The organism is Streptomyces sp. NPDC043854, assembly GCF_056436005.1.
On the sequence record NZ_JBWKDK010000015.1, the window covers coordinates 96,981 to 154,126 of the forward strand.

General features: G+C 73.7%; 47 protein-coding genes, 1 pseudogene and 1 riboswitch (2 of these 49 cut by a window edge). Of the genes and pseudogenes, 17 read left to right on the forward strand and 31 right to left on the reverse strand.

Translation table 11 applies throughout. The features are described 5' to 3' along the window. On the forward strand, window positions 1–191 hold the 3' end of the coding sequence (locus AC068A_RS16095) for a D-alanyl-D-alanine carboxypeptidase family protein (protein ID WP_478585296.1). It extends 1,066 nt beyond the left edge of the window; the window shows 191 of its 1,257 coding nt (coding positions 1,067–1,257); the start codon falls outside the window, past its left edge; its stop codon occupies window positions 189–191. A gap of 15 nt (window positions 192–206) precedes the next feature. Here AC068A_RS16095 and AC068A_RS16100 read toward each other — a convergent pair whose 3' ends face one another. The 4 genes from AC068A_RS16100 to AC068A_RS16115 all read right to left on the reverse strand — a co-directional run bounded on the left by AC068A_RS16100 (window position 207) and on the right by AC068A_RS16115 (window position 4,561). After that, on the reverse strand, window positions 207–1,091 hold the full coding sequence (locus AC068A_RS16100; protein ID WP_478585298.1) for a YihY/virulence factor BrkB family protein: 885 nt from the start codon (window positions 1,089–1,091) through the stop codon (window positions 207–209). Between the two features lie 169 nt (window positions 1,092–1,260). After that, entirely contained in the window at window positions 1,261–1,863 is a 603-nt protein-coding gene (locus AC068A_RS16105; RefSeq protein WP_478585300.1) for a 2'-5' RNA ligase family protein, read from the reverse strand. 118 nt (window positions 1,864–1,981) lie between these two features. Then, window positions 1,982–2,995, reverse strand: coding sequence for a tryptophan--tRNA ligase (gene trpS / locus AC068A_RS16110; protein WP_478585302.1), 1,014 nt, complete (start codon window positions 2,993–2,995; stop codon window positions 1,982–1,984). Window positions 2,996–3,292: 297 nt separating this feature from the next. Then, a complete protein-coding gene (locus tag AC068A_RS16115; protein ID WP_478585304.1) occupies window positions 3,293–4,561 on the reverse strand; it encodes a serine hydroxymethyltransferase in 1,269 nt (422 codons plus the stop codon). A gap of 35 nt (window positions 4,562–4,596) precedes the next feature. Next, a riboswitch (ZMP/ZTP riboswitch) is annotated at window positions 4,597–4,687 on the reverse strand. 134 nt (window positions 4,688–4,821) lie between these two features. On the opposite strand from AC068A_RS16115, the gene rocD reads away from it, so the two are divergent. Then, on the forward strand, window positions 4,822–6,030 hold the full coding sequence (gene rocD / locus AC068A_RS16120; RefSeq protein WP_478585306.1) for an ornithine--oxo-acid transaminase: 1,209 nt from the start codon (window positions 4,822–4,824) through the stop codon (window positions 6,028–6,030). Between the two features lie 77 nt (window positions 6,031–6,107). Here the strand turns inward: rocD and AC068A_RS16125 are convergent, their stop codons facing one another. From AC068A_RS16125 to pdxR, 3 genes are all read right to left on the reverse strand, one after another. After that, window positions 6,108–7,298, reverse strand: a complete 1,191-nt coding sequence (locus AC068A_RS16125; protein ID WP_478585308.1) for a glutathionylspermidine synthase family protein — start codon at window positions 7,296–7,298, stop codon at window positions 6,108–6,110. Between the two features lie 5 nt (window positions 7,299–7,303). Continuing rightward, window positions 7,304–7,603, reverse strand: coding sequence for a hypothetical protein (locus tag AC068A_RS16130; protein ID WP_478585310.1), 300 nt, complete (start codon window positions 7,601–7,603; stop codon window positions 7,304–7,306). Window positions 7,604–7,745: 142 nt separating this feature from the next. Then, the gene (gene pdxR / locus AC068A_RS16135; protein WP_478585312.1) at window positions 7,746–9,149 is read right to left on the reverse strand and encodes a MocR-like pyridoxine biosynthesis transcription factor PdxR; all 1,404 of its coding nucleotides are present in this window, start codon (window positions 9,147–9,149) and stop codon (window positions 7,746–7,748) included. Window positions 9,150–9,195: 46 nt separating this feature from the next. On the opposite strand from pdxR, the gene AC068A_RS16140 reads away from it, so the two are divergent. Then, window positions 9,196–9,708, forward strand: a complete 513-nt coding sequence (locus AC068A_RS16140; protein ID WP_478585314.1) for a carboxymuconolactone decarboxylase family protein — start codon at window positions 9,196–9,198, stop codon at window positions 9,706–9,708. Between the two features lie 85 nt (window positions 9,709–9,793). Here the strand turns inward: AC068A_RS16140 and AC068A_RS16145 are convergent, their stop codons facing one another. The 3 genes from AC068A_RS16145 to AC068A_RS16155 form a co-directional block, all read right to left on the reverse strand. Continuing rightward, window positions 9,794–10,783: a malate dehydrogenase gene (locus AC068A_RS16145; RefSeq protein WP_478585316.1), complete on the reverse strand. Its 990-nt coding sequence runs from the start codon at window positions 10,781–10,783 to the stop codon at window positions 9,794–9,796. Between the two features lie 291 nt (window positions 10,784–11,074). Continuing rightward, the gene (locus AC068A_RS16150) at window positions 11,075–11,557 is read right to left on the reverse strand and encodes a DUF3017 domain-containing protein (protein ID WP_478585318.1); all 483 of its coding nucleotides are present in this window, start codon (window positions 11,555–11,557) and stop codon (window positions 11,075–11,077) included. After that, window positions 11,547–12,410 (reverse strand): bifunctional methylenetetrahydrofolate dehydrogenase/methenyltetrahydrofolate cyclohydrolase, encoded by an 864-nt coding sequence (locus AC068A_RS16155; RefSeq protein ID WP_478585320.1) that lies wholly within the window; start codon window positions 12,408–12,410, stop codon window positions 11,547–11,549. The genes AC068A_RS16150 and AC068A_RS16155 overlap by 11 nt, the downstream gene beginning before the upstream one ends. A gap of 255 nt (window positions 12,411–12,665) precedes the next feature. Here AC068A_RS16155 and AC068A_RS16160 point away from each other — a divergent pair, with 255 nt between their 5' ends. Then, a complete protein-coding gene (locus AC068A_RS16160; protein WP_478585322.1) occupies window positions 12,666–13,289 on the forward strand; it encodes a hypothetical protein in 624 nt (207 codons plus the stop codon). Between the two features lie 92 nt (window positions 13,290–13,381). Here AC068A_RS16160 and purH read toward each other — a convergent pair whose 3' ends face one another. Together purH and purN are read right to left on the reverse strand one after the other, a co-directional pair. Next, complete coding sequence (gene purH / locus AC068A_RS16165; protein ID WP_478585324.1) at window positions 13,382–14,962, reverse strand: bifunctional phosphoribosylaminoimidazolecarboxamide formyltransferase/IMP cyclohydrolase; 1,581 nt, start codon at window positions 14,960–14,962, stop codon at window positions 13,382–13,384. Next, complete coding sequence (gene purN / locus AC068A_RS16170; protein WP_478585326.1) at window positions 14,959–15,582, reverse strand: phosphoribosylglycinamide formyltransferase; 624 nt, start codon at window positions 15,580–15,582, stop codon at window positions 14,959–14,961. The genes purH and purN overlap by 4 nt, the downstream gene beginning before the upstream one ends. Before the next feature lie 313 nt (window positions 15,583–15,895). On the opposite strand from purN, the gene AC068A_RS16175 reads away from it, so the two are divergent. Continuing rightward, window positions 15,896–16,561, forward strand: a complete 666-nt coding sequence (locus AC068A_RS16175) for a hypothetical protein (protein ID WP_478585328.1) — start codon at window positions 15,896–15,898, stop codon at window positions 16,559–16,561. Between the two features lie 134 nt (window positions 16,562–16,695). On the opposite strand, the gene AC068A_RS16180 is transcribed toward AC068A_RS16175, so the two are convergent. Then, window positions 16,696–18,510, reverse strand: a complete 1,815-nt coding sequence (locus AC068A_RS16180; RefSeq protein WP_478585330.1) for a cell division protein PerM — start codon at window positions 18,508–18,510, stop codon at window positions 16,696–16,698. Between the two features lie 108 nt (window positions 18,511–18,618). Between AC068A_RS16180 and AC068A_RS16185 the strand changes: the two genes are divergently transcribed. Then, the gene (locus AC068A_RS16185) at window positions 18,619–19,671 is read left to right on the forward strand and encodes a SigE family RNA polymerase sigma factor (protein WP_478585332.1); all 1,053 of its coding nucleotides are present in this window, start codon (window positions 18,619–18,621) and stop codon (window positions 19,669–19,671) included. Window positions 19,672–19,753: 82 nt separating this feature from the next. Here the strand turns inward: AC068A_RS16185 and sucD are convergent, their stop codons facing one another. The 5 genes from sucD to AC068A_RS16210 all read right to left on the reverse strand — a co-directional run bounded on the left by sucD (window position 19,754) and on the right by AC068A_RS16210 (window position 26,874). Beyond that, window positions 19,754–20,644, reverse strand: coding sequence for a succinate--CoA ligase subunit alpha (gene sucD, locus AC068A_RS16190; RefSeq protein WP_478585334.1), 891 nt, complete (start codon window positions 20,642–20,644; stop codon window positions 19,754–19,756). Window positions 20,645–20,667: 23 nt separating this feature from the next. Beyond that, window positions 20,668–21,849, reverse strand: coding sequence for an ADP-forming succinate--CoA ligase subunit beta (sucC, locus tag AC068A_RS16195; RefSeq protein ID WP_478585335.1), 1,182 nt, complete (start codon window positions 21,847–21,849; stop codon window positions 20,668–20,670). 260 nt (window positions 21,850–22,109) lie between these two features. Further along, window positions 22,110–23,225, reverse strand: coding sequence for a VWA domain-containing protein (locus tag AC068A_RS16200; protein WP_478585398.1), 1,116 nt, complete (start codon window positions 23,223–23,225; stop codon window positions 22,110–22,112). Window positions 23,226–23,443: 218 nt separating this feature from the next. After that, window positions 23,444–25,771, reverse strand: coding sequence for a DUF5682 family protein (locus AC068A_RS16205; RefSeq protein ID WP_478585337.1), 2,328 nt, complete (start codon window positions 25,769–25,771; stop codon window positions 23,444–23,446). Further along, a complete protein-coding gene (locus tag AC068A_RS16210; RefSeq protein WP_478585339.1) occupies window positions 25,768–26,874 on the reverse strand; it encodes an ATP-binding protein in 1,107 nt (368 codons plus the stop codon). Before AC068A_RS16210 ends, AC068A_RS16205 begins: the two co-directional genes overlap by 4 nt. Window positions 26,875–27,009: 135 nt before the next feature. Here AC068A_RS16210 and AC068A_RS16215 point away from each other — a divergent pair, with 135 nt between their 5' ends. After that, window positions 27,010–28,356, forward strand: a complete 1,347-nt coding sequence (locus tag AC068A_RS16215) for an SWIM zinc finger family protein (RefSeq protein WP_478585341.1) — start codon at window positions 27,010–27,012, stop codon at window positions 28,354–28,356. A 284-nt stretch (window positions 28,357–28,640) separates the two neighbouring features. Then, on the forward strand, window positions 28,641–30,218 hold the full coding sequence (locus AC068A_RS16220) for a DUF5691 domain-containing protein (RefSeq protein WP_478585343.1): 1,578 nt from the start codon (window positions 28,641–28,643) through the stop codon (window positions 30,216–30,218). 196 nt (window positions 30,219–30,414) lie between these two features. On the opposite strand, the gene AC068A_RS16225 is transcribed toward AC068A_RS16220, so the two are convergent. After that, the gene (locus AC068A_RS16225) at window positions 30,415–30,816 is read right to left on the reverse strand and encodes a coenzyme B12-dependent isobutyryl CoA mutase small subunit (RefSeq protein ID WP_385432451.1); all 402 of its coding nucleotides are present in this window, start codon (window positions 30,814–30,816) and stop codon (window positions 30,415–30,417) included. Between the two features lie 213 nt (window positions 30,817–31,029). On the opposite strand from AC068A_RS16225, the gene AC068A_RS16230 reads away from it, so the two are divergent. Both AC068A_RS16230 and AC068A_RS16235 read left to right on the forward strand, forming a co-directional pair. Further along, complete coding sequence (locus AC068A_RS16230) at window positions 31,030–31,833, forward strand: esterase/lipase family protein (RefSeq protein WP_478585345.1); 804 nt, start codon at window positions 31,030–31,032, stop codon at window positions 31,831–31,833. Window positions 31,834–32,054: 221 nt separating this feature from the next. Further along, entirely contained in the window at window positions 32,055–33,623 is a 1,569-nt protein-coding gene (locus AC068A_RS16235) for a M23 family metallopeptidase (protein ID WP_478585347.1), read from the forward strand. Window positions 33,624–33,716: 93 nt separating this feature from the next. Here the strand turns inward: AC068A_RS16235 and pcrA are convergent, their stop codons facing one another. Further along, window positions 33,717–36,236, reverse strand: coding sequence for a DNA helicase PcrA (pcrA, locus tag AC068A_RS16240; protein WP_478585349.1), 2,520 nt, complete (start codon window positions 36,234–36,236; stop codon window positions 33,717–33,719). 150 nt (window positions 36,237–36,386) lie between these two features. Here pcrA and AC068A_RS16245 point away from each other — a divergent pair, with 150 nt between their 5' ends. Together AC068A_RS16245 and AC068A_RS16250 are read left to right on the forward strand one after the other, a co-directional pair. Beyond that, window positions 36,387–36,740 carry a hypothetical protein gene (locus AC068A_RS16245; protein ID WP_360635882.1) on the forward strand — a complete coding sequence of 118 codons (354 nt, stop codon included), beginning with the start codon at window positions 36,387–36,389 and terminating at the stop codon, window positions 36,738–36,740. A 120-nt stretch (window positions 36,741–36,860) separates the two neighbouring features. Further along, window positions 36,861–37,907, forward strand: a complete 1,047-nt coding sequence (locus tag AC068A_RS16250) for a C40 family peptidase (protein WP_478585352.1) — start codon at window positions 36,861–36,863, stop codon at window positions 37,905–37,907. Between the two features lie 49 nt (window positions 37,908–37,956). On the opposite strand, the gene AC068A_RS16255 is transcribed toward AC068A_RS16250, so the two are convergent. From AC068A_RS16255 to AC068A_RS16265, 3 genes are all read right to left on the reverse strand, one after another. Continuing rightward, window positions 37,957–39,060, reverse strand: coding sequence for an alpha/beta hydrolase (locus AC068A_RS16255; RefSeq protein ID WP_478585354.1), 1,104 nt, complete (start codon window positions 39,058–39,060; stop codon window positions 37,957–37,959). Between the two features lie 81 nt (window positions 39,061–39,141). After that, window positions 39,142–39,870 carry a LuxR C-terminal-related transcriptional regulator gene (locus tag AC068A_RS16260; RefSeq protein WP_478585356.1) on the reverse strand — a complete coding sequence of 243 codons (729 nt, stop codon included), beginning with the start codon at window positions 39,868–39,870 and terminating at the stop codon, window positions 39,142–39,144. Continuing rightward, a complete protein-coding gene (locus AC068A_RS16265) occupies window positions 39,867–41,165 on the reverse strand; it encodes an ATP-binding protein (RefSeq protein ID WP_478585357.1) in 1,299 nt (432 codons plus the stop codon). Before AC068A_RS16265 ends, AC068A_RS16260 begins: the two co-directional genes overlap by 4 nt. A 131-nt stretch (window positions 41,166–41,296) precedes the next feature. Between AC068A_RS16265 and AC068A_RS16270 the strand changes: the two genes are divergently transcribed. Together AC068A_RS16270 and AC068A_RS16275 are read left to right on the forward strand one after the other, a co-directional pair. Continuing rightward, window positions 41,297–42,658 (forward strand): PspC domain-containing protein, encoded by a 1,362-nt coding sequence (locus AC068A_RS16270; protein WP_478585359.1) that lies wholly within the window; start codon window positions 41,297–41,299, stop codon window positions 42,656–42,658. Beyond that, on the forward strand, window positions 42,645–42,899 hold the full coding sequence (locus tag AC068A_RS16275; protein ID WP_478585361.1) for a hypothetical protein: 255 nt from the start codon (window positions 42,645–42,647) through the stop codon (window positions 42,897–42,899). Before AC068A_RS16270 ends, AC068A_RS16275 begins: the two co-directional genes overlap by 14 nt. On the opposite strand, the gene AC068A_RS16280 is transcribed toward AC068A_RS16275, so the two are convergent. From AC068A_RS16280 to guaA, 4 genes are all read right to left on the reverse strand, one after another. After that, window positions 42,815–43,309, reverse strand: coding sequence for a DoxX family protein (locus tag AC068A_RS16280; protein WP_478585400.1), 495 nt, complete (start codon window positions 43,307–43,309; stop codon window positions 42,815–42,817). The two genes, AC068A_RS16275 and AC068A_RS16280, sit on opposite strands and share 85 nt — an antisense overlap. Window positions 43,310–43,523: 214 nt before the next feature. Continuing rightward, a complete protein-coding gene (locus AC068A_RS16285; protein ID WP_478585363.1) occupies window positions 43,524–44,792 on the reverse strand; it encodes a hypothetical protein in 1,269 nt (422 codons plus the stop codon). Between the two features lie 116 nt (window positions 44,793–44,908). Continuing rightward, complete coding sequence (locus AC068A_RS16290; protein ID WP_478585365.1) at window positions 44,909–45,754, reverse strand: class II aldolase/adducin family protein; 846 nt, start codon at window positions 45,752–45,754, stop codon at window positions 44,909–44,911. A 214-nt stretch (window positions 45,755–45,968) separates the two neighbouring features. Continuing rightward, complete coding sequence (guaA, locus tag AC068A_RS16295) at window positions 45,969–47,561, reverse strand: glutamine-hydrolyzing GMP synthase (protein ID WP_478585367.1); 1,593 nt, start codon at window positions 47,559–47,561, stop codon at window positions 45,969–45,971. 215 nt (window positions 47,562–47,776) lie between these two features. Between guaA and AC068A_RS16300 the strand changes: the two genes are divergently transcribed. From AC068A_RS16300 to AC068A_RS16310, 3 genes and pseudogenes are all read left to right on the forward strand, one after another. Next, window positions 47,777–48,013: a DUF7848 domain-containing protein gene (locus AC068A_RS16300; RefSeq protein WP_478585368.1), complete on the forward strand. Its 237-nt coding sequence runs from the start codon at window positions 47,777–47,779 to the stop codon at window positions 48,011–48,013. Between the two features lie 98 nt (window positions 48,014–48,111). Then, window positions 48,112–49,027, forward strand: a pseudogene (locus AC068A_RS16305) (RNA-guided endonuclease InsQ/TnpB family protein). A gap of 264 nt (window positions 49,028–49,291) precedes the next feature. Continuing rightward, on the forward strand, window positions 49,292–49,576 hold the full coding sequence (locus tag AC068A_RS16310) for a chorismate mutase (RefSeq protein ID WP_478585370.1): 285 nt from the start codon (window positions 49,292–49,294) through the stop codon (window positions 49,574–49,576). A gap of 418 nt (window positions 49,577–49,994) precedes the next feature. On the opposite strand, the gene AC068A_RS16315 is transcribed toward AC068A_RS16310, so the two are convergent. The 4 genes from AC068A_RS16315 to AC068A_RS16330 form a co-directional block, all read right to left on the reverse strand. Continuing rightward, window positions 49,995–51,872, reverse strand: coding sequence for a GMC oxidoreductase (locus tag AC068A_RS16315; RefSeq protein WP_478585372.1), 1,878 nt, complete (start codon window positions 51,870–51,872; stop codon window positions 49,995–49,997). Between the two features lie 33 nt (window positions 51,873–51,905). After that, the gene (locus AC068A_RS16320; protein WP_478585374.1) at window positions 51,906–53,534 is read right to left on the reverse strand and encodes a succinic semialdehyde dehydrogenase; all 1,629 of its coding nucleotides are present in this window, start codon (window positions 53,532–53,534) and stop codon (window positions 51,906–51,908) included. 149 nt (window positions 53,535–53,683) lie between these two features. Continuing rightward, window positions 53,684–55,327 (reverse strand): serine/threonine-protein kinase, encoded by a 1,644-nt coding sequence (locus tag AC068A_RS16325; protein ID WP_478585375.1) that lies wholly within the window; start codon window positions 55,325–55,327, stop codon window positions 53,684–53,686. Window positions 55,328–55,452: 125 nt separating this feature from the next. Then, a protein-coding gene (locus AC068A_RS16330; RefSeq protein ID WP_478585377.1) for a protein kinase crosses the window boundary here: on the reverse strand, window positions 55,453–57,146 show its 3' portion. The gene runs 2,014 nt beyond the window's last position; 1,694 of the gene's 3,708 nt are visible here — the last part of the coding sequence; its start codon lies beyond the right edge, outside the window — the gene reads right to left on this strand; it ends in the stop codon at window positions 55,453–55,455.

Below are 57,146 nucleotides of genomic sequence, written 5' to 3' on the forward strand. Positions count from 1 at the left end.
CCCCCGCCCAGTCGCACGAGCGGGCGCCTGCGGGGGCCGGCGACAACTCCGGCGGCGGGCTGGGCACCGCGCTCGGGGTCGCGGCCGGGGCGCTGGCCGTCGCCGCGGCCGGGGCGTACGCCGTCAACCGCCGCTGGCCGCTGGGGGCGCGCAGCCGCCGGGAGGAGCGGGCCGAAACCGATGCGACCTGAGCCGGGCCGACCGGGTCAGTTTCCGGCCTCGGCTTCGTCCTCGCCCTCGGGGCGGGGGCGGGTCGCCGTCCATGCCGCGCAGAACAGCAGCAGCTTCGCCGAGAAGTTGATCCAGAGCAGCAGGGCGATCGGCACGCCGAAAGCCCCGTACATGCTCTTCGTGGCGACCTCCCGCATATAGCCGCTGAGCAGCAGTTTCAGCAGTTCGAAGCCGACCGCGCCGAGGAGTGCCGCCTGGATCAGGCTGCGGCGCGGCGGCTCCACCCCGGGCAGCAGGGTCAGCAGGTACAGCAGCACCAGGACGGCGGCCACGACGCCGACCAGGAAGGCCGCGGCGCGCAGCACCACACCGCCCGCGCCCTGCTGGGGGATGCCCAGCAGGGCGCCGAACCGGCCGACCGCGCTGGCGCCGACGATCGAGGCGACGGCCGAGGCCAGGCCGACGGCGCCGAGGCCGAGCAGGACGAGGGTGTCCTTGCCCTTGCGGACGAAGACGTTCTCCTCGTCCTCGTCGTCCTTGTCCCACACGGCGCGCAGGCACTCCCGCATGCTGCCGATCCACCCGATGCCGGTGAGGAGCAGCACGGCGCCGGCGACGAGCCCGACGGTGGCGGCGTTGTCGACGAGGCCGGCGATGTCCAGCTGGTCGGAGATGCCGGGGACCTGTTCGGCGAGGGTCTTCTGGAGCCGGTCCAGCTGCTCCTGGCTGAGCAGGGCGGCACCGACGGCGGCGGCCACGGTGAGCAGCGGGAAGAGCGCGACGAAGCTGATGAAGGTGATCGCGGCGGCGAGCCGGGTCCAGTGGGTGCGGTCCAGGCGTTCGTACGAGCGCCAGGCGTGGGTCCGCATCATGCGGGTGGCCGCCGGCCCGACCACCGGGAGGTTCTTCAGCCAGTCCATGGGCTCACCGTAAAGGAGCCCGTGGAAATAGCCGGGATTGCGGCTTTCGGGGACTACGGTCGTCGATTGTGACTTTCCGCCACGGTCTTCGCCCGTTCCACCAGCTGGTCCTGCGCTCGATCGGATTCCGGGCCCGCCGGGTCCTGCGGCCGCTGCGGCAGCAGCCGCGTCAGGGCTGCTGCACCGAGGAGTCCGCGGCCTCGGAGGCCGGTGCGCCGGGCTGCGCCGGGACGGTGCCCGAGGCGACGCCGCTGCCGAAGGGGTACTCGCGCAGTTTGCGCCACACCTCGTCCGAGCCCTGCTCGTAGAGCGCGAAGCCGGTGCACATCCACCCGGCCGCGTAGTCGGCGAGCTCGGCGAAGGCCAGGTCCATCGCCTCCTCGGAGATCCCGTGGGCGACGGTGACGTGCGGGTGGTACGGGAACGCGAGCTCCCGGTCGAGCGGCCCGGCGGGGTCGCGGACCAGGCCCTGGAGCCGGGTGCAGCCCGCGCCGCCCTCGGCGACCTTCACGAAGACGACCGGGGAGAGCGGGCGGAACGTGCCGGTGCCCTCCAGTCGCATCGCGAAGGGCCCGAAGGCGGCCGCGACCTCGGCGAGGTGGGCCTTGATGTCCGGCAGCCGGTCCGTGTCCACCTCGGTGGGCGGGACGAGGGTGACGTGCGTGGGGATGCCGTGCGCGGCGGCGTCCCCGAAGCCGGCGCGCAGCTGCTGGAGCTGGGTGCCGTGCGGCTCCGGGACCGCGATCGAAACGCCGAGCGTTACGGTCCCCACGTATCTCTCCTTGGTCGTCTGTGTGCCGGATGTGTGCGTGCCGTGCCGACCCAGTGTGCGGCCGACGGCCCCCGGAATGCCAGGGGCCTTCTTCCGCCAGAGCTCCGGCGGGGCCGGATCAGTGCTTCGCGGGCAGGAATCCGAGGCGGTCGTACGCCTGTGCCAGGGTCTCGGCGGCGACCGCGCGGGCCTTCTCCGCACCCTTGGCCAGGATGGCGTCCAACGTCTCGGGGTCTTCCAGGAATTCCTGGGTGCGCTGCTTGAACGGTGTGACGAAGTCGACCATCACGGCGGCGAGGTCGGTCTTCAGCGCACCGTAGCCCTTGCCCTCGTACCTGGCCTCCAGGGCCGGGACGGTCTCCCCCGTGAGGGTGGAGTAGATCGTGAGCAGGTTGCTGACACCGGGCTTCTTCTCGGTGTCGAAGCGGATCTCGGTCTCGGTGTCGGTGACCGCGCTCTTGATCTTCTTCTCGGTGGCCTTGGGCTCGTCGAGGAGGTTGATCAGGCCCTTGGGGGAGGACGCGGACTTCGACATCTTGATCGTCGGGTCCTGGAGGTCGTAGATCTTCGCGACCTCCTTGACGATGTGCGCCGCGGGGAGGGTGAACGTCTGCCCGAAGCGCTGGTTGAAGCGCTCGGCCAGGTCGCGGGTCAGCTCGATGTGCTGGCGCTGGTCCTCGCCGACGGGGACGGCGTTCGCCTGGTACAGCAGGATGTCGGCGACCTGGAGGATCGGGTACGTGAACAGGCCGACGCTGGCGGCGTTGGCACCGCCCTTGGCGGACTTGTCCTTGAACTGGGTCATCCGGCCGGCCTCGCCGAAGCCGGTGATGCAGTTCATGACCCAGGCGAGCTGCGCGTGCTCGGGGACGTGGCTCTGGATGAAGAGGGTGCAGCGCTCGGGGTCGAGGCCGGCGGCGAGCAGCTGCGCGGCGGAGAGCCGGGTGTTCGCGCGGAGGTCCTTCGGGTCCTGCGGCATGGTGATCGCGTGCAGGTCGACGACCATGTAGAACGCGTCGTGCGTCTCCTGGAGGGCGACGTACTGGCGGATCGCTCCGAGGTAGTTCCCGAGGTGGAACGAACCGGAGGTGGGCTGGATGCCGGAGAGCGCGCGAGGACGATCAGAAGCCATGGCTTCATTCTCTCAGGTGTGCGGGCCGGCTCGGGCCGTTTACCGGCCGGAAGCCGCCCGTCCCCGCGGGGGGTGCGACACGGGTCACAGCCCCGCGGCCCTGCCCGGACCGGCCCCCGTCCGCGTACCGGACAGTAGCGGGGCGGCCGGATCCCACCCCGGCCGAGCGACCGCTTTCGGCCGCAGGCCAGGGCACGCCCGCCCCGGCCCCGCCGGCGCTTCCCTGCGGGCCGGCTTCCCGGGGGCTCCGCCCCCGGACCCCCGCGCCTCAAACGCCGGCGGGGCTGGATGTGCGGGTCAGGACAGCGGGAGGCCGGGGGCCGGGTGGGCGGCCATGAGGTCGGCGACCTCGGCCCGGATCGCGGCCAGGGCCTGCTCGTCGCCGCCCGCGGCGGCGGCCACGGCCCGCGCGATCCAGTCCGCGACCTGCGGCATGTGCTCGGCGGTCAGACCGCGCGAGGTCAGCGACGGCGTGCCGATGCGGATCCCCGACGGGTCGAAGGGCTTGCGCGGGTCGAAGGGGACCGTGTTGTAGTTCACGACGATGCCCGCCCGGTCCAGGGCCTTCGCCGCGGTCTTGCCCGGGACGTCCTTGCGGGTCAGGTCGATCAGGATCAGGTGGTTGTCGGTACCGCCCGACACCAGGTCGAAGCCGCGCTCCAGCAGGGCCTCGGCCAGCGCCTTCGCGTTGGCCACCACCGCGTGCGCGTACGCCGTGAACGAGGGCTGCGCCGCCTCGTGCAGGGCGACCGCGATGCCGGCCGTCGTCTGGTTGTGCGGGCCGCCCTGGAGGCCGGGGAAGACCGCCTTGTCGATGGCCTTGGCGTGCTCCTCCCGGCACATCAGCATCGCGCCGCGCGGGCCGCGCAGGGTCTTGTGCGTGGTCGTGGAGATGACGTCGACGTGGCCGGCCGGGGAGGGGTGGGCCCCGCCCGCGATCAGGCCCGCGATGTGGGCGATGTCGGCGACCAGGACCGAGCCCGCCTCCTTGGCGATGGAGGCGAAGGCCTCGAAGTCGATCGTGCGGGGCAGCGCGGTGCCGCCACAGAAGATGATCTTCGGGCGCTCGGCCAGCGCGAGGTCGCGCACGGCGTCGTAGTCGATCAGCCCGGTGTCCGCGGAGACCCCGTACTGCACGCCGCGGAACCAGGTGCCCGTCGCCGAGACCCCCCAGCCGTGCGTCAGGTGGCCGCCCATCGGCAGGGCCATGCCCATCACCGTGTCGCCGGGCTGCGCGAAGGCCAGGTACACGGCCAGGTTCGCGGGCGAGCCGGAGTACGGCTGGACGTTGGCGTGGTCGACGCCGAACAGGCCCTTCGCCCGCTCGACGGCCAGGGCCTCGATCCGGTCGATGTTCTGCTGGCCCTCGTAGTAGCGGCGGCCCGGGTAGCCCTCGCTGTACTTGTTCTGGAGGACGGTGCCGGAGGCTTCGAGCACGGCGGCCGACACGTAGTTCTCGCTGGGGATCAGACGGAGCGTCTGCGCCTGGAGCTGTTCCTCGGCGGCGACGAAGGACGCCAGTTCGGGGTCGGTCGAGGTCAGGGCGGGATGGCGGGGCGCGGTCACGGCGGCTCCTCCGGGGTCGATGTCGGTTCTCGTCCCCGCGAGGCCCAGGCGAGCGGCCCTGTGTGCGGTCGTGCGCGCACGACTCCCCCGGAGTTCGTTCTCCGTGCGCCAGTCGCCGTGCGTACCGCCAACCTTAGCGGGCGCGCCACCGGAAAGGTTTCCGCGTCCGGTATACGAGCGACCTATAGCCGTATACAAGGTGACGGTGACACCACCCTGTCACCCCACCCGGCCCGCCGACGACGACGATCGGAGACCCCGTGTCGACCACTGCTGATGCCATCGCCACCGCCGAGGCGCACAGCGCGCACAACTACCACCCGCTGCCCGTCGTCGTGGCGACCGCGGAGGGCGCGTGGATGACCGATGTCGAGGGCCGCCGCTACCTCGACATGCTCGCGGGCTACTCGGCGCTCAACTTCGGCCACTGCAACCGCCGTCTGATCGACGCGGCGCGGGCGCAGCTGGAGCGGGTCACGCTGACCTCGCGGGCCTTCCACCACGACCGGTTCGCCGATTTCTGCACCGCCGTCACCGAGCTGTGCGGCAAGGACATGGTGCTGCCGATGAACACCGGGGCCGAGGCCGTGGAGACGGCGGTGAAGACCGCCCGCAAGTGGGGGTACGAGGTCAAGGGCGTACCGGACGGCCACGCCAAGATCGTGGTCGCGTCCGACAACTTCCACGGCCGTACGACGACCATCGTGAGCTTCTCCACCGACCACGAGGCCCGCGACCACTTCGGGCCGTACACCCCGGGGTTCGAGATCGTCCCGTACGGGGACCTCACCGCCCTCGCCCACGCCGTCACCTCGAACACGGTGGCCGTGCTGCTGGAGCCGATCCAGGGCGAGGCCGGGGTGCTGGTGCCGCCGCCCGGCTACCTCCAGGGCGTACGGGAGCTCACGCGCGAGCGGAACGTCCTGTTCATGGCCGACGAAATCCAGTCGGGGCTGGGCCGCACGGGCCGGACCTTCGCCTGCGAGCACGAGGACGTCGTGCCGGACGTCTACATCCTCGGCAAGGCGCTGGGCGGCGGCGTGGTGCCGGTCTCGGCCGTCGTCGCCGACCGGGACGTGCTCGGCGTCTTCAAGCCCGGCGAGCACGGCTCCACCTTCGGCGGGAACCCGCTGGCCTGCGCGGTCGCCCTGGAGGTCGTCGCGATGCTCCGGACGGGCGAGTACCAGCAGCGCGCCGCCGAACTCGGCGACCACCTGCACCGGGAGCTGAACCTGCTGGTCGGCGGGGGCGCGGTGACCGCCGTACGCGGCCGCGGGCTGTGGGCCGGCGTGGACATCGAGCCCGGCCACGGAACGGGCCGGGAGGTCTCGCAGCGCCTGATGGAGCGGGGCGTCCTGGTCAAGGACACCCACGGCGCCACGATCCGCATCGCCCCGCCCCTGGTGATCGGCAAGGAGGACCTGGACTGGGGGCTGGACCAGCTCCGCGCGGTCCTCGCCACCACCTGACACACCGCCGGCCGACACACCGTCGGCCGAGCCGACAGACCGCCCCGGCGGGCCGGTGACGGCCCGCCGGCCACCGGCTAAAGGATGACGTGCGGGAGGAAGCGGGCGTATTCGTCCGTGACGGGGCCCGCGGACTCGCGGATGCCGAGGCCCGCGGCCTCCTCCTCGACGACCCAGGCGCCGAGCACGACCCGGTTGCCGTCGAAGTCGGGCAGTGGGGCCAGCGCCTGGTAGACGTACCGCTCGCCCTCGGCCGGGGTGAACGGCTCGCCGCCGGGGGCGTGCAGGCTGACGCCGGCGCCCTCGCGGCCCAGCAGCGGCTTCGCGGCGAAGCCGGTGGTGTCGGCCAGTTCGCGGGGGCCGTCGAGGTAGGCGGGCAGCAGGTTGGGGTGCTCGGGGAAGAGCTCCCACAGGATCGCCAGCAGCGCCTTGTTGGACAGCAGCATCTTCCACAGCGGCTCGATCCAGCAGGTGGTGCCGGAGCCGCCGCCCTGGTCGTAGGTGTCCAGGACGTACGGGCCGAACTCGTCGGTGGCCAGCCACTCCCAGGGGTAGAGCTTGAAGATGCCGCGGATGAACCGCAGGTGCTGGTCGACGAACCGGCCCGAGAGGGTGTCCCAGCCGATCTGCTCGACGGACAGCGCCTCGGTGTCCAGGCCCGCCTGCTCGGCGGTCTCCTGGAGGTAGGCCACCGTCATCAGGTCCTCGCCGAGCTCGTCGGCCTCGGAGTGCGCGAAGTGCACCGGGCCGGGCGGCAGCAGCTCGGCCTGCCGGCGCCAGGCGTCGACGAGCCGTTCGTGCAGGGAGTTCCACTGGTCGGCGCCGGGGAAGCGCTCCTCCATCCAGAACCACTGCGGACTGGCCGCCTCCACCAGGGAGGTGGGGGTGTCGGCGTTGTACTCCAGCATCTTGGCGGGGCTGCCGGAGCCGTCGTAGCGCAGGTCGAAGCGGCCGTACAGGGAGGGCTGTTCGGCGCGGCGCCGCCAGGACTCTGCGATGAGCACGGCGAGCTTCGGGTCGGTGATGCCGAGGTCGGCGAAGCGGTCGTGTTCGACGATGTGCGCGGCCGCGGCCAGGCACATGGCGTGCAGTTCCTCGACGACGTTCTCCAGTGCCTCGACCTCGGGCAGCGAGAAGGAGTAGTACGCGCTCTCGTCCCAGTACGGGCGCAGGGAGTCGTCGGGGTAGCGGGTGAGGGGGTAGATGAGCCCCTGCTCCTCGACGGTCTTCTGCCAGTCCGGCCGCGGCTCGATGGTGTGGCGCTCCACGGGGCTCAGCCTCCGCTGGAGCCGGAGGTGGAGCCGCCGATGCCGTTCCTCTTGACGGCCGACTTGTCGAAGCTTCCGCCGTGGACCCTGTTGTTGGTGACGGTGCCGCCGTAGTAGTACGACCCGCGGCCGCCGCTCCTGCACTCCTTGGTGTTGAGCTTCTCCAGGGTCACGCGGTCGGCGCAGCGCTTGTCCGGCTCGCTGCTGCTGCCACAGGCGACGAGGGCTGCGGCGAGCAGGCCCATGCCGCCGAGGGCGACGCCGCCGGAGCGCATGCGTCGGGTGGTGCTACTGCTGCTGTCCATGGCCGACAGACTAGAACGGGGCATCGAAGGGATGGAATCCGGCCGCCGAAACCGTCACCGAGACTCCATGATCTAGAGTCGATTCGTCCCGATCCGTGCGGTTTGGGCGCTCGGGGCGGCGGCCGCGGCGGCGCGGGGCCCGTCAGGACAGGGTCGCCACCAGGGCCGCCAGGGACGCGGACCAGGCGCTCGTCGACGGGGTGCCGTAGCCGACGACCAGGGCCTCCCGCGGCGGCACCGCCGACTCCGGGTGGGCGTAGCGGGACAGGGTCTCCAGGGCCACGTCGTGCCAGGCCGCCGCCCGCAGCACCGCCTCCTGCGTCCCCGCCGGGAGGTCCAGCACCGCGTGCAGGCCCGCCGCGATGCCCGAGACGGCGACCCGCCCCGACACCGCCGCCAGCAGCTCGTCCCGGCGGCGCCGGTAGCGCAGCCGCATGCCGCGCACATGGCGGTCGTACGCCCCCGAGCGGATGAACTCCGCCAGGGTCAGCTGGTCCAGGGCGCTCGACGCCCAGTCGAACCGCCCCTTCGCCGCGAGCACCTCCTCCAACAGCCCCGGCGGCACCACCATCCAGCCCATCCGCAGCCCCGGCGCGAGGGACTTGCTCACCGTGCCGAGGTACACCACCCGGTCGGGGTCGAGCCCCTGAAGGGCGCCGACCTGCTGGCGGTCGTAGCGGAACTCCCCGTCGTAGTCGTCCTCCAGGATCAGGCCGCCCGTGGTCCGGGCCCAATCGACCGCCGCCGCCCGCCGGGACGCGGTCAGCGCCACCCCGGTCGGGAACTGGTGCGCCGGCGTGAGCAGCACCGCCCCCGCCTCGCCCGAGGACAGCTCCGGGGTGCACGCCCCCGCCCCGTCCACCGTCAGCGGGGCCGTCCGCAGCCCCGCCCGGGTCAGCAGCTCGCGGTGGACGTCCAGGCTGTACCCCTCCACCGCCACCTCCCGTACCCGGCGCGCCCGCAGCACCCGCGCCAGCAGCGACAGCCCGTGCGCGAAGCCGGAGCACAGCACGATCCGGTCCGGGTCCGCGTACACCCCGCGCGCCCGCGCCAGGTAGCCGGCCAGCGCCTCGCGCAGCTCGAACCGGCCGCGCGGATCCAGCCCGTAGCCGAAGGCCTCGTTCGGGGCGTCCGTCAGCGCCCGCCGGGCCGCCGACAGCCAGGCCGCGCGCGGGAATCCGCCCAGGTCCGGGGTGCCGGCCAGCAGGCTGTACGCGGGCCCCCGCCGCGCCGGGGGCCGGACGCGGGCGGCGGCCGCGGCCGCGGACCGGCGGGGCCGCGCGCGTTCCGCGACCCGGGTGCCCGAGCCCTGGCGGGCCGTCAGCCAGCCCTCGGCGACGAGCTCGGCGTACGCCTCCGCGACCGTGTTGCGGGCGATGCCGAGGTCGGCGGCGAGCGACCGCGAGGACGGCAGCCGGGTCCCGGGCGCGAGCCGGCCGCTGCGTGCGGCCTCGCGCAACGCCTCGGTGAGACCGGCCCGCAGGCCGCGTCCGGCGGAGAGGTCCAGATGCAGGTCGGCACCGAAAGTGGCCCACGATTCCGTCATGAACATGGACCATATCGGCGGGCCGCCTGCTCCGTAGGGTGAGGTCATGACCACTCACGAACACACCGAAGAAGCCGGTACCTCCCACACCCACGAGCACACCCCGCGCATGAACCTGGCCCAGCAGGTGCCGGACATCTACAAGGCCGTCCTCAACCTGGAGATGGCCACGCGCAAGGGCATGGACCCGGTTCTGCTGGAGCTGGTCAAGATCCGCGCCTCGCAGCTCAACCACTGCGCGTTCTGCCTCGACATGCACACCAAGGACGCGCTCGCGGGGGGCGAGAGCGTGCAGCGGATCATCCAGCTCAGCGCCTGGGAGGAGTCGCGGCACTTCTACACCGAGAAGGAGATCGCCGCGATCGAGCTGACCGAGGCAGTGACCGTCCTGACCGACGGTTTCGTGCCCGACGAGGTGTACGAGAAGGCCGCGAAGCACTTCGGGGAGAAGGAGCTCGCCCAGCTGATCGCCGTGATCGCGACCATCAACGTGTGGAACCGCTTCGCCGTCACCACCCGTATGGTCCCCGGCCACTACACCCCGGGCAAGCACAGCTGAGCCGACCCGGAACGGGGAGACGGGGAAACGGAGGAACGGGAAGGCCCCGGCGCGCCGTGCGCCGGGGCCTTCGCCGCGATCAGGTTCAGATCAGGCCGAGCTCGCGGACCGCGTCGCGCTCCTCGGAGAGCTCCTGCACGGACGCGTCGATGCGCGCACGGGAGAACTCGTTGATGTCCAGGCCCTGGACGATCTCGTACGTGCCGTCCTTGCAGACGACCGGGAAGGAGGAGATGAGGCCCTCCGGGACGCCGTAGGAGCCGTCCGACGGGATGCCCATGGAGGTCCAGTCGCCCTCGGCGGTGCCGTTGACCCAGGTGTGGATGTGGTCGATGGCGGCGTTGGCGGCGGATGCGGCGGAGGACGCGCCACGGGCCTCGATGATCGCGGCGCCGCGCTTGGCGACGGTCGGGATGAAGGTGTCGGCCAGCCACGCCTGGTCGCCCACGACCTCGGCGGCGTTCTTGCCGGCGATCTCCGCGTGGAAGATGTCGGGGTACTGGGTGGCGGAGTGGTTGCCCCAGATCGTCAGGCGCTTGATGTCGGAGACGGCGGCACCGGTCTTGGAGGCCAGCTGCGAGATCGCGCGGTTGTGGTCCAGGCGGGTCATCGCGGTGAAGCGCTCCGCCGGTACGTCCGGGGCGGCCGACTGGGCGATCAGGGCGTTGGTGTTGGCCGGGTTGCCGACGACGAGGACCTTGATGTCGTCCGCGGCGTGGTCGTTGATGGCCTTGCCCTGCGGCTTGAAGATGCCGCCGTTGGCGGAGAGCAGGTCACCGCGCTCCATGCCCGCGGTACGGGGGCGGGCGCCGACGAGCAGGGCGACGTTCGCACCCTCGAAGCCCTTGTTCGGGTCGTCGAAGATGTCGATGCCCTTCAGCAGCGGGAAGGCGCAGTCGTCGAGCTCCATGGCCGTGCCCTCGGCGGCCTTCATGCCCTGGGGGATCTCCAGCAGGCGGAGCTTGACCGGCACGTCCGCGCCGAGCAGGTGACCGGAGGCGATGCGGAAGAGCAGCGCGTAGCCGATCTGGCCGGCGGCGCCGGTGACGGTGACATTCACAGGAGTGCGGGTCATGGCCTTCTCCGTTAGACAGCTGGCGGTGGGGCGTCCCTGCCCCATGTGCTGGCGGACGCCGCTTCCCTGCAAATCTTGACGTGAAGAGACATCCGGCGTCAGGCTATCCGACTCCCCGGTGCCCCAACCCCCCGGTCGGTGTGGTCCGTGGCACACGGACCGGGAGTTCGAAGGCGAGCGGGCGTACACGCCCCCGCAATTCGCCCGCCCGGCTCATCCGGACGGGTGGATCCGGCGGTTCCGGTGGGGACGGCGGAGGCGGCGGGTACGGCGGCACCGGCCCCGGCGGCCTCAGCGGACGGTGAAGCGGACCGCGTCCTCCAGGAACGGGATCTCCAGCCACGGCTTGGGCTCCACCACCAGCGCGAGCAGCGTGATCGCCAGGCCCAGCAGCCCGTACGTGATCATGTCCGTGAACCGGGAGCGCACGGCGAGCATGCCCACGTCCGGCAGGACGCGCCGCAGCACCGAGGCGCCGATCAGGGCCACGCCGATCACCAGGCAGCCGACCCGCGCCTGGCCGAGCGCGGTGAGCAGCAGCCCGATCGCGGTCGCGGCGAGCACGCTGAGCATCGGCCACTGACGGGCCGCGAGCGCGTCCCCCGGCCCGGCCCGGCCCGCGCCCTCGGGGCGGGCCGTGTCCTGGGTGACGGCGGGGAAGCGGCGCGACTTCGGGGCCTGCGCCGCCGCCCCGTCGGCGCCGGTGCCGGGCTTGGCGGCCCCGGTGCCGGGCTCGGCGCCGGTGTCGGGCTCGGCGTCGTGCTCAGCCCGCACTGGTCGCCGTCCGCTCGGCCGCCTCGACGACGTTGGCGAGGAGCTGGGCCCGGGTCATCGGGCCGACGCCGCCCGGGTTCGGGGAGATCCAGGCGGCGACCTCGGCGACACCGGGGTGCACGTCGCCGACGATCTTGCCGCTCTCGTCGCGGCTGACGCCCACGTCGAGGACGGCCGCGCCGGGCTTGATGTCCTCCGGCTTGACCAGGTGCGGGACGCCGGCCGCGGCCACGACGATGTCGGCGTGGCGCAGGATCCCGGACAGGTCGCGCGTACCGGTGTGGCACAGGGTCACGGTGGCGTTCTCGGACTTGCGGGTGAGCAGCAGGCCGATGGAGCGGCCGACGGTGATGCCGCGGCCGACGACCACGACGTGGGCGCCGTTGATCTCCACTCCGTGGTGGCGCAGCAGCTCGACGATGCCGTACGGGGTGCAGGGCAGCGGCCCCGGCTCGTTGAGGACCAGCCGGCCGAGGGACATCGGATGCAGGCCGTCGGCGTCCTTCGCCGGGTCCATCAGCTCCAGCACCCGGTTGGTGTCGATGCCCTTGGGCAGCGGGAGTTGGACGATGTAGCCGGTGCAGGCCGGGTCCTCGTTCAGCTCGCGGACGACCGCCTCGATCTCCTCCTGGGTGGCCGTGGCGGGCAGTTCGCGCCGGATGGACTCGATGCCGACCTCGGCGCAGTCCTTGTGCTTTCCGTTGACGTACCAGCGGCTGCCCGGGTCGTCGCCGACCAGCAGGGTGCCGAGTCCGGGGGTGACGCCCCGGGCCTTGAGGGCCGCCACACGGGCGGTCAGTTCGGACTTGATCGCGGCCGCGGTGGCCTTGCCGTCGAGAATCTGGGCGGTCATGTGTCCATCCTCCCGGATGGGGCGGCCCCGGTTCCACTCAAGGGGGTCTGCCGTACGGTCACAGGCTTGAACCAATCGTTGCACTTGCACAACAAGTGACGGTGCGGTCGCAATAGCCGCTGGACAAGTCCGGTCCGGTCGGCCGACGATGGGCAAAATGAGTGCCGCGGGCAGTGCCGGGGGGCGGGCCGCAACAGCAGTACCACCTCCGTGCGTGCCGTGCGTCCCCGCACTTCCACGGAGGAACACCCCAAGATGAGTTTCGGTGACCCGAACAACCCGTACGGGCAGCAGCCGCAGGGCCAGCCCGGTTACGGCTACCCGCAGCAGGCCCCGCAGGGCGGCTACGCCTACCCGCAGGCCCAGCAGGCCTACCCCGCGGCCCCCGGAGGCTACCCAGGCGCACAGATGCCGATGCCGGGCGGCGTGAAGGCCGCCCGCGTCATCCTGTTCATCGTCGGCGGCCTCCAGGTCCTGGGCGGGGTCGTGTTCCTCCTCGGCGGGGCGATGTTCGCCTCGGTCCTCTCCGGCTCCTCCAGCTCCACGGCGAGCGATGCGGGAGCGGTCGCGGGGGCGGCGGTGGTCATCGGCGGCATCGTCATCCTGGCCCTGGCGCTGTGGCCCATCCTGACCGCCGCCAAGCTGGGCAAGGGCCGCGGCGGCGTCCGGGTGTCCGGCATCGTCTACGGCTCTCTGATGACCCTCTTCTCCGGGCTCAGCCTCCTCGTGAACCTGGTCGCGCTCAGCAGTGACGAGGCGGCGGGCGCGGTCGTGTTCTCGCTGCTCATGGCTCTGATCCAGTTCGGGCTCGCCCTGTGGGTCCTCGTCGGCCTGGCCAACTCGGCCGCCGGCGCGTACTTCCGCCGTCCGCAGTACTAGCAGCACCGCCGCCACGCGTACGGCGAAGGCCGCCACCCGCGCTGCTGCGGATGGCGGCCTTCGCCGTACTCGGAGCGGTGTGCCCGGGTTGCTCAGTGGAAGAAGTGGCGGGTGCCGGTGAAGTACATGGTCACGCCCGCCGCCTCGGCGGCCTCGACGACCTGCTCGTCACGGACCGAACCGCCCGGCTGGACCACGGCCTTGACGCCCGCCGCGGTCAGGATCTCCAGCCCGTCCGGGAACGGGAAGAAGGCGTCGGACGCGGCGTACGAGCCCTGCGCGCGCTCGGCGCCGGCCCGCTCGACGGCCAGCTTGGCGGAGTCCACGCGGTTGACCTGGCCCATGCCGACGCCCACCGAGGCGCCGTCCTTGGCGAGCAGGATCGCGTTGGACTTCACGGCCCGGCAGGCCTTCCACGCGAAGGCGAGCTCGGCGAGCTCCTCCGGGGCGAGCGCCTCGCCGGTGGCGAGCGTCCAGTTCTTCGGGTCGTCGCCCTCGGCCTGGAACACGTCGCTCTGCTGGAGCACCGCGCCGCCCGAGATCGGCTTGAGGTCGCCGGGCTGGTGCGGGCTGCCGTCGACGCGCAGCACGCGGATGTTCTTCTTCTTGGCCAGGATCGCGACCGCGCCCTCCTCGTAGGCGGGGGCGGCGATGACCTCGGTGAAGATCTCCGCGACCTGCTCGGCGAGCTGGACCGTCACCGGACGGTTGACGGCGATGACGCCGCCGAAGGCCGACAGCGGGTCGCAGGCGTGGGCCTTGCGGTGCGCCTCGGCGACGTCCGCGCCGATCGCGATGCCGCACGGGTTGGCGTGCTTGATGATCGCGACGCAGGGCTCGTCGTGGTCGTAGGCGGCCCGGCGGGCGGCCTCGGTGTCCACGTAGTTGTTGAAGGACATCTCCTTGCCGTGCAGCTGCTCGGCGTTGGCGAGCCCGCCCGGCTGTCCGTCGGTGTAGAGGGCCGCGGCCTGGTGCGGGTTCTCGCCGTAGCGCAGGACGGCCTTGCGGTCCCAGGCGCCGGCCAGGAACTCGGGCAGCACGGCCTCCGGCTCCGGGGCGTACGCGCCCGTGAACCAGGAGGCGACGGCGACGTCGTACGCGGCGGTGTGCTGGAAGGCCTCGGCCGCCAGCCGCTTGCGGGCGTCGAGGTCGAAGCCGCCGCCCTGGGCCGCGGCGAGGACGTCGGCGTACCGCTCGGGGCTGGTGACGACGGCGACGGACGGGTGGTTCTTCGCGGCGGCGCGCACCATGGACGGGCCGCCGATGTCGATCTGCTCGACGCACTCGTCGGGGGTGGCGCCCGAGGCGACGGTCTCCCGGAACGGGTAGAGGTTGACGACCACCAGGTCGAAGGGCTCGACGCCGAGCTCGGCCAGCTGACGCCGGTGGTCCTCGAGGCGCAGGTCGGCGAGGATCCCGGCGTGGACGCGCGGGTGCAGGGTCTTGACGCGGCCGTCCAGGCACTCGGGGAACCCGGTGAGCTCCTCGACCTTGGTGACGGGCACGCCGGCGTCGGCGATGCGGGAGGCGGTGGAGCCGGTGGAGACGAGGGAGACACCCGCCTCGTGCAGGCCGCGGGCCAGCTCCTCCAGTCCCGTCTTGTCGTAGACGCTGACGAGGGCGCGCCGGATCGGTCGCTTCGACGAGGTGGTGCTGCTCTCTGCGGCGGTCACTGGATTGTTACCTTTCGTCCCTCAATGCGGTAGCCGTGCCGGGCCAGGCGCCCCACGACATCGACGAGCAGCTGGCGCTCGACTTCCTTGATGCGCTCATGGAGAGCGGCTTCGTCGTCCTCGTCCCCGACCTCGACCACACCCTGGGCGATGATCGGACCGGTGTCCACGCCTGCGTCCACGAAGTGGACCGTGCAGCCGGTGACCTTCACCCCGTACGCGAGGGCGTCCCGGACGCCGTGGGCGCCGGGGAAGGACGGGAGGAGGGCGGGATGGGTGTTGACGATGCGACCGCCGAAGCGGTCGAGGAACGCCTCGCCCAGGATCTTCATGAAGCCGGCGGAGACGACGAGGTCCGGCGCGTACGCCTCGGTCGCCCCGGTCAGCGCGACGTCCCACTCCGCGCGGCTCGCGTGGGCCTTGACCGGGCACACGAAGGTGGGGATCCCGGCCTTCTCGGCCCGTTCGAGGCCGGCGATGTTCTCGCGGTCGGCCCCCACGGCGACGACTTCGGCTCCGAAGCCCTCGGCTCCGCCGGGATGGGCGTCGATGGCGTCGAGCAGGGCCTGGAGGTTGGTGCCGGAACCGGAGACCAGCACGACCAGGCGGGAGGCGGCCATGGGAGGCCCTTTCTCACGAAGACCGTCGTTCCTTTTGTATGGTCATACGAAACTTCGATGCCCTGTTTTACGGGGGACCCTACGAAGCCACCGACCGCCTGCAACGATACCGGCACACGGGACGGCCCCCGCGGGACGGGGGGACGGCCGAGGGGTAGCGTCTGGCATACAAGCCGCGGACGGCGCGGTGCCAGGGGGGCCGCGCAACCCTCCGACGCACCTCGCACGCCATCCGCGACGCATTCCGACGCCGCCGCCCCGGCCCCGGCCGGACGCGGCCGGCGTCCACGACACAGGGGAAGTAACGCACTCGATGCCGGACCGCCGTCAGCCCGACTCCTCCACCGACGACAACCCCTTCGCGGCTCCCCCGGAGGGCCGGCCCGACCAGCCGTGGCAGCCGCGCGGCGGCAGCGGCGGCCCGGGCCAGGACCCGGGGTCCGGGCCGGGCGGGCCGGGCGGCGGGCCGGCCGGGCCGGTGCGCTGGGACCCGACGGACCCGGTCCAGCGGCGCGCCCGCTACGCGCTGCTCGCCGGCATGTGGGGCTTCTTCTTCGGGATCTTCGGGATCCCTTCGGTCGGACTGCTACTCGGCGCGCTCGCGGTGTACTGGGGGATCAGCGGCCTGCGCGGCCGTCCCGCGCCGGCGCGGCCGGACGCGGCCGCCGGGGCGGCCTTCACGGGCGCCGCGGGCGGCGGCTCGGCCCCGGCCCCGGAGCCGGCCCCGGAGCAGGCGGCGGCCCGTAGCGGGCTGGCCGCCCTGGGGCCCGCGGCCGGCCCCCAGCGGGCGGCGGCGGTCAGCGGGCTGATCACGGCCACGCTGGCGATCCTGCTGGCGCTGGGCTCGTACGGAGTGCAGCTCGCGTACAAGGACTTCTACATCTGCCGCGACGACGCCCTGACGAAGAGGGCGGAGCTGCAGTGCAACACGCTGCTGCCGGACAACGCCCTCGGCAAGATCCTGAAGGTCCGCCACTAGCCACCCGGACCGGGCCCCGTGCGGATGCCGGGGCCCGTGCGGATGCCGGGGCCGGTGGCCGGCCCGGGGGCTCCGGCATCGGCCGCGGCGGCCGGACGGATGCGCGGCGGCCTAGGGGCCTGGCGGGCACGCCGTCAGGCCGGGGGTCGGCGGCGGTTCAGCACCCGGGCGCCCGCCACGGGCGGCACCGGTTGCTCCTGCGACGCCGTGATGGCGGTGGCGACCTGCCCTGCCGAGGGCGGGAACTGAGTCAGACCCAGGTGAAGTCCCGTCACGAGGGTGATCGGACGGGCCCGTTTGGCCGTGCCGGATGCCGGATCGGGTGCAGGTGGCGGCACGGGGTCGGACGGCCCCCGGCCGATGTCGCGGGCCGCCGCGGCGACCGCCGTCGGGGCCGCCCCGGCGCCGGCCGGGCCGGGCGGCGCGCCCGGTTCCGCCGGGGCCGGAGGCCGGGTGCCCTCGGCGGCCGGGGGGTGGCCGGGGTCCTGCGCGAGGTCCGGGTCCTGCGCGAGGTCCGGGTCCTGCGGGAGGTCCGGGTCCTGCGGGAGGTCCGGGATCAGGTTGCCCGCGGCCTGCCGCAGGGCCTCCCAGCGGATCTCCCGCACCCCGGTCGCGTGCCACGCGTCGTCCTCGGCCGGCTCCGCCCGCCGGACCGGCCGCATCCGCCAGGCGTGTACGGACACCGCCAGCGGCACCGCGGCCAGCAGCATCCAGACGGAGGCGGCCGCGCCGGCCGCCCACCACACCGGCCCGAAGTGCGCGAGTTCGCCCGAGCCCAGCGGGCCGCCCGAGGCCGCCGCCAGCCCGGCCATCGCCAGCCCGCACACCAGCGCCCCCAGCGCCGCCGTCAGGGCGGTCTCCCCGCACGAGACCTCACGCGGCCGGCGTACCGCGTACCAGCCGACCACCAGCCCGGCCGCCACCGGAACCGCCGCGGTCGCGCAGGTCAGCAGGGTCCCGGGCCCCTCCGGCGGCAGTGCCGCCAGCAGCGGGAAATCCGGCAGCGCGGGGGAGCCCGCGAAGCCGAGCGGGGTGGCGCTCACGCCGCCGCCCAGGGAGAACCCGGGCCCGAGGGCGTAGGCCGCGCCCCACACCATCGCGTTCGGGAGCAGCGCGAGCGCGAGGAGCAGGACCGCGAACCGGCCCGACCACACGTCGGTCAGCGCCAGGAACCCGTCTTCGACCTCCGGGCCGTGCCAGGCGAGCGAGAGCCCGACCAGCAGTGCACCCCCGCCGACCAGGACGAGCGCCCCTGCCGCCCCGGCCCGCAGCGCGAGCGCGTAGCGGGGGCGCGCAACCGCCCTGCGCACCGCGGCGGGAACCCGGGGCGGCAGCGGTCCCACCGGACGGCCCCTGGCCGCCCAGACCCCGGTGCCCGCGGCGAGCACCGCGACGAGCGGGACGTGCCAGGCGGCGCTGAGCGGGTCGGCGGGCATCGGGCCGCCGGCCGCGTAGGCGGTGGCCAGGGAGCCGACGGCCAGGTATCCGCAGAGCACGGCGGAGAAGACGGCGCTCGTGGGCAGTCCCCCGTCCGGCTCACCGCCGTCGGCGCCCTCGCCGCCGTCGGTGTCGGCGCGCGTGTCGCCGGAGGCGCTGCCGAGGCGGCCGGCGCGGCGCATGAGCAGCGCCGGCAGCACGATGAGGAGCAGCGGGACCACCCCGACGGGGGCCGGCACCCCCGACAGGGTGTCGTAGCGGACCAGTTCGGTGCCGTGGGCGAGGAGCCACAGGCCGGCGGCCAGGTGCAGGGCCCCGCCGGGTCCGCTGTCGGGGTACGGGGAGCTGATCCACAGCACGATGACGAGCACGGCGAGGAAGCCGAGCCCCAGCCCGGCGGCCAGGGCACCGCCCAGCACGCAGGCGGCGGCCTCGGGCGAACGGCGGCGCCGGGCCGCGGCGTGGCGTGGGCCGGGCTGCAACGGGGCCCCGCGTTCGGTCACTTGGGTCACCCCGCCATGGTGCACAACGACACGCGATATGAGCGGTTAATAGGCGATTGTCCGCTGTGTCGCTAAAGATACGTTTATGTACTTTATTGGCGTCGCCGGGAGTGTGGCATGACAGAGAGCGTCGAGGAGCCGGAGAACGCCCGCCTCCTGCCCCCGTCTCCGCCTCCGGCGGACCCCCCGTCAGGCCGGGGCCCGTCGCCCCGCATTGCCGAGCCGGACGCGCCCGACGAGCCGGCCGAACCGGCCGAACCCTGCGAGGAGCTTCCCGTGGGGCCCCGCGGGGCGTTCGACGCGCTCTACCGGGATGCCGCGCCCGGGCTCGCCCGGCAGGCCTATCTGCTGACCGGGCGCCGCGTCCTCGCCCTGGAGGCCGTGGAGCAGGCGTTCCAGCAGGCCTGGGCGCGGTGGCCCGAGGTCGCCACCGATCCCGACCCGGCCGGGTGGGTGCGCGCGGCCGCGTACGAGTACGCCCTCTCCCCCTGGCACCGGTTCCGCCGCGGCGTCCAGGAGCCCCCCGGTCCGGGCCCGGCCGCGGCCGACCCGCCCGACCCGCCCGATCCAGCCGATCCGCCCGATCCGCACGATCCGCCCGACCCGGCCGACCCGGCCGACCCGGCCGACCGGATCCTGATGCAGGCCCTGCTGGACCTGCCCCCGGTCCACCGCCGTACCGTCCTGCTCTACCACGGCGTCGGCCTCGACCTCCCCGACACCGCCGCCGAGACCGAGGCCAGCACCCCCGCCGCCGGCGTCCGCCTCCTGGGCGCACACGACGAGCTCACCGCCCGCGTCCCCGAACTGGCCGGCGCACCGCCCGAGGAGCGGCTCGCCCTGCTGGAGGAGCGGCTCGGCGCCCTTCAACCGCCCGTGCCGCTGGTGCCCCGACCCGCAGCCGCCGTCCGCGGCGCCGCCGAGCACCGCACCCGGCGCTGGACCCGGGCCGTCGTCGGCGTGACCGCGATGATCGCCGTCGCCACCTCCTACACGCTGGCGACCGCGCCCACCCGGTACGAGCCCCCTGTCGCGCCCGGTGTCAAAGTGTCCGGGGTGCCCCCGCTCAGCGGGCCCCAGCAGCTCACCGAGGAGCGCAGGCAGCTGCACGACAAACTGCGCGCCGACCCGGCCGCCGGGCCCGCCCGGCTCGCCCCCCGCACCGAGTGAGGCGGCGAAAAGGGCGTGGCCCGCACCCCCTTCGGGGATGCGGGCCACGCCCGTACGCAGGTCACCCGGACAGCGGCAGCGGTTACTTCGCGCCGTTCAGGATCTCGCGGGCCAGCTTCGCGGTCTCGGTCGGCGTCTTGCCGACCTTGACGCCGGCGGCCTCGAGGGCCTCCTTCTTGGCCTGCGCGGTGCCGGAGGAGCCGGAGACGATGGCGCCGGCGTGGCCCATGGTCTTGCCCTCGGGGGCGGTGAAGCCCGCGACGTAGCCGACGACCGGCTTGGTGACGTTCTTCGCGATGAAGTCCGCCGCACGCTCCTCGGCGTCGCCGCCGATCTCGCCGATCATGACGATCAGCTCGGTCTCCGGGTCGGCCTCGAAGGCCTCCAGGGCGTCAATGTGGGTGGTGCCGATGACCGGGTCGCCACCGATGCCGACGGCGGAGGTGAAGCCGATGTCGCGCAGCTCGTACATCATCTGGTAGGTCAGCGTGCCGGACTTGGACACGAGACCGATCTTGCCGGGCTTGGTGATGTCGCCCGGGATGATGCCGGCGTTGGACTGGCCGGGGGTGATCAGACCCGGGCAGTTCGGGCCGATGATGCGGGTCTTGTTGCCCTTGGCGGTCGCGTACGCCCAGAAGGCGGCGGAGTCGTGGACCGCAATGCCCTCGGTGATGACGACGGCCAGCGGGATCTCGGCGTCGATGGCCTCGACGACGGCGGCCTTGGCGAAGGCCGGCGGGACGAAGAGGACGGAGACGTTGGCGCCCGTCTTCTCCATCGCCTCGGCGACCGAGCCGAAGACCGGGACCTCGGTGCCGTCGAAGTCGACGGACGTGCCGGCCTTGCGCGGGTTCACGCCACCGACGATGTTCGTGCCGTCGGCCAGCATCAGCTTGGTGTGCTTCATGCCCGTGGCACCGGTCATGCCCTGGACGATGACCTTGCTGTCCTTGTTGAGGAAGATAGCCATGGTGAGTCTGTGACCTCGTCCCTTTACTTCGCAGCCGCAGCGAGCTCGGCGGCCTTGTCGGCCGCGCCGTCCATGGTGTCCACGCGCTGGACCAGCGGGTGGTTGGCGTCCGAGAGGATCTTGCGACCCAGCTCGGCGTTGTTGCCGTCGAGGCGGACGACGAGCGGCTTGGTGACCTCTTCGCCCTTGTCCTTGAGCAGCTGGAGGGCCTGGACGATGCCGTTGGCGACCTCGTCGCAGGCGGTGATGCCACCGAAGACGTTGACGAAGACGGACTTGACGTCCGGGTCGCCGAGGATGATCTCGAGGCCGTTGGCCATGACGGCGGCGGAGGCGCCACCGCCGATGTCCAGGAAGTTGGCGGGCTTGACGCCGCCGTGGTTCTCACCGGCGTAGGCGACGACGTCCAGGGTGCTCATGACGAGACCCGCGCCGTTGCCGATGATGCCGACCTCGCCGTCGAGCTTGACGTAGTTGAGGCCCTTCTCCTTGGCCGCGGCCTCCAGCGGGTTGGCGGCGGCCTTGTCCACGAGCTCCTCGTGGGACGGCTGGCGGAACTCGGCGTTCTCGTCGAGGGAGACCTTGCCGTCGAGGGCGATGACCTCGCCGGAGGCGACCTTCGCGAGCGGGTTGACCTCGACGAGGAGGGCGTCCTCGGCGACGAAGGTCTTCCACAGGGTCACGAGGACCTCGGCGACCTTCTCGGCGACGTCGGCCGGGAACTGCGCCAGGGCGACGATCTCGCGGGCCTTCTCGATGGAGACGCCCTCGTTGGCGTTCACCGGGACCTTGGCGAGCTTCTCGGGGGTCGTCGCGGCGACCTCCTCGATGTCCATGCCGCCGGCGACCGAGGCCATGGCGAGGAAGGTGCGGTTGGTGCGGTCCAGGAGGTAGGAGACGTAGTACTCCTCGACGATCTCCGGAGCGGTCTCCGCGATCATCACCTTGTGGACCGTGTGGCCCTTGATGTCCATGCCCAGGATGTCCGTCGCGCGGGCGACGGCCTCGTCCGGGGTGGCGGCCAGCTTGACGCCGCCCGCCTTGCCGCGGCCACCGACCTTCACCTGCGCCTTGACGACAGACTTGCCGCCCAGCCGCTCGGTGGCCTCGCGAGCCGCCTCAGGCGTGTCGATCACTTCACCGGCCAGCACCGGTACACCGTGCTTGGCGAAGAGGTCCCTCGCCTGGTACTCGAACAGGTCCACGCGCGTCCGTCCCTTGTCTTCAAAGATTCGCAGTGATTCGCGGTTGTCTGCGTGGGCGTGCCGCGGAGGGCAACGTGACGGCGCTGTCACAGGGGATGCGCACACGGTGACCGTGGACGCGGCATGTCCGTCCCGCAGGTTATCCCCGGGACACCGGCGACCCTAAATCGCAGATCACACCTGAGCGGTGATACCTGTCACAGATCTGCTCACGGCCCGGCCGGAAATTCGTGCGATCCGCCGATGTCCACCGGGGCCGGTCAGGGCACCGGCAGGGGCCGCTTCTCCAGGGCCGCCGCCATGACGTCCGGGAACAGGTCGGGGGTGCAGGCGAAGGCCGGGGCGCCCAGGGCCGCCAGGGCCGCGGCGTGCTCCCGGTCGTAGGCGGGAGCGCCCTCGTCGGACAGGGCCAGCAGGGCCACGAACTCGGTCCCCGCCGCCTTCATCGCCGCGACCCGCCGCAGCATCTCGTTGCGTATCCCGCCCTCGTAGAGATCACTGATCAGGACGACGACCGTGTCGGCAGGGCGGGTGATCTTCGACTGGCAGTAGGCCAGGGCGCGGTTGATGTCGGTGCCGCCGCCGAGCTGGGTTCCGAAGAGAACGTCCACCGGATCGTCGAGCTGATCCGTCAGGTCGGCGACCGCCGTGTCGAACACGACGAGCCGGGTCGCGATCGAGCGCATCGAGGCCAGCACCGCCCCGAAGACGGAGGCGTAGACGACGGAGGCCGCCATCGACCCCGACTGGTCGATGCAGAGGACCACCTCCTTCTTCACCGATTGGGCCGCACGGCCGTACCCGATCAGCCGCTCGGGGACGACGGTGCGGTACTCGGGCAGGTAGTTCTTCAGGTTCGCCCGGAGGGTGCGGTTCCAGTCGATGTCGGCGTGCCGGGGCCGGCTGGTCCGCGCGGACCGGTCGAGGGCGCCGCCGACCGCGGCCCGGGTCCGCGCGGCCAGCTTCTTCTCCAACTGCTCGACGACCTTGCGGACCACGGCCCGGGCCGTCTCCCGGGTCGTCTCGGGCATCGCCTTGTTGAGGGAGAGCAGGGTGCCGACGAGGTGCACGTCCGGTTCGACGGCCTCCAGCATCTCCGGCTCCAGCAGCAGCGCGGACAGGCCGAGCCGCTCGATGGCGTCGCGCTGCATGACCTGGACGACGGAGCCGGGGAAGTACGTGCGGATGTCGCCGAGCCAGCGCGCCACGGAGGGAGCGGAGCCGCCGAGCCCGGCGGACCGTTCCCCGCCGGCCGCCCGGCGCGAGCCGCCGCCCGCGCCGCCGCCGTACAGCGCGCCGAGCGCGGCGTCCATCCCGGCGTCCCGGCCGGTCAGGGTGCACCCGGTGCCGTCCGCCTCTCCCCCGCCGAGCACCATGCGCCAGCGCCGCAGCCGCTCCGCTTCCCCCGCCGCAGCTCCGGCCGCCACGGCGCCGCCGGTCACCGTTCCGTCCGCCGCCACCGCGTTCCCCGTCCCGCTCATCCGTCCGCCCCGTTCATCCGTCCGTCCCCTTGTCCGTAGTCGCCGACGGCGCCCCGCCGTCGGCCCTGTCACGTACCGCCGCGCGCCCACGCCCGGCTGCGCCCCGGCGGGCGTCAGGCACGCGCCGCCGTGCCCGCGCCGGCGCCCGCTCCCGCGAGGAGCAGGCGGACCAGGTCCACGACGGCGTCCGCGCGGGCCGGGTCCAGGTCCGGGGCGAAGCCCTCGGGGGCGGCGCCCGCGGCGGCGGACCCCGGCCCGGCCCCGGGCCCGCGGCGGGCCAGTTCGCCGAGGGTCCGCCGGACGCCCGGCTCGTATGCCCCGAAGGTCCGCCGCAGCAGCGGCAGCACGTCGGTGAACGCCTCCGCGGGCACCGAGACGAGCCAGGCGTCGATCAGCCCGAGCAGCCGGTCGTCGTGGACCAGCAGCGTGCCGCCGCCCGCGCCGCCCCCGGCGAATCCGTCGATCCAGCCGGCCGCGTCGGCCGGGGCCGCCGCCGGCGACAGGGCGAGCCCCATCAGCCGCGCCGTCTCCTCGGCCGGCAGCCGCCCCTCGTCGAGCAGCAGCCGGGCCGCCCGCCCGCGTATCAGCCCGGGGACCGACTCCCGGCCGGCGAGCGTCCCCAGCACCGCCGACCAGCGCTCGCGCAGGCCGTCGTCCTCCAGCAGCCCGACCGCCCCGTGCACCGCGTCCACATGGCCCCGCAGCTCCGCCGCCGCGTCGGCGTCGAGGCCGGCGGCGCAGGCGGGCGGCAGTGCCACGCAGATCCGCTCCGCGAGGCCGCCCGCCACCGCTCCCAGCGCCGAGGCGTCGGTGCCCCGGACGTCCCCGTACCGCAGCGAACGGGCCAGGGCCGGCAGGGCCTTGGCGAGCCGCGCCACGTCCGTGTCCAGCGCGGCCAGGTCGGCGAGGGCCCGCAGGACCGCGGGCAGCGCCTCGGACAGCCCCGCCAGCAGGCACCGCTCGGCCAGCGCCGTGACCTCCCCGAGCTCCCCCGCCGCGGCCGCGTCCGCCTCCGCCTTGGCGGTGGCCGCCGCGAGGACGGTGGTGCCCCAGATCCCGGCCTCGGCCACCCGCACCGACAGCTCCGGCTCCCAGCGCAGCCGCCACGTCTCCCGGAAGGTGCCCGTGCCGGCCCGGGAGGCGGTGGGCCTGCCCCAGTCGATGCCGAGCAGCCGCAGCCGGTGCAGCAGCAGGGACCGGGCGGCGTCGGTGTCCTTGCGCAGGTCGAGCTCCAGCTCGCGCTCCTGGGCCTCGGCCTTGAGCCGCAGCGAGCGCTGCCGCCGGGTCAGGTCCCGCTGGAGCGGCACGGCGGGCGCCCCGTCCGGGACCCGGCCGAGCACGTCGCCGACGACCAGGCGGTCCTCGATGAGCGCGAGGGGGACGTCGGAGCCGTCGCACATGACGGCGCGGACCGCCTCCAGGGTCTCGGCCAGCCCGGGCAGCGGCCGCCCGCGCACCGCGGCCAGTGTCTCCGCGAGCCGGACCGCCTCGATGACGTGCGCCGTGGAGACCTGCCGGTCCTCCTCCCGCAGCAGCCCGGCCACCTTGGCCAGCCACCGCTCGACCGGCCGGTCCCGGGCGGCGAAGAGGTGTGCGTACCAGCCGGGCGAGGCGATGCCCGCCCCGTACCCGCCGGCCCGGGCGAGCCGCCGGTGCGTCCAGGGCACCCAGGTCGTCTCCACCTTGGTCCTGGGCAGGCCGGTCAGCAGCTTCCTGTCGGCCGCTGCCGTGGTCCCGGCGCGCAGTGCCGGGACGTGCCAGGCGCCGCACACCACGGCGTAGGAGTCGCCGAACTCCCGCCGGGCAGCCCGCATCCGCTGCCGCATGTGGGCCTCGCGCACCAGGTCGCGGGGGTCCTCGCGGTCCGCGTACGCCTCGCGCAGCGCGGCCATGGCCTCGGCGAGCGCCTCGAACGCGGCCGCCGGGTCCTGCGGCGCGGCCCCCGCGCCCGTGCCGCGGTGTTCGACGATGTCCTCCCACCAGCGCTCGGGGTCGTCGTACCCGGCGGTCTCGGCCAGTACGGCGATCGGGTCGGGCCGCACGGCGCCGGGTGCGCCCGCACCCTCCCCTGCGCCCTCCCCCTCCGGCTCCGGCCGTGCGGCCAGGGTGTGCGCGGCGGGCAGGTCGATGAACCGGACCGGGACCGGGTCGGGCTGCTGCTGCGCCCAGCGGATGGCCGCCCACTCCGGGGAGAACTCGGCCAGCGGCCAGAACGCGGCCCGGCCCGGGTCGTCGGCGGCGTGCGCGAGCAGCGCCACGGGCGGCTGCATCCCGGGGTCGGCGGCCAGCGGCAGCAGTGCGTCCCCCTCTGGCGGCCCCTCGATCAGGACGGCCGCCGGGCGGGCCGCGTCCAGGGCGGCCCGCACGGCGCGGGCCGAGCCGGGCCCGTGGTGGCGCACGCCCAGCAGCAGCGGCTCCCGCCCGGGCGCCGCCGGGCTCATGCCGTCACCTCCCGGCAGGCGCGGTAGAAGTCCTTCCAGCCGTCCCGCTCGCGCACCACGGCCTCCAGGTACTCCTGCCAGACCACCGTGTCGGCGGCCGGGTCGCGGACCACCGCGCCGAGTATCCCGGCGGCCACGTCGGACGGGCGCAGCACGCCGTCGCCGAAGTGGGCGGCCATTGCCAGGCCGTGGGTGACGACCGAGATGGCCTCGGCGGTGGACAGGGTGCCGCTCGGCGACTTCACCTTCGTCCGGCCGTCGTCGGTGACGCCGCCGCGCAGCTCACGGAAGACGGTGACGACGCGGCGGATCTCGTCCAGCCCCTCGGGCAGGGCCGGCAGGTCGAGGGCGCGGCCCAGCTGGTCGACGCGGCGGGCGACGATGTCGACCTCGGCGTCGGTGGAGGCGGGCAGCGGCAACACGACGGTGTTGAAGCGGCGGCGCAGCGCGCTGGACAGCTCGTTGACCCCGCGGTCGCGGTCGTTGGCGGTGGCGATGAGGTTGAAGCCGCGCACGGCCTGCACCTCCTGGCCGAGCTCCGGTATCGGCAGCGTCTTCTCGGACAGGATGGTGATGAGGGTGTCCTGGACGTCGGCCGGGATGCGGGTGAGCTCCTCGACGCGGGCGGTCGACCCCTCGGCCATGGCCCGCATGACCGGGCTCGGCACGAGCGCGTCGCGGCTGGGCCCGTGGGCGAGGAGGCGGGCGTAGTCCCAGCCGTAGCGGATGGCCTCCTCGGGGGTGCCGGCGGTGCCTTGGACGAGCAGGGTGGAGTCCCCGCTGACGGCGGCGGCGAGGTGCTCCGAGACCCAGGTCTTGGCGGTGCCGGGGACGCCGAGCAGCAGCAGGGCGCGGTCGGTGGCGAGGGTGGTGACGGCGACCTCGACGATGCGGCGCGGGCCGACGTACTTGGGTGTGATGACGGTGCCGTCGTCGAGCGTGCCGCCCAGGAGGTAGGTGGCGACGGCCCACGGGGAGAGCTTCCAGCGGGCCGGGCGCGGCCGGTCGTCGGCGGCCGCCAGGGCTTTCAGTTCGTGTGCGAAGGCGTCCTCGGCGTGCGGTCGCAGCGCCTCGGCGCCGGTGCCGTTCCCGTGCGTGGTCATGGTCCCCCTCCGATGCTCGGCAGCCGCTCCCGACTGCTGTTGTCCACGGTGCACCACACCACTGACAACAGGCCCTGCTGACAACGTCGTTGCAGGTCAGAGCGATTGTCAGTGGGGGTCCCTACGGTGGTTCCCATGACCGATCAGCAGGTCCGCTGGACAGCGGAACAGGTATTGGCCCTGGCTCCTGACGCCGCGTCACGCAAGTCCGGGACCAAGCTGGGCGGGGCAGGCCCCTGGTCCGAGACCGGAGGTTCCGCTTCCGGTGCGGTGTGGGGGTTGTGCAAGGGCAGCGGCGCCACGCCGTACCGGACGGTCGTGGACCTCGCGGGCCCCGCGTACAAGTGCTCCTGCCCGAGCCGGAAGTTCCCGTGCAAGCACGCGCTGGGACTGCTGCTGCTCTGGGCCGCCGAGGGGTTCGGCGAGCCCGCCGAGGCACCGGAGTGGGCCGCAGCCTGGCTGGCCGGCCGGGCCGCGAAGGCCGCCCGCCCGGCGGCCGCGGCGGCCGGGCCGGCCGACGCAGAGGCGGCGCGCCGCCGGGCCGAACGGAGGGCGGCCCGGATCGGCGCGGGTGTCACGGAGCTGGAGCAGCGGCTCGCCGACCTGGTCCGCGGCGGACTCGCCGGCCAGGAGCAGGCGGGATACGCGCCCTGGGAGGAGACCGCGGCCCGGATGGTCGACGCCCAGGCGCCCGGACTGGCGGTGCGCGTGAGGGAGTTGGGGACGATACCCGGTTGCGGCCCCGGCTGGCCCGGCCGGATGCTGGAGGAGGGCGCGCTGCTGCACCTGCTGAACCGGGGCTGGCTCGGGGTGGCAGGCCTGCCGGAGCCGCTCGCCGCGACGGTACGGAGCAGGGTGGGGCTCCCGAACGCCGCCGCGGAGGGGGAGGCCGTACGGGACCGCTGGCTGGTGCTGTCCCAGTACGACTCGGTGTCGCCGGACGGCCGGCTCACCACCCGCCGGATATGGCTGCGCGGGCTGGAGAGCGGGCGCCCGGCCCTGGTCCTGGACTTCGGGCCGCCCGGGCGGCCGCCGGCGCTCGCGCTGCCGGTCGGGCTGGCGGTGGAGGCGGAGGCACGCTTCCGTCCCGGTTCGGCGGGGCTGCGGGCGGACCTCGGGGAGAGGTTCGCGCCGGCCGCGCCCTGCGACCGGGTCCCGGCCGGGATCGGCACCGGGGCGGCACTGGAGGCGTACGGGGCTGCGCTGCGGGAGGACCCGTGGCTGGAGTCGTGGCCGGTGGTACTGGGCCCGGTGGTCCCGATACCGGGAGAGCCGGGCTGGCAGCTGGCGGACGCGGAGGGCGCCGGCGCCCTGCCGGTCCCGCCGGCCGGGGCCGGCAGCCGGTCGCGGTCGGGGCTGTGGCAGCTGGCCGCACTGTCGGGCGGGGGGCCGCTGACGGTGTTCGGCGAATGCGGCCACCGCGGATTCACCCCCCTGACGGCCTGGCAGCCGGGCTGCCCGAAACCGGTCGCGCTGGTCTGACCGTCCGGGAGCACGGCCGGCAGCGGCACAGGGGGACAGCGACACAGGGGGACAGAGGGGACAGGGGGGACAGCGGTAAACCGAGGGGCGGGCGGCGCGGGGGCGCCGTCCGAGGAGGGGCGCGCGGACGCGGGGGCGTCCGCGTGAACGACACAGAAGCCGGGGGGCTTGCCATGAACGACAACCACGCCAGCTGAAGGGCCGGCACGGGGGACGAGAGCGGCTCCGGTCCCGCGGAGGGGGCGGGACCGGAGCACGGAAGAGCACCGAGAGGGAGGGACCCGATGGCCCACACGGCCGAGTACACGGGGTACGGGGAGTGGGAGGAGCTGGTCGGCGCCGCGCTGCTGGGCACCGAGCGGCGGCAGGGCGATCCGGCGGCACTGCTCGACGCGGCGGCCGTGCAGACCGTACGCCGCCGGGCCGGGCTGCGGCCCGCCGAGGCGGGTCCGCGGCCGCAGCCGGCCCCGGCCGATCCGCGGCCGGAGCCGCCGGAGCCGGCCCGGCGGCGGCTCGCCGGGCTGCTGGCCGGGCGGACCGGCGCGGGCAGCGGCGGGCGGCGGGGGGCCGCCCCGGATCTGACGGAGCTGCTGCCCCAGTGGCTGGCGGCCGCCGGACGGCACGGCTACCGGGCGCCGGCGGAGCTGCTGCCCGCCCTGCTGGACGCCGCCCGGGCCCGTACGGACCTGCGCCCGCAGGCCCTGGCCCTGGCCGGGCCGCGCGGGCTGTGGCTGGCCCGGCTCAACCCCGACTGGCGGTTCGCCCTGCGCGGCGGGGCGGGCGGCGGTGAACTGCCCGACCCCGAGGACGAGACCGGGGTGGAACAGCTGTGGCAGGAGGGGCTGTTCGCGGAACGGGTGGCCCTGCTGGGGGCCGTACGGGCCCACGAACCGGCCGCGGCCGTGCGGCTGCTGTCGAGCACCTGGGCCACCGAGCGGGCCGAGGACCGGCTGATGTTCCTCGACTCCCTGCGGGTGGGACTGTCAGAGGAGGACGAGCCGTTCCTGGAGGCGGCACTCGGCGACCGCAGCCGCAACGTCCGGGCGACGGCGGCCGAACTGCTGTCCGCGCTGCCCGGTTCGGCGCTGGCCGGGCGGATGGCGCGGCGGGCCGTGGCCTGCGTGGGGCCGGAGGGGGTGGTCCCGCCCGCCGAATGCGACGCGGGGATGCTGCGCGACGGGGTGGTCAAGCGGCCGCCCGCCGGTCGCGGGGAGCGGGCCTGGTGGCTGGGCCAGCTGGTGGAGGCGGCGCCGCTGTCCTGCTGGCGGGAACGGTTCGGGGGGCTCGACCCGGAGCGGATCGTGGAACTGCCGGTCGCCGACGGCGAGAGCTGGCGGGAGGAACTGCACGCGGCATGGTGCCGGGCGGCCGTGCGGCAGCGTGACGCGGAATGGTCCGAGGCGCTGCTCGGCGCGGCGACCGGACCGCCCGCGACCGCGCCGGGGACGGCGTCCCTCGCGGAGCGGGCCAAGCTGCTGTCGGTCCTGCCGGACGGGGAGCGGGCCGACTGGGTCGCACAGTTCATCCGGGCACACGGGCTGCCGGAGGCGTTCCAGCTGCTCGGCGTGTGCGCGGTGCCGTGGGCCGGGGCGCTGGGCCGGGCCGTCGTCGACGCGCTGGACGCGGCGCGGGAGGCGGGCAGCTACCCGTGGAGCTTCAGCGGGGTGATGGGGCTGGCGGAGCGGTGCCTGGATCCTGCGGAGGCGGACCGGTTGGAGGCGCTCACCGCCGCCGCGCAGTACCCGGCCGACGGGGCTGCGGGGGCGGGGGCGTACTGGGCCGAGGCCTTCCAGCGGCTGACCGCCACCCTGCGGCTGCGGGCGGCGATGCTCGACGAGCTGGCGCCGGCCCCGCCCGCCTGACGGGCCCCTGACCGGGGGCGCCGCCGCCGGGGCTCCCGCCGTGCCCTGGTGCGGCGCCGCTCCGGGGGCTCTGCCCCCGCACCCCTGCGCCTCAAACGCCGGCGGGGCTGGATTTACCCGACCGCGGCGGGGCCGGATTCGGCACGCCTCGGCGAGGCCGGGATGGGATGGGCACGGCGTCGGGGGGCCGGGTTTGTCAGTGGCGGATGTTTGCGCGGACCCAGTCGACGATCGACGTCGTCGTGGCGCCCGGGGTGAAGATCTCCGCCACGCCCTTCTCCTTGAGGGGGGCGATGTCGTCGTCCGGGATGATGCCGCCGCCGAACACCTTGATGTCCTCGGCCTCGCGCTCCTTCAGCAGCTCCAGGACCCGGACGAACAGGGTGTTGTGCGCGCCCGACAGGATCGACAGGCCGATCGCGTCGGCGTCCTCCTGGATCGCGGTGTCCACGATCTGCTCGGGGGTCTGGTGCAGGCCCGTGTAGATGACCTCCATGCCGGCGTCCCGCAGGGCGCGGGCGATCACCTTGGCGCCGCGGTCGTGGCCGTCGAGACCCGGCTTGGCCACCACCACACGGATCGGACCGGTCACACCCATCGCACTGCCTCCTGAGTGAACGAACGTTAAGTACAGCATCGCGCACACCGCCGTTTCGCGGTCAAGCACGAGGGGGAAATCACACGTGGGACGGCGTGATTCACCGCCAGGAGCCGCACCGCACCGGATCGCCGCGCCACCGTACCGACAGCCGCACGGCGCGGCCGGCCGCAGTCCCGTTCACGGTCATGGGGAGGCCAGGGGAGGCCGTCGATGGGGCTGTCCACACCCGGATACGGATACGGATCCGCGCCGGTCTCGGGCGCCGCGCTGCGGGCCGGGGTCCTCGAGGCGCTCCTGTTCGGCGCGCACCTGCTGCACTACCCGACCGGGATCCGCCAGGAGCGGCACGAGGCCGGAGAGTCCCCGTCCGGGCCCCGCCCGCCCGTACTGCTGCTGCACGGGTTCAGCGACAACCGGTCCGTGTTCGTCCTGCTGCGCCGCGCCCTCGCCGCCGGCGGCGGGCGTCGGGTGGAGGCGTACAACTACTCGCCCCTCACCCTCGACCTGCGCGTCGCGGCCCGCCACCTCGCCCGGAGGGTCGAGGAGACGTGCGAGCGCACCGGCCGCGAGCGGATCGATCTGGTCGGCCACAGTCTGGGCGGTCTGGTCGGCCGGTACTACGTCCAGCGCCTCGGCGGAGACGCCCGCGTCGGCACGCTCGTCACGCTCGGCACGCCGCATTCCGGTACGCGGATCGCGCCCTTCATGGACGCACACCCACTGGTCCGCCAGATCCGCCCGGATTCCGCGCTGATGGAAGAGCTGCGCGCGCCCGCGCCCGGCTGCCGCACCCGATGCGTGGCGTTCTGGACCGACTTCGACGAGCTGATGGACCCGCCCGGGACGGCCCGCATCGAGCACCCGGACCTGCGCACCGAGAACATCCAGGTCACGGGCATCGGACACCTCGCGCTGGCCGCCCATCCGGCCGTCGCGGCAGCCGTCCTGCGCGCCCTCGACGGCCCCGGTCCGGCGGCCGTCGAACCCCCGGGAGACGCCGCCTCCGTCGCGTGACCGCCAACCGGACCGGAGTCGAACGAATTTCGAACTCAAGGCCAAGGCTGCGCATGGAGGCGACCGAAACACGGCCGAATGCCCGGTTCCGCTCAGCTTGGAACCCGCCGAAGATTGTCGTGGCCAGTGACCGCCGGGTACAGTCACGCCACTGCTCTCCCCAGGGAACCCCCCGACCCCTGGCCACCCAGGCCCCCACTGCCGAGGCGAAAGAGAAGTTGGTGAACGACCGCCCCTCGTCGGGCCTGTACCCCGAGTCCGGGTACGACGGCCTTTCCACCACCACCTTCGCCGGCGATTCGTCCTACGTTTCCTACGAAACACAGGGCCAGGGGTACGCCTACACCTCGTACGGCTCGTACGACACCGGCTCGTACGACACCACCGCCTGGACCGCGCACGGCAGTTACCCCCAGGACGGCTACCTGTCGACCGTCCCCGCCCAGGGCACCTCCCCGGACACCGGCGCGGGAACGGGCACGGGAACGGGCACGGGCCAGTGGGACACGGCCGCCTGGACGGCGCAGACTCCCGACTACCAGTCCACGGCCACCGCGTTCGGCTACGAGCAGACCGGCCAGTGGGCGATGTCCGGCTACGGCACCACCGGCACCGAGACGGGCGCGTACGACGCCACCGCCTGGAACACGGTCCCGCAGGACCAGCAGCAGACCCAGGCGTTCTCCTTCGAGTTCGACCAGCAGCACGGCGAGCACCACCAGCCGTACGCCTACCAGGAACCGGCCGCCGCCGTCGCCGACGGGTACACCGAGACGGCCGTCTTCCAGGCCCTCGACGACGAGGCCGCCGACCCGGCCCTCGAGGCGGACCAGGGCCTGGACCTGGACCTGGGCCAGGACGTGGACCTGGACGTCGACCCGGACCCGGACTTCGACGCGGAGTCGGACCTCGGCCTGCTCACCGGCCCGGTGCACGACATGCCCACCCAGGCCATGCCCGTCACCCCGGCGGCCTCCCCGTCCGGCTCCTCCTCCGGCCCGCGCGCCTCGCGCCGCGCCGGCTCCAAGGCCCCGCAGACCTCCGGCAGCAGCCGGCGCCGCTCCCCGGCGAAGCGTTCCGCCCTGCTGACGGTGGCCGTTCCCTCGGCCTGCGTGATGGGCATCGCCGGTGTCGCGGCCGCCTCCGTCGGCGGCCTCCCCGGCGCCGACAAGCCCGCCGAGGACACCACGACGATGGCCGCGCCCGACCCGGCGTCGGTCAAGCCCGTCGCGGCCAACAGCAAGCTCGACACCCAGCTGACGGCGCTCAGCGCCGACGCGGGCGACTTCGCGGACCGCGCGAGCCGCACCCAGGAGCGCATCGACCTGCGCCAGCGCCAGGACGAGGAGCGCAAGCGGAAGGCGGCCGAAGAGGCGGCCAAGGAGGCTGCCCGCCCCAAGTTCGCCCTCCCCGTCGCGCAGCGCGGCCTCAGCGCCAGCTTCGGCCAGGCCGGCGGCATGTGGATGTCCGTGCACACCGGCATCGACTTCCCGGTCGGCTACGGCACCCCGGTCATGGCGGCCACCGACGGGACCGTGCGCACCCAGTGGAACAGCGCCTACGGCAACATGGCGATAGTGACGTCCCCCGACGGCACCGAGACCTGGTACTGCCACCTGGGCAGCACCAAGATCCGGTCCGGCAAGGTCAAGGCCGGCGACGTCATCGCGTACTCCGGCAACTCGGGCAACTCCACCGGCCCGCACCTCCACTTCGAGGTACGGCCCGGCGGTGGGTCCGCGATCGACCCCGCGGCCTGGCTGCGCAGCCACGGCCTCAACCCCGCCTGAGCCGACCCCGCACGCACGCAGGCACGCACGTCAGGCGCCGCAGGCCGTGCCGCCCGCGGGCCCCGGAGCCCGGGGCCCGACGCACGACGCCCGCTAAAGCTTCTGCACCGGTGCGTAGCGCAGCAGCAGCCGCTTCGGCTTGCCGTCTCCGAAGTCGATGGTCGCCTGCGCCTCCGACCCGGCACCCGTGACCTGGAGGACCGTGCCCAGCCCGAACTGGTCGTGCGTGACCCGGTCCCCGACCGCCAGCGCCACGGCCGGCTTGTCGGCGGCCCGGCGCGTCGCGAACCCGGACGGGCCCGACCGCGTACGGGAGGAGGACAGGAAGGCCTCCGGGGAGGTGCCGAACGAGGCCTTGCCCGATCCGTAACCGGGGCCGGAACCGGAGCCCCGCATCGGGCCGGCCGGCCTCTGCGCGGCGCCCGTGCGCTTCCACTCCAGGTACTGCGTCGGGATCTCCTCCAGGAACCGGGACGGCGGGTTGTACGAGGGCGTGCCCCAGGCGCTGCGCATCGACGAGCGGGTCAGGTACAGGCGCTCGCGGGCCCGCGTGATGCCGACGTAGGCCAGGCGCCGCTCCTCCTCCAGCTCCTTGGTCTGGCCGAGTGCCCGCATGTGCGGGAAGACGCCGTCCTCCATGCCGGTCAGGAAGACCACCGGGAACTCCAGGCCCTTGGCCGTGTGCAGGGTCATCAGCGTGATGACGCCGGTGCCCTCGGTGTCCTCGTCCGGGATCTGGTCGGAGTCGGCGACGAGCGCAACCTGCTCCAGGAACTCGGCGAGGGTTCCGCCCGCGGCGGCAGCCGCCGATGTCCCCGCGCCCTCCCCGCGCGCCTGCTCGAATTCCAGCGCCACCGCCGCGAGTTCCTGGAGGTTCTCGATCCGCGTCTCGTCCTGCGGGTCGGTCGAGGCCTGGAGCTCGGCGAGGTAGCCGGTGCGCTCCAGCACCGCCTCCAGCACCACGGCCGGGCCGGCGCCGGACTCGACGATCGTGCGCAGCTCCTCCATGAGGACGTTGAACCGCTTCACCGCGTTGGTGGAGCGGGCGGCCATGCCGTACGCCTCGTCCACGCGCCGCAGCGCCTGCGGGAAGGTGATCTTCTCGCGCAGGGCGAGCGCGTCGATCATCGCTTCCGCGCGCTCGCCGATGCCGCGCTTGGGCACGTTCAGGATCCGGCGCAGCGGGACGTTGTCCTCCGGGTTCGCGAGGACGCGCAGGTACGCGAGGACGTCGCGGACCTCCTTGCGCTCGTAGAAGCGGACCCCGCCGACGACCTTGTAGGGCAGGCCGACGCGGATGAAGACCTCCTCGAACACGCGCGACTGGGCGTTCGTCCGGTAGAAGATCGCGACGTCTCCCGCCTTCGCCCGGCCGGCGTCGGTGAGGCGGTCGATCTCGTCGGCGACGAACTGGGCCTCGTCGTGCTCGGTGTCGGCGACGTAGCCGGTGATCACCGCGCCGGAGCCGGCGTCGGTCCACAGGTTCTTGGCGCGGCGGTTCTCGTTGCGCTCGATGACCGCGTTGGCGGCGGAGAGGATCGTCTGGGTGGAGCGGTAGTTCTGCTCCAGCAGGATCGTCGTCGCGTCCTTGTAGTCCTCCTCGAACTGGAGGATGTTGCGGATCGTCGCGCCGCGGAAGGCGTAGATCGACTGGTCGGCGTCGCCCACCACGCACAGCTCGGCCGGCGGCAGGTCCGGGAGGCCGGGGCCGACCAGCTCGCGCACCAGCGTGTACTGGGCGTGGTTGGTGTCCTGGTACTCGTCGACCAGGACGTGCCGGAAGCGCCGCCGGTAGTGCTCGGCGACGTCCGGGAACGCCTGGAGCAGGTGGACGGTGGTCATGATGATGTCGTCGAAGTCGAGCGCGTTGGCCTCGCGCAGCCGCCCCTGGTACATGGCGTACGCCTGGGCCAGGGTCTTCTCGAAGCCATCGGCGGCCTGCGCGGCGAAGGCGTCCTCGTCGATGAGCTCGTTCTTGAGGTTCGAGATTTTGGCGTTGAAGGACTTCGGCGGGAACTTCTTCGGGTCCAGGTCCAGGTCGCGGCAGACGAGCGCCATCAGGCGCTTGGAGTCGGCGGCGTCGTAGATCGAGAAGGACGAGGTGAAGCCGAGCCGCTTGGACTCGCGGCGCAGGATGCGCACGCACGCGCTGTGGAAGGTGGACACCCACATGGCGCCGGCGCGCGGGCCGACCAGGCCCTCGACGCGCTCCTTCATCTCGGCGGCGGCCTTGTTGGTGAAGGTGATCGCCAGGATCTGCCCGGGGTGGACGCCGCGGGCGGCCAGCAGGTGGCCGATGCGGTGGGTCAGCACGCGGGTCTTGCCGGAGCCGGCGCCGGCCACGATCAGCAGCGGGGAGCCCGCGTGCACCACGGCCGCGCGCTGCTGCTCGTTCAACCCCTCCAGGAGCGCCGCCGGGTCGATGACCGGCTTCGGGGTGCCGTCGCGGTAGTAGGCGTCACCGCTCATGGGTACGTCGAAGTGGCCCTCGAAGAGGTCGTCCGCGCCCGGCTCCGGGAAGGCGGGCGCGTCCTCGTACTCCTCGGGCGGCGGCGGGACCTCGTCGGAGGGGGTGAGGTCCGCCAGGAAGCTGTCGTCAAAGAGGCTGCTCATCGCCTTCCGAGTCTAGGGGTCCGCGGGGACACCCGGCCCCGGCACCGGAGAATCGGCGTCTTTCGGCGGTGGTTCGCGTTCCCGCGGGCCGTCGTCGGGCAGCCGACCCGCTTCCCGGGCCGAACCGCGGCCCCCGTACGCTCGACCGCTATGGACGTACTCATCAACGCCTTCGTCGGCCTGCACATCATCGGAATCGCCTCGCTCCTCGGCGGCTTCCTGACCCAGATGAAGGCGATGAGCGCCGGCACCGCCCGCTTCGTGCCCGCGATGCTGCACGGCGCCCTGACGATGCTGGTCACCGGCGTCCTGCTGGTCGGCTTCCGCGAGATGGACGGCGGCAGCGTCAACAACATCAAGATCGGCGTGAAGCTCGCCGTCCTCTTCGTGATCCTCGCCCTCGTCTACGTCAAGCGCGACGAGGAGCGGGTCGACAAGGCGGTCTTTGGTGCGGTCGGCGGCCTGACCGTGGTCAACATCTTCATCGCGACCCTCTGGACCTGATCCGAAGGCGACACCTCCGGTCACGACGGGGCACTTGCGTTCATCTCGTCATCCGGCCGTTACCTCGCGGTCTAGCGTCCTTACCTCCGAGCCCCGACGGAGGAAGGACGTGAGGCCCTCGTGGCCAGTCATCGAAAGCCCCGGCAGCGCCCGCTTCGCGGCGGCACCGTACGGACCGCCGCCACCCTCGCCCTCGCGGGCGCTGCCACCGCCACCGCCTTCGAAGGCACCTCCCAGGCCGACCCGCAGCGGACGCCCTCCCAGACCAAGGCGGAGGTCGACCGGCTCTACGAGGAGGCGGAGACCGCCACCGAGCGGTACAACGGGGCGAAGGAGAAGGCCGACGAGGCCCAGCGCGCGCTGAACGAGCTGCGCGACGAGACCGCCCGCCGGACCGACCGGCTCAATGCCGCCCGCCGGGCGCTCGGCTCGCTGGCCGCCGGCCAGTACCGCAGCGGGGGCCTGGGGCCGGCCGTGCAGCTGGCCATGGCCGACGACCCGCAGGACTACCTGGACCGGGCCGCGCTCCTGACCCGGGCCGGCGACCGCAGCGCCGCCGGCATCGCCTCCGTACGCCGTCAGCTCGACGAGGTCGGCGCACTGCGCGACCAGGCGGCCGGGCGCCTCGCCGAGCTCCGGGCCGGCCAGGCCGAGCTCGCCGCGCAGAAGTCCGTCGCCGAGGGGAAGCTCGACGCCGCCAAGCGGCTGCTGGCTCGGCTCACGGCCGAGGAGCGGGCTGAGTACGAGGCCCGGTCCGGCGCCGGCGAAGCGGTCCCCGCCGGCGTCCGCACCCCGGCCGCGCCGCCCGCGTCGGACGGCAGCCGCGCCGCCCGCGCCATCGCCTTCGCACACGGGGCGATCGGCAAGCCGTACGTCTGGGGCGCGACGGGCCCGAACGCCTTCGACTGCTCCGGCCTGACCCAGGCCGCGTACCGCTCGGCGGGGGTCTCCCTCCCCCGCACCACCTACACGCAGATCAACGCCGGCCGGCGGGTGTCCCGCAGCGAGCTGGCCCCGGGCGACCTGGTGTTCTTCTACGCCGGGGTCACCCACGTCGGCCTGTACATCGGCAACGGCCAGATGATCCACGCCCCCCGCCCGGGCTCGACGGTCCGCGTGGCCCCGGTCGACTCCATGCCCTGGGCCGGCGCGACGCGCCCGGCGTAGCCGCGGCCGCCGCTGCAGCCGCCGCCGTCACGGGCGCCGCGGACGCCCGCTACGGTGCCTTGACCTGGGTGCTCAGCCAGCCGAAGACCTGGGGGAGCTGGCGGGTCCAGGCGTCGATGGTGTGGCCGCCCGTGGTCTTCTGGACCTCGATCTTCGTCGGGGCCTGCGCCGACTGCTGGAGGGCGAGCCCCGCCTGGTAGCCGTCCCCCTCGCCGCCCGTGATCAGCAGCGACACCGCGGGCGGGGACGGCAGGGCCTTCAGCATGGTGTGCAGGTTGTGCGACTCGCGCAGCTGCGGGTCCTGGCGGAGCAGGGAGGAGGGCTCCATGCCGGGGTCGTTGTAGCCGGACATGGAGACGGCCGCGCCGTACCGGTCCGGGTGCGAGATCGCCAGCTTGGTGGAGCAGTACGCGCCGGCCGAGTACCCGGCGAGGCCCCAGGAGCGGGGGTCCTCCGAGACGCGGAAGTTGTCGACGACCATCTTGCGGACGTCCACGCTGAGCCAGCTGTCCGCGTTGACCTTGCCGGGGATGTTGGCGCAGCCGGTCTCGGTGTCGCCGAGCAGCATGGTGCGCGCCGAGACCAGGACGAACGGCTGGATCTTGCCGCTCTTCATCAGCGGCTCCAGTTGCTCGGCCACCTTCAGCCCCTTGAACCAGGACTTGCCGGAGCCGGGCATGCCGGGGATCAGCTCGACGACCGGGAACTTCTTGTCCTTGAAGGCCGGGTCCTCGTACTGCGGCGGCAGGTAGACCAGCACATCGCCCTTGACCCCGGATATCTTCCCGTCGAGCTCGGTGGCCTGCACCTTGCCGTGCACGTCCTCGACCGGGCGGAACTGCTGCTTGACCTTCGGCTCGGCCTCGATCTTCTTGCCGCCGAGACCGTCCGGACCGAGGTCGTTGGCGGCCTGCACGTAGTCGCTCGTGCCGAGCAGGTCGCCCCAGGTGGTGTAGAAGTTCTGCTGCCTGTTGACGGCGATGAACACCACGGCGATGGCGGTGACCTGGGCGAACACCATCATCAGCGCGCGGGTGAGGACCCGTACGGCGGCCGGGCCGCGCACCTTGCTCCACACGGCCAACGGCAGGATGACGGCGATCGCCGTCAGGGCGATCGCCGTCGCGAAGAGGGGGGTCCCGGTCAAGCTCATCACGCCAGCCTAGAGGGCGGCGCGCACTGCCCGGGTTCCGCGTCCCGCCTGCGGCATGCGTCACAGAGCAGGCGGAACGCCTCAGACGAGGCGGCGGGCGGTGGCCCAGCGGGTCAGCTCGTGCCGGTTCGACAGCTGGAGCTTGCGCAGCACCGCCGAGACGTGCGACTCGACCGTCTTGACGGAGATGAACAGCTGCTTGGCGATCTCCTTGTACGCGTACCCGCGCGCGATCAGCCGCAGCACCTCGCGCTCGCGCTGGGTCAGCCGGTCCAGGTCCTCGTCGACCGGCGGGGCGTCGGTCGAGGCGAAGGCGTCCAGGACGAAGCCCGCGAGCCGCGGCGAGAACACCGCGTCGCCGTCCTGCACCCGGAAGATCGAGTCCACCAGGTCGGCGCCGGTGATGGTCTTCGTCACGTAGCCGCGCGCGCCGCCCCGGATGACGCCGATGACGTCCTCGGCCGCGTCCGACACCGACAGGGCGAGGAAGCGCACGGGGTGCTCGGCCGCCGCCATCAGCGGGGCGCAGCGCCGCAGGACCTCGACCCCGCCGCCGCCGGGCAGGTGCACGTCGAGGAGGACCACCTCGGGGCGGGTGGCGGTGATGACGGTGACGGCCTGTTCGACGTCGGCCGCCTCGCCGACGACCTCGACGCCGGTGCGGGCGGTGTCCCCGATCTCGGCCTGCACGCCCGCGCGGAACATCCGGTGGTCGTCGACGAGGACCACCCGCACCCGCCGGTCCGCCGCGCCGTCCTGCGCCTGTCCCTGTGCCTGCGTGTCCGCGTTCTGACCGTTCTGACCGTTCATGCCGCCTTCGCCGCCCTCTCCATCTCCAGCTCGACTTCCGTGCCGCCGTCGGGTGCGGACCGCAGCCGTGCGGTCCCGCCGTTGCGCTGCATCCGGCCGATGATCGATTCTCGTACGCCCATGCGGTCGGCCGGTACCGCGTCGACGTCGAAGCCCGGCCCCCGGTCCCGTACGGACACGAACACCGTCTGCCCCTCCACCTCGGCGTAGACCTGCACCGGGCCTCCGTCGCCACCGTACTTGGCGGCGTTGACCATCGCCTCGCGCGCGGCCTGCACCTGCGCGCCCAGCTTCTCGTCGAGGGGGCAGTCGCCGACCACGACGACCTCGATGGGGACGCCGTGGTGGTCCTCCACCTCGGCGGCGGTCTTCTTCACCGCCTCCGCGAGGGTGGCGGGCTCCTCGGCCTCGTCCTTGCCGGTGCCCTCGGGCCTGTACAGCCAGTTGCGCAGCTCCCGCTCCTGCGCACGGGCGAGCCGGCGCACCTCGCCGACGTCCTCCGCGTTGCGCTGGATCAGGGTGAGGGTGTGCAGCACGGAGTCGTGGACGTGGGCGGCGACCTCGGCGCGCTCCTGGGCGCGGATGCGCATCAGGCGCTCCTCGGAGAGGTCCTGGGTCATCCGGATCAGCCAGGGGCCGGCGAGCAGCGCGATGCCGGCGAGGACGGCGAGGGCGGCGGTGAGCACGTTGCCGAGCTGGGCGGCCGAGCCGCGGACGACGATGAAGACGGTGAGGCCGACGCCGACGAGGACGACGCCGGCGAGGCTGCGGGCCAGGTGCAGCATCCGCGGGCTGCGACCGGCGGCGGCGCCCCAGTGCGCCCGCCGGGCGTTGTCGGCCTGCCGCCAGACGAGGACCACGCCGGCCCCGACGAGCAGGGTCGGCCACACGTAGCGGCCGGAGGCGCCGTCGTCCCGGACCTTGGCGATGAAGATGCCCGTGCCGACGCACAGCGCGATCAGGGCTCCGACCTGGCCCTTGTCGGGGCGGCGCAGGCGCCCGCTGCCGTCGGTGAGGCTGTCGAAGAAGGAGCGGTGCGCGGTGCGGCCGCCGACGCCGAGCGGTACGAACACCCAGAAGGCGGCGTACAGCAGGACGCCGAGCCCGTCGCCCCACAGGAACAGGCCGAGGAAGGCCAGCCGCACCCAGACCACGGGGAGCCCGAGGTGCCCGGCCAGGCCGCGCGCGACACCGCCGAGCATCCGGCCGTCGGCGCTGCGGTAGAGCCTGCGCTGCGGTGCTTCGTCGGGATCGGGGGCGTGCGGCGTGCGCGGGGCGGCGGAAACGGGCGGCATGTCACCGATGGTCACACGCGCGCGGGGCGCCCGGCATCAGGGCATCCCCCCAGATGTGACCGGGGGATATCAGGGTTGTGCCAGGGTAAGGCCCGATGCCGGCGGCTCCGACGGCCCGTCACCATGGACGCATGACCAAGCACGACTCCCCGCCGCCGGGCGGCCTGCCCGACGACCGGACCGGCGCACGCACGGGCGACGGCACGGGCGACGGCACGGGCGACGGCACGGGCGGGCGGACCGCCGAGCGGCCGCCGCTGCGCCGCAGCAAGCGCGACAAGGTCCTCGCCGGCGTGTGCGGGGGCCTCGGCCGCTACTTCGACCTGGACCCGGTGATCTTCCGGATCGTGCTCGGCGTCCTCACCCTCACCGGCGGTTTCGGCCTGATCTTCTACGGCTTCGCGTGGCTGCTGCTGCCGGTGGAGGGCGAGGAGGACAGCGAGGCGAAGAAGCTGCTGACCGGCCGGGTCGACGGGGCCACGCTGGCGGCGGTGTTCGCGGCGCTGGTGGGCTGCGCGCTGTTCCTGTCGATGCTGCACAACGGCGGGCTCGGGGCCTTCTCCGTCCTGGTCGTGCTGGCGCTGGGCGGGGGCGCGTACGTCTCCCAGCGCCGCCGCAGCTCCGCCGGGCCCGAGGCGGAGTCGCCGGCCGCGCACCGCCCGGCCCCGCCGGAGACGCAGGCCCCGCCCGCGCCGGGCGGCCCGTCGTGGTGGCGGGACCCGCTGGTCAAGGACGGCACCACCGGCCCGGTCGGATCCACCGGCTACCTGTGGGGGCCGGACGACTCCGCCGGCGCGGCGGGCGGCGCGAACGGCCGGGCGGGCGGGGAGCCCCGGCAGGGCCCCGGCCGGCCGCGGCCGCGCGGCGGGATCGGCGGCCGGGTGTTCGTGCTGGCGATGCTGGCGGGGGCGGTCGCGACCGCCGCGGTGTGGGAGGACGGCACCCTCTCGCACGCGCTCCAGATCGGCCTGGCGTCGGCCCTGGCGGTCTTCGGCCTCGGCCTCGCGGTCAGCTCGGTCAAGGGGCGTACCGGCTTCGGGACCCTCTTCCTCGCCATGGCCACGGCCGGGCTGCTGGCCGTCGCGTCCGCCCTGCCCGAGAACATCGGCACGGACTGGCGGGACGTCCGCTGGCGACCGGCTGCCATGGCCGACGTACGGCCGGCGTACGCGGCGGACACCGGGCTGGCGACGCTGGACCTGAGCCGGCTGGACGTGCCGAAGGGCACCACGCTGTCCGTGCGGGCCGACATCGAGGCGGGCCGGCTCAAGGTGATCGTGCCGCGCGAGGTCACCGCTCGGGCCGACGTGTCCGTACGGCTGGGCGACATCAAGATGCCCGGGGACGACACCCGGACGATACGCGTCAAGAGCGGCGGCGAAACCCAGCAGGAGACCCTGGAGCCGGCCGCGGGCACCGAGGCCGGCGGAACGATCGAGCTGCACCTGCACGCGGGTGTGGGACAGGTGGAGGTGGCACGTGCCGCGTCATGAGTTCCAGCCGGGACGGCTGCTGGCGGGCCTGGTCCTGACCGTCGCGGGCGTGCTGTACCTGCTCGACGCGACCGGGGAGGTCGACACCCCGTGGTTCCTGGTGGTGCCGATGGCCGCGGGCGGGCTGGTGCTGGCCTCGCTGGTCGGGATGGTGACCTATGCGGTGCGGCGCGACCTCCGGGACCGTTCGGACGACCGCGCGGTGCGACGCGACCGGATCAGCGAGTCCAGGGACCAGTAGGGCGCGCCGGCCAGGATCAGCGGGGTCCAGGCCATCAGGTAGGCGAGGTCGTTTCCGTAGTAGTACGGGGTCACCTGCCAGGACACCGTGAGCCACAGGCTGAGCGAGATCAGCGCTCCGCCCGCGGCCGCGAGCCGGGTCAGCAGCCCCGCGAGGACGGCCAGGCCGACCGCCATCTCCGCGACGGCCAGCAGGACGGCGAAGCCGACGGGCGAGTGCAGGGCCAGGTCGACGAGGCCGGGGACCGCGGAGGTGTCGCGCACTCCGCGCATCACCTCGCCGATCGAGCCCGGACCGGAGGCGGACAGGAACGCGGGGTCGGTGAGCTTGTCCAGGCCCGCATAGACGAAGGTCACGCCCAGGAAGACACGCAGCGGCAGGAGCGCGTACCGGGCGGCCCGGTCCCGCAGCGAGGGGGCCGCGTGACCGGCGGGGGCCGCGTGGCCGACGGAAGCGGCGGGAGCGGCGTGGCCGACGGGGGCGCCGGAGCCTTCGGTGGCGTCGGGGACACGGACGCCGTCGGGGACGCGGGAGGCGCCGGGAGGGCGGGAGGCGTCGGGCACGCGGAAGCCGTCGGGGGCGTCGGGGCTGTCGGGTCTGGTCACGCTCCCATCTGTACCCGCTTCACTCGGCCACGTCGATGATGTAGCGGTTGGATTCCACCCCCGCCGCGGTCACCACCTGGAGCTCGACCCGCCCCGGTTCCACTTCCGCCGGGACCGGCACCGTCAGCGCCGCGTCCGACGGGTTGGAGAACCCGCCCGCCACCGGGACCAGCGGCACGTGCACGTGCACCGTCCCGATCCGCACCACCAGCCGCGCCAGCATCTCCGGCGTCTGCGCCCCGGGCGGTACGAACCCCACTCCGCGGATCTCGATGTCGTCCCCCGGCCGGACGGCCGCGTCCAGGTCCCCGGGCTCGCGTCTGCGGACCACCGACAGCACCAGCGGACGGGCCACCTCCGCGTACTTCGCCGCCAGGTACACCGCGGCCGACAGGGCCACCAGCAGTGCCAGCGCCCACGGCAGCCGCGGCAGCCGGTCCGGGAACCGGGCCAGCGACACCGCCGCGTAGCCCAGCACCACCGTGGAGACCAGGACGTACTGGGCGTCCGGGAAGCTGCCCCGGCCGGCGTCGTCCGTCAGCAGGTCCACCCCGCGCGGGCGTTCCGCGGGCAGCTTCTGGAGGCGCTGCCCGAGGATCCGTACGGCGACCACCCGGCGCACCAGCACCGCCACGGCCGAGGTCAGGGCGACCACCGCCAGCAGCGGCAGGGCACGCCCGAGCGCCAGCCCCTCGTACAGCGCCTGCCGCTCCGGCCCGGGCGGCGACGCCGCCAGCCGCAGCGCGGGCAGCAACGCGGCGAACGCGGTCAGCAGCAGCCAGGCGCTCGGCACCGCCTTCGAGGTGGACAGCCGGTTGTCCTCCCCGACCAGCGGGGCCAGCAGCCCGCCGCGCACCGACTGGGCGCGCGCGGCGACCGTGAGCAGCCCGGCCAGCACCAGGGCCGCGAGCAGGGCGGCGGTGCGCGCGGTGGACCATCCGGGGCCGAGCGCGGTGCCGACCTGGACCAGGAGCAGCACCCCGGCGGCGATCCACACGGCGAGCACGGCCCGCCGCGAGAGCAGGTACAGCCAGGAGGTGCCGGCCTCGCGTCCCCGGTCGGCGGCGGTGCGGGCCGACAGGGTCAGCTCGTCGGAGACCCACTGCCGGGACGCCCCGGCGGACCGGGCCACCGCGGCCGGCAGCCCGTGTCCCGCGGCGAACTCGTCACGCTTCTCCAGGAACGCCGCTACCGCGCGCCGGTGCCCCTCCTGCACGCCGTGCGGGCAGTCGTCGCAGGTGCATGCGCCGCCGTGGGGCGTGAGGGAGATCGGGTGGTGGACAGCCACGTGCCTGCCGCCTCTCTGAACTACGGTGCAGTGCCTGCGAATTGTGCACCACGGCGGCAGCGCTCCGGATTGCGCACGATGTCAGAGCAGGTGATTAACCGTTCATGATGTTGACGTCACCCGCCCGGCATACCGTGCCCGCCCGCCGGTTGCTCACCCTGCACGGACTGCCACAGGGGCTGGTAGGCGGCCCAGGCCGCGAGGTCCGTCCCGAACCGCTCCCGCACGGCGAGCGCGGCCCGGTGCTCGACCGGCACCGGCTTGCCCGCGGCCCGCGCGATCAGCTGCACCTGCGCCGCCCGCTCGGCCGCGACGGACCACCAGGCGGCCGCGTCCACGGAGTCGCCGACCGTCAGCAGCCCGTGGTGGCGCAGGATCAGCGCCTTGTACGGGCCGAGGGCCCGGGCGATGCGCCGGCACTCCCCCGGGTCACCCGCGCCGGCGGTGTACTGGTTGACGAGGGCGTGGTCCTCGTAGAACACGCAGGCCTCCTGGGTGACCGGGGCGAGCAGCTCGCCGAGCGCGGCGAGCGCCCTGCCGTACGGGCCGTGCACGCGGACCACGGCCACCGTGTCGGGCCGGGCCCGGTGCACGGCCGCGTGCAGGGCGAAGGCCAGCTGGTTCACCCGCCGCTCCCCCTGCACCACGCGCCCGTCCCCGTCGACGAGGATCAGGTCCCCGGCGGTCAGCGAGCCGAACGCCCGCCCGAAGGGGTTCACCCAGTAGCAGTCCTCGAACGCGGGATCGCGCGCGGTGGCCTGTCCGGTGACCCCCTCCTCGTACCCGAGCCGGCCGAACAGGCGCAGTGCGCCGGCGAGCCGCTCCTTGCGGTGGGCGCGCTCCCGCGCCGGATCGGTGTGGACGGGCGGCAGCTCGTACCGCAGCCGGTCCTCGGGCACGGGCGCCGGCGCCGGGACGGGCGCGGGGGCGGGGGCGGGGGCGGGCACGGGCTGGTCCGGCATGGCGGCCCTCCTCGGTCGCAGCGGTCGGCGCGGCCGCGGCGCCGGAGCGGCGGACGGCCGGCGGCGGCTGGCGCGCAAGGTACCGGCGGGGCCCGCAACCCGCCAGAGAGGAAGGCCGGGGAGGGCCGGAGAGGGCCGGGAACGGGCGAAGCCGCCACCCCGGGACGGGGTGGCGGCTTCACCGCGGGCTCGGGCGGGGATCAGTCCCTGGGGACTACTCCCACTCGATCGTGCCCGGGGGCTTGCTGGTGCAGTCCAGGACGACGCGGTTGACGTCCTTGACCTCGTTGGTGATGCGGGTCGAGATCCGGGCGAGGACCTCGTACGGCATCCGGGTCCAGTCCGCGGTCATGGCGTCCTCGGAGGAGACGGGGCGCAGCACGATCGGGTGGCCGTAGGTGCGGCCGTCGCCCTGCACGCCGACGCTGCGGACGTCCGCCAGCAGGACCACCGGGCACTGCCAGATTTCCCGGTCCAGGCCGGCCGCGGTGAGCTCGTGGCGGGCGATGGCGTCGGCCTCGCGCAGCAGGTCCAGGCGCTCCTTGGTGACCTCGCCGACGATGCGGATGCCGAGGCCCGGGCCCGGGAAGGGCTGGCGCTGGACGATCTCCTCGGGCAGGCCGAGCTCCTGGCCGACCATCCGGACCTCGTCCTTGAACAGCTGGCGCAGCGGCTCGACGAGCTCGAACTCGATGTCCTCGGGGAGGCCGCCCACGTTGTGGTGGGACTTGATGTTGGCGGTGCCGGTGCCGCCGCCGGACTCGACGACGTCCGGGTACAGGGTGCCCTGGACCAGGAAGGCCACGTCCGGGCCGCCCTCGGCCTCGGCGATGATCTCGGCCTGGGCCTGCTCGAAGACGCGGATGAACTCGCGGCCGATGATCTTGCGCTTGGTCTCGGGGTCCGTGACGCCGGCCAGCGCGTCCAGGAAGCGCTCCTGCGCGTCGACGACCTTCAGCTGCACGCCGGTGGCCGCGACGAAGTCCTTCTCGACCTGCTCGGTCTCGCCCTTGCGCATCAGGCCGTGGTCGACGTACACGCAGGTCAGCTGGGAGCCGATGGCCTTCTGCACGAGGGCCGCGGCGACCGCGGAGTCCACGCCGCCGGACAGGCCGCAGATGGCGCGCTTGTCGCCGACCTGGGCGCGGATGGCCGCGATCTGCTCCTCGACGATGTTGCCGGTGGTCCAGGTGGGCTGCAGGCCCGCGCCGCGGTAGAGGAAGTGCTCCAGCACCTGCTGGCCGTGCGTGGAGTGCATCACCTCGGGGTGGTACTGCACGCCGTACAGCTTCTTCTCGTCGTTCTCGAAGGCCGCGACCGGGACGACGTCGGTCGACGCGGTGACGGTGAAGCCCTCGGGGGCCTTGGAGCAGGCGTCGCCGTGCGACATCCACACGGACTGCTGCTCGGGGGTGCCCTCGAAGAGCGTCGAGCCGGTCTTGCTGACGGCCAGCGGGGTGCGGCCGTACTCGCGGGCGCCGGTGTTGTCGACGGTGCCGCCGAGGGTGGTCGCCATCAGCTGGAAGCCGTAGCACATGCCGAAGACCGGGACACCGGCCTCGAACAGCGAGCGGTCGAGCTGCGGCGCGCCCTCTTCGTACACCGAGGACGGACCGCCGGACAGGATGATCGCCTTGGGGTTCTTGGCCAGCATCTCGGCCACGGGCATCGTGCTCGGCACGATCTCGCTGTAGACCCGTGCCTCGCGGACGCGGCGGGCGATGAGCTGGGCGTACTGGGCGCCGAAGTCGACGACGAGAACCGTGTCCGGGGCGGCGTCGTGGGCGGCGGAGGGTGCTTCTGGCACGGGGGCGGCCTTCCGGCGGAAGAGGGGGCTGTTTTGTCAATTCTAACGGGGGACGCGCCGGCCGCTTTCGTCTCACCATCCGAACCGCGAGGCCGTGACGCGCCGCGACGAAGCGGTCACAGCGTCCGCCGCCATGGCAGCACAGACCACCATGAGCCGGCCACGTCCACCTCTCCCTGCCTGCCGACGCCCCGAGACCAGCCGCACGTTGCGACGTGTGTGCAGCGCTGGCCAAGCAGCGCTCGGAGGCGTACCGGCGGGGGACCGCTCGGCCGTGTCGGGCTGCAGCGTCGGGATCGTCGCCCACCGCGGGTGCGGCCGGTGCTGAGCCCACGCACCGTGTTCCGGGGTCACAGGGCGACCAACTGGCAGTGCAGGACTGGGCACTGCGGCACACCGGACGAACCGGCCATGATCTGTTCCGTCGCGTGTACACCGACCACGCGCGCTGAATACACGACAGCTGGCCAGCTCGTCCGGTCGGCCACTCATTCGTGTGAGCCGTCCGGGTTTCCGGGAAAGCAGCGGCTTCCGGCTCTAGCTTGGCGTTATGGCGACAGTGGGGGAGGTCGGGTACGCCCGGTACACCTACCGACTGCGCGTATCGTCCAACGCCTTGTCGGCTCTGCTGTCGGAGTGGGACCGGTGTCGCTGGGTGTGGAACCAATGCGTGGTCGAATCGCGGGCTGCGCACAAGGCCGGCAAGAACTGCGGACCGCCGGCGCTGGACAGGTTGCTGACCGGCTGGCGTAGCAACCATGAGTGGCTACGCGAAGGTGGCAGTGTGCCACAGCAGCAGATCATCCGGGACTTCGCCAAGGCGCGCGCCAAGGCGTTGAAGGACATCAAGGCCCGGTTGCCGGTGCGGCAGCGCGCGGGATGCCTCTGTTCAAGAAGAGAGACCGAGCGGACCCGACGCTCAACTACACCAGGAACGGCTTCCGGCTGAGAAACGGGCGCCTGCACCTGGCGGGCGGTATAGCGCTGAGGCTGCCTCCAAGGGCTACCGCAAGGCGAAGAGGCAGACTGCGAAGGCACACAAGAAGATCGCCCGCCAGCGTCAGGACACCGCCCGCAAGTGGGCCAAGAAGATCGTGGAGGCCTTCGACCGGCTCGCGGTGGAGGACTTCCGACCGAAGTTCCTCGCCAAGTCGACCATGGCCCGCAAGGCGGCCGACGCGGCGATCGCCGCCACGAAGCGCGAACTGATCAACATGGCGCGCAAGCACGGCCGGGTCCTGCACCTCGTGCACCCGGCGCACACCACCAGGGACTGCGGACAGTGCGGAGCGAGAACCAAGCACGCGCTGCCGTTGTCGGAACGTACGTACACGTGCACCGCGTGCGGAGCCGTCTCCCCGAGGGACAAGAACTCCGCACGCGTGATGCTCGTCCGGGCTGGTCTCACCCCGGCTACCGCCGATCGTGGAAGACCCGACGGACCGCCGGTCCGCCAGGCAGCGTGAGGTAGGAATCCCCTCGCTCGCGAAGGGAGAGGATCTCAACATCCGAACCCGGTTGGCCCGCAGCGGCACGGACGGCCATAATCCGTTTCGTGCGCAAGCAGCTGAGCTTCCTCTTTACCTATGGCACCGGACGGTCCGGCCGCCATGGGTTCTCGTGATGCTCGCTCCGAGCCACTGACTTCCCGCAGCGCCCCGGTCCGGCAGGACCCGGGCGCTGCGGCGTTTCACCGGTCCTGCGGGCCCCACCGACAGGAGAACCCCGCCATGAACGCCACCACCACCTCCGCCGTCACCGCCCCCGCCTCTCCCGAGGAGCTGATCGCCGCCTCCCGCGAGCGCATCGACGCCATCGACGACCGGATCATCGGCCTGATCCAGGAGCGGATGGCCGTCTCGGCCGTCATCCAGCAGACCCGGATCGCCTCGGGCGGCCGCCGGGTGCACCTCTCCCGCGAGATGGAGGTGCTCGCGCACTGGAAGGACGCCCTCGGCAGGCCCGGCACCGCCCTCGCCATGACCCTGCTGGAGCTCTGCCGCGGCCGCGTCTGACGCCTGTTCGTCACCCGTCCGGCGCGTAACCGCCCCCGCGGGCCTTCGTTGGTGTGGGTGGCCGCGTCAGCCAGTCGCGGGACCGGCACCACGCGTGGCTCCACCGGAGCGATGAGACGTACGGCCCGTGCGACGTACGTCGTGGGACCTCGCTCCTCGTGTGACCGGACAGCAGGGGACAGCAGCCCGGTCACCCCGAAAAGACGGCCGGCCCAGGGGACGCCCCGGGCCGGCCGTTCTCGTGTCCGGCCCCCCGCCCCGGCCCCGCCTCCAGCCCCGCCCCACCCCTGCGAGAGGTGTGACGGACGCCACACCTGTGCGGGTGTCCCGCGGGTACAACCTTCGGTGCCGAACGCCTGTCACCTATGTACCGCGGCGGGTACCGCGCTCGGAGGGGGAGCGCGGTACCCGCCGCGTGTCAGCCGGCAGCCCCGGTTCCGGCCCCCGTCCCGGCCCCGGCCTCCGGCGCGGCCCCCGCGGTACGCGGCGGGACCTCCGGGACCGCGAGGAACGGCAGCCGCAGCGCGCCGAAGGCCTCCTTCGGGACCGCCGGACGGACCGGTTCCACCGCGGCGAGCCGCACGTAGGCCGCGCCCTGCTCGGGGCGCGGGTCCTGCTCGCCGTTGTTCGGCCAGTACGACATCGCCCGCTCCGCCTGCGCCGTGATCGTCAGCGACGGATTGACCCCGAGGTTCGCGGAGACCGCCGAGCCGTCCACCACCGAGATGCCCGGGTGCCCGTACAGCCGGTGGTACGGGTCCACGACGCCCTCCTCGGGCGAGGCGCCGATCGGGCAGCCGCCGAGGAAGTGCGCGGTCAGCGGGGTGCCCATCAGCTCGCCGATGTTGCTGCCGGGGAAGCCGTTGATCTCCTCGGCCAGCAGGGTCGCGGCCCGGGTGGCCTCGGCGATCTGCACCGGGTTGGGGGCGCCGTGCCCCTGGCGGGCGGTGAGCAGGCCCCGGCCGGGGCCGCGGGGCCGGCGGTACGTGGTCAGCGAGTTGTCCAGGGACTGCATGACCAGGCCGATGATCGTCCGCTCCGACCAGCGCCGGTTGGACAGCGAGCGCAGCAGCTGCACCGGGTGCTTCGCGGTCCGCGCGAACCAGGCCCGGACCCGGTGGCCGCTGTACGGCACCTGGAGCACGGTCAGGAAGCCCATCGCGTTGGAGCCCCGCCCGTAGCGGACCGGTTCGATGTGGGTGTCGGCGTCGGGGTGCACGGACGAGGTGATGGCCACCCCGCGGGTGAAGTCCGCCCGCCGGTCCGCGCCGTGCCGCCTGCGGTAGCGGCGGTCGTCGGTCTGCGCGCCGACCAGGCCCTCCGAGTTGGTGCGGGTCAGCTCGCCGAGGCGGTCCGGGATCCGCGGGAGCAGCCCGTTGTCCTTCATGGTGTGCAGCAGCGTCTGGGTGCCGTACGTGCCCGCCGCCACGACCACGTACCGGGCGCGCAGCTCCTTGGCGATGCCGCGGCGGCGGGCGTCGGTGGGAACCGTGCGGACCCGGTAGCCGCCGCCCGGGTGCTCGGCGAGGGCGGTGACCGTGGTCATCGGGTGGATCACGGCGCCGGCGCGCTCGGCGAGATGGAGGTAGTTCTCGTTCAGGGTGTTCTTCGCGCCGTGCCGGCACCCGGTCATGCACTCGCCGCACTCGGTGCAGGCCCGGCGGGCGGGCCCGGCCCCTCCGAAGTACGGGTCGGGGACCTCCTCGCCGGGCTTGGCCACGGCGGCTCCCTCGGCGTCGGCGCCGTCGCCGAAGAAGACGCCGACCGGGGCCATGTGGAAGGTGTCCCCGACGCCCATCTTCTCGGCGACGGCCTTGAGGTGGACGTCGGAGGGGGTGGTCGTCGGGTTGAGGCGCACCCCGAGCATCCGCTTGGCCTGGTCGTAGTACGGGGCGAGTTCCTCGCGCCAGTCCGTGATCGAGGCCCACTGGCGGTCCTCGAAGAACGCGGTCGGCGGCACGTACAGGGTGTTGGCGTAGTTGAGGGAGCCGCCGCCCACCCCGGCGCCCGCCAGCACCATGACGTTGCCGAGCAGGTGGATCCGCTGGATCCCGTAGAGCCCGAGGGCCGGGGCCCACAGGTAGTTCCGCAGGTCCCAGCTGTTCTTCGGCAGGCTCTCACGGGTGAAGCGGCGCCCTGCCTCCAGGACGCCGACCCGGTAGCCCTTCTCGGTCAGCCGGAGCGCCGAGACCGATCCTCCGAAGCCCGAGCCGATGACGATGACGTCGTAGTCGTGGTCGTGGTCGTGTTCGCGGTCTTGGTCGCGGTCCTGGTCGCGGACGTACGGCTGTGCCACTGGCGCGCCTCCTCGGCGGACGGACGGGGGCTGTCAGCGCAGGCGGAGGGCCTTCATCACCTTGAGGCTGCGGGTCATGAACGCCGCGTACCGCTCGTCGTCCATGCCCAGCGAGGGGGCCATCGGCAGCACCCGCTGGTGGGCGACGGTCTGCGCCTCGGTGTACTTGAGGATGCCCTCGGAGCCGTGCCGGCGGCCGAGGCCGGAGTCCTTCATGCCGCCCATGGGCGCCTGGGCGCTGCCGTAGGCCGGGGCATAGCCCTCGTTGATGTTGACGGTGCCGGTGCGCAGGCGGGCGGCGACGGCGTGGCCGCGGCGGGCGTCCTTGGTCCACACGCTGGAGTTGAGGCCGTAGGCGGTGGCGTTGGCCTGGGCGATCGCCTCGTCCTCGTCGGTGAACCGGTAGATCGAGACGACCGGGCCGAAGGTCTCCTCGCCGCACACCGCCATCGGCGCCTCGACGCCGTCGAGGATGGTGGGCTCGTAGAACAGCGGGCCGATGTCGGGGCGGGCGGTGCCGCCGGCGACGAGGGTGGCGCCCTTGGCCACGGCCTCGTCGACGTGCCTGGTGACGGTCTCCAGCTGGCGCTCGCCGACCAGCGAGCCCATGTCGGCGCCGTAGGCGAGGGAGCTGCCCAGCCGCATGGCCCTGGTGCGGGCGGCGAACCGTTCGACGAACGCGTCGGCGATCGAGGCGTGGACGTACAGCCGCTCGATCGAGATGCACAGCTGGCCGGCGGAGGAGAAGCAGGCGCGGACGGCGCCCGCGGCGGCCTTCTCGATGTCGGCGTCGTGCAGGACGACCATGGCGTTCTTGCCGCCGAGTTCGAGGGAGACCCCGACGAGGCGGGCGGCCGCCCCCTGGGCGACCTCGCGGCCGGTGCGGGTGGAGCCGGTGAAGGAGACGTAGTCGGCGTGCCGGACCACCTCGGGGCCGACGACGGGCCCCTCGCCGAGGACGATCTGGAAGACCTCGGCGGGCAGCCCGGCCTCGATCAGCAGATCGCGGGCCCACAGGGCGGTCAGCGCGGTCTCGGTGTCGGGCTTCATCACGACCGCGTTGCCGGAGACGAAGGCGGGCAGGGCGTCGCCCACGGAGAGTTCGAGGGGGTAGTTCCAGGGTGCGATCTGCCCGACGACTCCGCGCGGCTGGCGCAGCTCGGTGACCTTGGTCAGGGTGGGCATGGCGCCGGTGTGGCTCTTGGGGCGCAGGTACGCGGGCGCCTTGCGGCCGTAGTGGCGGGCGGCGACGGCGACGGCCTGGACCTCCTCGTGGGCGTGCAGGCGGGCCTTGCCGGTCTCCAGCTGGATCAGGTCGAGCACCTCGGCCTGGCGGTCCAGGACCAGGTCGTGGAAGCGGAGCAGGACGGCGGCCCGGCGGCGCACGGGGACGGCGGCCCACGCGGCCTGGGCGGCGCGGGCCCGGGCGAAGGCCTCGGCGACGTCCTCGGGGGTGGCCTCCGGCAGGTCGGCGAGCCTGTCCCCGGTGAAGGGGCTGTGGTTCGCGGTGCGGCCCGAGCCGATCACTCCGCGGGTGAGCCGGGCCACCAGGTCGGGGGTCACCACGTCGGCTGCGGTGCGGGCCCCGGCCGGGGCCGGGGCGACCGGGTTGGTGGGCTGCGGTGCGCTGCGGAGGGGGGCCGGGGCCTGCGTGTCCGTCATGGCGGTGAGCGTATTGCGCCCGGCGGCCTTTGGGTACCCGTCGGTAACCGGATTTTGCCAAAACCGCCAGTGATCGCTGGCAGGATGGGCCGGGCGGGTGGTGCCGGCCCTTTCCGGCAGGCGGGTTCAGCCCTTTCCGGCAGGCGGGTTCAGTCCTTCTTGGCGGGCGGGGCCCAGCCGCTGAGCACGGTGTCGAACTGCGCGCGGGTGGTCTCCCAGTCCGCCGCCGGCCCCGACATGTACACCGCGTACTCGGTGCCGTCCGGGGCGATGTACATCTGCTCGATGGCCCGGCGCGGACCGGCGTGCGCCCCCTTCTCCGTCCAGGTGAACTCCCAGATGGCCGAGCGGGTGCTGTCCTGGAAGGTGTTCTGGTTCAGCTTCTGCCGCTTGTAGTCGGTGCGCTGGCGCAGCTGCTTCTCCAGGTCCAGCAGGTGCGTGTACGGGTTGTCGTAGTCCGGGGTGGTGTCGATGGCGATGCGGATGAAGTGCTTGCCGTTGTCCGGGGTGTAGTCGATCTGGTTGCCGTCCATCCGGCGCTTCCAGTCGTCCGGTACCCACAGGGTGAAGCCCGCCGGGTCGGCGACCTCGTTCCAGCCCGCGGGCGGGGTGCCCTTGCCGTCCTTGCCGTCCTTGCCGTTCGTCCCGTTCGTGCCGTTCTGCTGGTCGGGGGCGCTCGCGTTCGTGTCGGAGCCGCCGCCCTGGTCGCCGTCCCCGGTGTACTTCAGCACCCCGAACACCGCGCCGCCGCCGACCAGCGCCGCCACCAGGGCCACCGCCGCGGCCCGCTTGATCCGGCCTGCGGTCGGGTTCGGCCGGGCGTCCGGCTCCGCCCGGCCGGGCAGTTCGGCCGTCCGTACGGAGTCGGCGGGCGTCGGGCGGTCCGGTTCGGGCTCCCGTACGCCGGCCAGCTCCTGCGGGGTCACCGCGCGCGTGGGCACGTACGCGTGCGCCGCCTTCGGCTCGCGGCCCTCCATCACCTCCAGCAGCATCCGCTCCGTCTCCTGCGCGGAGGGCCGCTCCTCGGGGTCCTTGCGCAGCAGGGCGGTGATGACCGGCCCCAGCGGCCCGGACTGCCGCAGCGCGGGCGGCTCGTCGTTGACGACGGCCTGCAGGCTGGAGATCGGCGAGGTGCGGCGGAACGGCGAGCGGGCCTCGACCGCCGTGTACAGGGTGGCGCCCAGCGACCACAGGTCGGAGGCCGGGTCGGGGGTGCCGCCGGTGACCCGCTCCGGGGCCAGGTAGTCGATGGAGCCGACGATCTCGCCGGTGCGCGTGATCGAGGAGTCGCCCTCGATCGCGGCGATCCCGAAGTCGGTGAGCAGGACCCGCCCGTCCTTCGCGAGCAGCACGTTCCCGGGTTTGACGTCCCGGTGCAGCACGCCGACCGCGTGCGCGGCCCGCAGCGCGCCCAGGACGTGCAGCCCGATCCGGGCGGCCTCGCGGGGCTCGATGCGGCCTGCTGCCTTCGCGGCCTCGGCGAGGGAGGGGCCGTCGATGTACTCCATGACGATCCACGGCCGTTCGTCGTGCTCCAGCACGTCGTGGACGGTGACGACGGCCGGGTGCTGGATGCGGGCGGCCGCCCGGGCCTCCTTCTGCGTCCGGGCGTGCAGGACGTCCCGGTCGCCCTGGGCGACGAACAGACCCGCCGTCAGCTCCTTGACGGCGACGGTCCTGTTCAGGAGCTCATCATGGGCGCGCCACACCTTCCCCATGCCGCCGCTGCCGATGGGCTCCACGAGCCGGTACCGGCCGGCGAGCACTGCGCCCGCACCTGTCTGCTGTTCCACGAATCCCCGCCACTGTTGTGCACTTCGGGCCAGATTACGAAGCGCTCGGCACGGCTGGTACCCGGAGGCGCGGTTCCGGCAGCACTGTGACGCAATTGCCGTACTGAGTCACCGTCAGTCCGCGTTCATCCCCCGGACTTGTAACTCCCCGTGGCTTTCTCGAAGACCTCGGTGACCTTGCCCTCGCCGTCCTGCGGGCCCGTCACCATGACGACGTGGTAGCTGCCGCCGAGCGCCACGACGAAGTTGCGGGCGACGACGCTGCGGCCGTTGCCGTCGATCCACGTGTACCGGCCGGTGACCCGGAGCTGCTGACCCACCTTGGTGGTCTTCACGTCGCCGCCGCTGGCCCAGGTGGACGAGCGGTACGGGGCCAGCTCCGGCTCCTTGTCCTTCTGGTACGTCGCCGGATCCGGGTTGCCCTCGGCCTTGTCCCGGCCGGGGACCACGATCAGGACGTACTCGCCGTCCGTGTAGCGGACCTGGCCCGCCTCGTTCATGCCGCGGCGCTCCCAGCCCGCGGGCACCGCGATCTCGAAGTGCTCCGGGTCCTGCTGGACGGTGTAGCCGGGCGGCGCGGGCGCCGCGGACTGCGGGGCCGCCGGGGACTGCGGCGCCCCCGACGGGGGCCGGGATCCGCCGGCGGCGGGCGGCGAAGCCTGCAGAGCGGGCGCCTCCGTCCTGGCCACCGGGGTCTTCGAGGCCGTGTCCTGGCGGCGGTCGCCGTCGCCGTCGCCGGTGCCGCCCGGCAGGAACAGCATCGCGTACGCCACCGCACCGGCCATCAGCACCAGGACGCCCAGGAGCAGGTTCCGGCCGAGGGCGCGGGGCCTGCGGGCGGGGGCCGGGCTGCGGTGCCGCCCGTGCAGCTCGCCCCGGCGGCGCACGACGGGCAGGCGGGCCGGATCCGGCTCGGGAGGCGGGGGCGCGGCGAACCTGCGGCCCTGGCCGTCGACCGCGCCGAGACCGGAATCCGGTTCGGGGGCGTACCGCACGAGCGAGCGCAGCCAGCCGCGGAGCTCCTCGAAGTCGGGGCGCTCGGTGGGGTCCTGGCGGAGCAGCGACTCCACGACCGGGCGCAGCGGGCCGCAGTCCTCCGCGAAGGCGGGGGCTTCGGCGCAGACCATCTCGACGAGCTCGGTGACACTGTCCTCGGGGTACGGGGCGTGGCCCTGCACCGCGCGGTACAGCAGCGCGCCGAGCGCCCACAGGTCCGTGGCCGGCCCGACCGGCGCCGCCAGCTGCCAGGGCCCGCTGACCGTGCCCGCCTGCTCCGGCGCCCACCGCTCGGTGACGGCCCCGACCACCGCCATCCGCGTCTGCCGGGCCCGCTCGGCATCGAGCCCACTGCGCGGCCCGGACCGGCCCCCGGCCCCGGCCCCGCCCCAGCCGGCCCGTGCCGCGGGCGCTGACTTCGGGGCGGGGGGCTGCGGGGTGTGGATGTGCGCGGGCACGGGCGGCGCGGGCTGCGGGGTGGACTGCGGGGCGGGTATGTGCGCGGGCACGGGCCGGGGCCGGCCCGGCTGGCCCGGGGTGCGCGCGGGCACCGGCCGGGACCGGCCCGGCTGGCCCGGACGCAGGTAGGCGGTGGGGTCCTCGGCCTGGCGGTACCCCTGCGGCAGGGCGAGCTGTGCCGGCAGCGCAGGCGGCCCCGCCTCCGGACGCTCCGGCCCGGCAGGCAGCGCCGCGACCTGCCGCCGCGGCGTGGCACCGTGCCAGGCGGCTCCGCCGGCCGGGCCGCCGTCGCCCGCCACCCCGCCGCCGTCGCCCGCCACCCCGCCGCCGGGGCCCGGGCCCGTCCCGCGGGATGCCCCCGCAC

Bases quoted from the DNA above. Each gene is read 5' to 3' on its own strand.
- AC068A_RS16205 (WP_478585337.1), bottom strand. From the start codon at position 25,771: ATGAGCCCGGCGGCGCCCGGGCGGGAGCCGCTGCTGCTGGGCGTGCGC.
- AC068A_RS16145 (WP_478585316.1), bottom strand. From the start codon at position 10,783: ATGACCCGCACTCCTGTGAATGTCACCGTCACCGGCGCCGCCGGCCAG.
- AC068A_RS16140 (WP_478585314.1), top strand. From the start codon at position 9,196: ATGACCACTCACGAACACACCGAAGAAGCCGGTACCTCCCACACCCAC.
- pdxR (WP_478585312.1), bottom strand. From the start codon at position 9,149: ATGACGGAATCGTGGGCCACTTTCGGTGCCGACCTGCATCTGGACCTC.
- AC068A_RS16255 (WP_478585354.1), bottom strand. From the start codon at position 39,060: ATGAGCTTGACCGGGACCCCCCTCTTCGCGACGGCGATCGCCCTGACG.
- AC068A_RS16175 (WP_478585328.1), top strand. From the start codon at position 15,896: ATGCCGGACCGCCGTCAGCCCGACTCCTCCACCGACGACAACCCCTTC.
- AC068A_RS16245 (WP_360635882.1), top strand. From the start codon at position 36,387: ATGGACGTACTCATCAACGCCTTCGTCGGCCTGCACATCATCGGAATC.
- AC068A_RS16130 (WP_478585310.1), bottom strand. From the start codon at position 7,603: ATGGACAGCAGCAGTAGCACCACCCGACGCATGCGCTCCGGCGGCGTC.
- AC068A_RS16215 (WP_478585341.1), top strand. From the start codon at position 27,010: ATGACCGATCAGCAGGTCCGCTGGACAGCGGAACAGGTATTGGCCCTG.
- AC068A_RS16310 (WP_478585370.1), top strand. From the start codon at position 49,292: ATGAACGCCACCACCACCTCCGCCGTCACCGCCCCCGCCTCTCCCGAG.
- AC068A_RS16185 (WP_478585332.1), top strand. From the start codon at position 18,619: ATGACAGAGAGCGTCGAGGAGCCGGAGAACGCCCGCCTCCTGCCCCCG.
- AC068A_RS16220 (WP_478585343.1), top strand. From the start codon at position 28,641: ATGGCCCACACGGCCGAGTACACGGGGTACGGGGAGTGGGAGGAGCTG.
- AC068A_RS16100 (WP_478585298.1), bottom strand. From the start codon at position 1,091: ATGGACTGGCTGAAGAACCTCCCGGTGGTCGGGCCGGCGGCCACCCGC.
- AC068A_RS16260 (WP_478585356.1), bottom strand. From the start codon at position 39,870: ATGAACGGTCAGAACGGTCAGAACGCGGACACGCAGGCACAGGGACAG.
- AC068A_RS16270 (WP_478585359.1), top strand. From the start codon at position 41,297: ATGACCAAGCACGACTCCCCGCCGCCGGGCGGCCTGCCCGACGACCGG.
- AC068A_RS16225 (WP_385432451.1), bottom strand. From the start codon at position 30,816: ATGGGTGTGACCGGTCCGATCCGTGTGGTGGTGGCCAAGCCGGGTCTC.
- AC068A_RS16200 (WP_478585398.1), bottom strand. From the start codon at position 23,225: ATGGTGCTCGGCGGGGGAGAGGCGGACGGCACCGGGTGCACCCTGACC.
- purN (WP_478585326.1), bottom strand. From the start codon at position 15,582: ATGGCCGCCTCCCGCCTGGTCGTGCTGGTCTCCGGTTCCGGCACCAAC.
- sucD (WP_478585334.1), bottom strand. From the start codon at position 20,644: ATGGCTATCTTCCTCAACAAGGACAGCAAGGTCATCGTCCAGGGCATG.
- AC068A_RS16320 (WP_478585374.1), bottom strand. From the start codon at position 53,534: ATGACGGACACGCAGGCCCCGGCCCCCCTCCGCAGCGCACCGCAGCCC.
- AC068A_RS16210 (WP_478585339.1), bottom strand. From the start codon at position 26,874: ATGACCACGCACGGGAACGGCACCGGCGCCGAGGCGCTGCGACCGCAC.
- pcrA (WP_478585349.1), bottom strand. From the start codon at position 36,236: ATGAGCAGCCTCTTTGACGACAGCTTCCTGGCGGACCTCACCCCCTCC.
- AC068A_RS16155 (WP_478585320.1), bottom strand. From the start codon at position 12,410: ATGACCGCCCAGATTCTCGACGGCAAGGCCACCGCGGCCGCGATCAAG.
- AC068A_RS16290 (WP_478585365.1), bottom strand. From the start codon at position 45,754: ATGCCGGACCAGCCCGTGCCCGCCCCCGCCCCCGCCCCCGCGCCCGTC.
- AC068A_RS16230 (WP_478585345.1), top strand. From the start codon at position 31,030: ATGGGGCTGTCCACACCCGGATACGGATACGGATCCGCGCCGGTCTCG.
- AC068A_RS16265 (WP_478585357.1), bottom strand. From the start codon at position 41,165: ATGCCGCCCGTTTCCGCCGCCCCGCGCACGCCGCACGCCCCCGATCCC.
- trpS (WP_478585302.1), bottom strand. From the start codon at position 2,995: ATGGCTTCTGATCGTCCTCGCGCGCTCTCCGGCATCCAGCCCACCTCC.
- AC068A_RS16160 (WP_478585322.1), top strand. From the start codon at position 12,666: ATGAGTTTCGGTGACCCGAACAACCCGTACGGGCAGCAGCCGCAGGGC.